This window comes from Nonomuraea sp. NPDC049129 (genome assembly GCF_040648495.1).
In the GTDB taxonomy this organism is placed as follows: Bacteria; Actinomycetota; Actinomycetes; order Streptosporangiales; family Streptosporangiaceae; genus Nonomuraea.
Genome location: NZ_JBEZDU010000027.1, coordinates 57,672 through 113,382, shown reverse-complemented (window position 1 = coordinate 113,382; position 55,711 = coordinate 57,672). Strand labels below are relative to the sequence as shown.

At 70.2% G+C, this 55,711-nt stretch carries 57 protein-coding genes and 1 pseudogene (2 of these 58 only partly in view); 13 read left to right on the top strand and 45 right to left on the bottom strand.

What is annotated here, in order from left to right:
* From AB0B64_RS49775 to tnpA, 14 genes and pseudogenes are all read right to left on the bottom strand, one after another.
* A protein-coding gene (locus AB0B64_RS49775; protein ID WP_358195553.1) for an ABC transporter ATP-binding protein crosses the window boundary here: on the bottom strand, positions 1 to 641 show its 5' portion. 1,246 nt of this gene lie to the left of the window's left edge; the window shows 641 of its 1,887 coding nt (coding positions 1-641); the start codon lies at positions 639 to 641; its stop codon lies off the left edge, out of view.
* 131 nt (positions 642 to 772) lie between these two features.
* Complete coding sequence (locus AB0B64_RS49770; protein ID WP_358195547.1) at positions 773 to 1,564, bottom strand: enoyl-CoA hydratase/isomerase family protein; 792 nt, start codon at positions 1,562 to 1,564, stop codon at positions 773 to 775.
* A gap of 157 nt (positions 1,565 to 1,721) precedes the next feature.
* Complete coding sequence (locus AB0B64_RS49765; RefSeq protein ID WP_020547488.1) at positions 1,722 to 1,937, bottom strand: helix-turn-helix domain-containing protein; 216 nt, start codon at positions 1,935 to 1,937, stop codon at positions 1,722 to 1,724.
* Positions 1,938 to 2,050: 113 nt separating this feature from the next.
* Positions 2,051 to 3,649, bottom strand: coding sequence for an ABC-F family ATP-binding cassette domain-containing protein (locus tag AB0B64_RS49760; RefSeq protein ID WP_357958507.1), 1,599 nt, complete (start codon positions 3,647 to 3,649; stop codon positions 2,051 to 2,053).
* Between the two features lie 117 nt (positions 3,650 to 3,766).
* Positions 3,767 to 6,376: a Tat pathway signal sequence domain protein gene (locus tag AB0B64_RS49755; protein ID WP_358195534.1), complete on the bottom strand. Its 2,610-nt coding sequence runs from the start codon at positions 6,374 to 6,376 to the stop codon at positions 3,767 to 3,769.
* Positions 6,373 to 6,993, bottom strand: a complete 621-nt coding sequence (locus tag AB0B64_RS49750; protein ID WP_358195531.1) for a rhamnogalacturonan acetylesterase — start codon at positions 6,991 to 6,993, stop codon at positions 6,373 to 6,375. The genes AB0B64_RS49755 and AB0B64_RS49750 overlap by 4 nt, the downstream gene beginning before the upstream one ends.
* Positions 6,990 to 7,874 (bottom strand): carbohydrate ABC transporter permease, encoded by an 885-nt coding sequence (locus AB0B64_RS49745; RefSeq protein ID WP_357958498.1) that lies wholly within the window; start codon positions 7,872 to 7,874, stop codon positions 6,990 to 6,992. The genes AB0B64_RS49750 and AB0B64_RS49745 overlap by 4 nt, the downstream gene beginning before the upstream one ends.
* Before the next feature lie 11 nt (positions 7,875 to 7,885).
* A complete protein-coding gene (locus AB0B64_RS49740) occupies positions 7,886 to 8,857 on the bottom strand; it encodes an ABC transporter permease subunit (protein ID WP_225291348.1) in 972 nt (323 codons plus the stop codon).
* A 55-nt stretch (positions 8,858 to 8,912) separates the two neighbouring features.
* A complete protein-coding gene (locus AB0B64_RS49735; protein ID WP_357958495.1) occupies positions 8,913 to 10,460 on the bottom strand; it encodes an extracellular solute-binding protein in 1,548 nt (515 codons plus the stop codon).
* Positions 10,457 to 11,020: a DUF624 domain-containing protein gene (locus AB0B64_RS49730; protein ID WP_263655022.1), complete on the bottom strand. Its 564-nt coding sequence runs from the start codon at positions 11,018 to 11,020 to the stop codon at positions 10,457 to 10,459. The genes AB0B64_RS49735 and AB0B64_RS49730 overlap by 4 nt, the downstream gene beginning before the upstream one ends.
* A gap of 189 nt (positions 11,021 to 11,209) precedes the next feature.
* On the bottom strand, positions 11,210 to 11,866 hold the full coding sequence (locus tag AB0B64_RS49725) for a DUF1961 family protein (RefSeq protein ID WP_357958491.1): 657 nt from the start codon (positions 11,864 to 11,866) through the stop codon (positions 11,210 to 11,212).
* Between the two features lie 37 nt (positions 11,867 to 11,903).
* The gene (locus AB0B64_RS49720; protein ID WP_357958489.1) at positions 11,904 to 12,971 is read right to left on the bottom strand and encodes a LacI family DNA-binding transcriptional regulator; all 1,068 of its coding nucleotides are present in this window, start codon (positions 12,969 to 12,971) and stop codon (positions 11,904 to 11,906) included.
* A gap of 162 nt (positions 12,972 to 13,133) precedes the next feature.
* On the bottom strand, positions 13,134 to 13,805 hold the full coding sequence (locus tag AB0B64_RS49715) for an acVLRF1 family peptidyl-tRNA hydrolase (protein ID WP_358195510.1): 672 nt from the start codon (positions 13,803 to 13,805) through the stop codon (positions 13,134 to 13,136).
* A gap of 239 nt (positions 13,806 to 14,044) precedes the next feature.
* Positions 14,045 to 14,343 (bottom strand): annotated as a pseudogene (gene tnpA, locus AB0B64_RS49710) (IS200/IS605 family transposase); the annotation flags it as partial.
* Between the two features lie 307 nt (positions 14,344 to 14,650).
* Between tnpA and AB0B64_RS49705 the strand changes: the two are divergent.
* Complete coding sequence (locus tag AB0B64_RS49705) at positions 14,651 to 14,878, top strand: hypothetical protein (protein ID WP_357958481.1); 228 nt, start codon at positions 14,651 to 14,653, stop codon at positions 14,876 to 14,878.
* A gap of 24 nt (positions 14,879 to 14,902) precedes the next feature.
* Complete coding sequence (locus tag AB0B64_RS49700; protein WP_357958477.1) at positions 14,903 to 15,448, top strand: endonuclease/exonuclease/phosphatase family protein; 546 nt, start codon at positions 14,903 to 14,905, stop codon at positions 15,446 to 15,448.
* A gap of 4 nt (positions 15,449 to 15,452) precedes the next feature.
* Here the strand turns inward: AB0B64_RS49700 and AB0B64_RS49695 are convergent, their stop codons facing one another.
* From AB0B64_RS49695 to AB0B64_RS49665, 7 genes are all read right to left on the bottom strand, one after another.
* The gene (locus AB0B64_RS49695) at positions 15,453 to 16,058 is read right to left on the bottom strand and encodes a response regulator transcription factor (protein WP_358195497.1); all 606 of its coding nucleotides are present in this window, start codon (positions 16,056 to 16,058) and stop codon (positions 15,453 to 15,455) included.
* The gene (locus tag AB0B64_RS49690) at positions 16,055 to 17,188 is read right to left on the bottom strand and encodes a sensor histidine kinase (protein ID WP_358195485.1); all 1,134 of its coding nucleotides are present in this window, start codon (positions 17,186 to 17,188) and stop codon (positions 16,055 to 16,057) included. The genes AB0B64_RS49695 and AB0B64_RS49690 overlap by 4 nt, the downstream gene beginning before the upstream one ends.
* Positions 17,185 to 17,919 carry an ABC transporter permease gene (locus AB0B64_RS49685; protein WP_225291357.1) on the bottom strand — a complete coding sequence of 245 codons (735 nt, stop codon included), beginning with the start codon at positions 17,917 to 17,919 and terminating at the stop codon, positions 17,185 to 17,187. Before AB0B64_RS49685 ends, AB0B64_RS49690 begins: the two co-directional genes overlap by 4 nt.
* Positions 17,919 to 18,803, bottom strand: a complete 885-nt coding sequence (locus AB0B64_RS49680; RefSeq protein ID WP_357958469.1) for an ABC transporter ATP-binding protein — start codon at positions 18,801 to 18,803, stop codon at positions 17,919 to 17,921. The genes AB0B64_RS49685 and AB0B64_RS49680 overlap by 1 nt, the downstream gene beginning before the upstream one ends.
* A gap of 69 nt (positions 18,804 to 18,872) precedes the next feature.
* Positions 18,873 to 19,475, bottom strand: coding sequence for a carbonic anhydrase (locus tag AB0B64_RS49675; protein WP_357958466.1), 603 nt, complete (start codon positions 19,473 to 19,475; stop codon positions 18,873 to 18,875).
* A gap of 43 nt (positions 19,476 to 19,518) precedes the next feature.
* Complete coding sequence (gene hisG, locus AB0B64_RS49670) at positions 19,519 to 20,364, bottom strand: ATP phosphoribosyltransferase (RefSeq protein ID WP_357958463.1); 846 nt, start codon at positions 20,362 to 20,364, stop codon at positions 19,519 to 19,521.
* A 62-nt stretch (positions 20,365 to 20,426) separates the two neighbouring features.
* Positions 20,427 to 20,690, bottom strand: coding sequence for a phosphoribosyl-ATP diphosphatase (locus tag AB0B64_RS49665; protein ID WP_357958461.1), 264 nt, complete (start codon positions 20,688 to 20,690; stop codon positions 20,427 to 20,429).
* Positions 20,691 to 20,920: 230 nt separating this feature from the next.
* Here AB0B64_RS49665 and AB0B64_RS49660 point away from each other — a divergent pair, with 230 nt between their 5' ends.
* Together AB0B64_RS49660 and AB0B64_RS49655 are read left to right on the top strand one after the other, a co-directional pair.
* Entirely contained in the window at positions 20,921 to 21,709 is a 789-nt protein-coding gene (locus AB0B64_RS49660) for a MerR family transcriptional regulator (RefSeq protein WP_358195444.1), read from the top strand.
* Positions 21,709 to 22,560: a hypothetical protein gene (locus AB0B64_RS49655; RefSeq protein ID WP_358195680.1), complete on the top strand. Its 852-nt coding sequence runs from the start codon at positions 21,709 to 21,711 to the stop codon at positions 22,558 to 22,560. Before AB0B64_RS49660 ends, AB0B64_RS49655 begins: the two co-directional genes overlap by 1 nt.
* A 104-nt stretch (positions 22,561 to 22,664) precedes the next feature.
* Here the strand turns inward: AB0B64_RS49655 and AB0B64_RS49650 are convergent, their stop codons facing one another.
* The 11 genes from AB0B64_RS49650 to AB0B64_RS49600 all read right to left on the bottom strand — a co-directional run bounded on the left by AB0B64_RS49650 (position 22,665) and on the right by AB0B64_RS49600 (position 33,484).
* On the bottom strand, positions 22,665 to 24,617 hold the full coding sequence (locus AB0B64_RS49650) for a DEAD/DEAH box helicase (RefSeq protein WP_358195437.1): 1,953 nt from the start codon (positions 24,615 to 24,617) through the stop codon (positions 22,665 to 22,667).
* Between the two features lie 315 nt (positions 24,618 to 24,932).
* A complete protein-coding gene (locus AB0B64_RS49645; RefSeq protein ID WP_214636283.1) occupies positions 24,933 to 25,292 on the bottom strand; it encodes a metal-sulfur cluster assembly factor in 360 nt (119 codons plus the stop codon).
* Entirely contained in the window at positions 25,289 to 25,729 is a 441-nt protein-coding gene (sufU, locus tag AB0B64_RS49640; RefSeq protein WP_225291366.1) for a Fe-S cluster assembly sulfur transfer protein SufU, read from the bottom strand. The genes AB0B64_RS49645 and sufU overlap by 4 nt, the downstream gene beginning before the upstream one ends.
* A 2-nt stretch (positions 25,730 to 25,731) precedes the next feature.
* Positions 25,732 to 26,994, bottom strand: coding sequence for a cysteine desulfurase (locus AB0B64_RS49635; protein WP_357958455.1), 1,263 nt, complete (start codon positions 26,992 to 26,994; stop codon positions 25,732 to 25,734).
* Entirely contained in the window at positions 26,991 to 27,737 is a 747-nt protein-coding gene (gene sufC, locus AB0B64_RS49630) for a Fe-S cluster assembly ATPase SufC (protein WP_357958453.1), read from the bottom strand. Before sufC ends, AB0B64_RS49635 begins: the two co-directional genes overlap by 4 nt.
* 4 nt (positions 27,738 to 27,741) lie before the next feature.
* Positions 27,742 to 28,059 carry a non-heme iron oxygenase ferredoxin subunit gene (locus AB0B64_RS49625; RefSeq protein WP_358195411.1) on the bottom strand — a complete coding sequence of 106 codons (318 nt, stop codon included), beginning with the start codon at positions 28,057 to 28,059 and terminating at the stop codon, positions 27,742 to 27,744.
* Positions 28,056 to 29,180, bottom strand: coding sequence for a Fe-S cluster assembly protein SufD (gene sufD / locus AB0B64_RS49620; RefSeq protein ID WP_357958451.1), 1,125 nt, complete (start codon positions 29,178 to 29,180; stop codon positions 28,056 to 28,058). Before sufD ends, AB0B64_RS49625 begins: the two co-directional genes overlap by 4 nt.
* Positions 29,180 to 30,592, bottom strand: coding sequence for a Fe-S cluster assembly protein SufB (gene sufB, locus AB0B64_RS49615; RefSeq protein ID WP_357958449.1), 1,413 nt, complete (start codon positions 30,590 to 30,592; stop codon positions 29,180 to 29,182). The genes sufD and sufB overlap by 1 nt, the downstream gene beginning before the upstream one ends.
* Positions 30,589 to 31,302, bottom strand: a complete 714-nt coding sequence (locus tag AB0B64_RS49610) for a metalloregulator ArsR/SmtB family transcription factor (RefSeq protein WP_225291448.1) — start codon at positions 31,300 to 31,302, stop codon at positions 30,589 to 30,591. Before AB0B64_RS49610 ends, sufB begins: the two co-directional genes overlap by 4 nt.
* Positions 31,303 to 31,394: 92 nt before the next feature.
* Entirely contained in the window at positions 31,395 to 32,615 is a 1,221-nt protein-coding gene (locus AB0B64_RS49605; protein ID WP_357958447.1) for a multidrug effflux MFS transporter, read from the bottom strand.
* 92 nt (positions 32,616 to 32,707) lie between these two features.
* On the bottom strand, positions 32,708 to 33,484 hold the full coding sequence (locus AB0B64_RS49600) for a VOC family protein (RefSeq protein WP_357958445.1): 777 nt from the start codon (positions 33,482 to 33,484) through the stop codon (positions 32,708 to 32,710).
* A gap of 204 nt (positions 33,485 to 33,688) precedes the next feature.
* Between AB0B64_RS49600 and AB0B64_RS49595 the strand changes: the two genes are divergently transcribed.
* Positions 33,689 to 34,597 (top strand): ABC transporter ATP-binding protein, encoded by a 909-nt coding sequence (locus tag AB0B64_RS49595; RefSeq protein WP_358195388.1) that lies wholly within the window; start codon positions 33,689 to 33,691, stop codon positions 34,595 to 34,597.
* Complete coding sequence (locus AB0B64_RS49590) at positions 34,594 to 35,361, top strand: ABC transporter permease (RefSeq protein WP_357958440.1); 768 nt, start codon at positions 34,594 to 34,596, stop codon at positions 35,359 to 35,361. Before AB0B64_RS49595 ends, AB0B64_RS49590 begins: the two co-directional genes overlap by 4 nt.
* A gap of 3 nt (positions 35,362 to 35,364) precedes the next feature.
* Here the strand turns inward: AB0B64_RS49590 and AB0B64_RS49585 are convergent, their stop codons facing one another.
* Positions 35,365 to 36,534, bottom strand: a complete 1,170-nt coding sequence (locus AB0B64_RS49585; protein ID WP_357958438.1) for an MFS transporter — start codon at positions 36,532 to 36,534, stop codon at positions 35,365 to 35,367.
* 135 nt (positions 36,535 to 36,669) lie between these two features.
* Here AB0B64_RS49585 and AB0B64_RS49580 point away from each other — a divergent pair, with 135 nt between their 5' ends.
* A complete protein-coding gene (locus AB0B64_RS49580) occupies positions 36,670 to 37,587 on the top strand; it encodes an EamA family transporter (RefSeq protein WP_357958436.1) in 918 nt (305 codons plus the stop codon).
* A 75-nt stretch (positions 37,588 to 37,662) separates the two neighbouring features.
* Here AB0B64_RS49580 and AB0B64_RS49575 read toward each other — a convergent pair whose 3' ends face one another.
* Genes AB0B64_RS49575 through AB0B64_RS49540 form a run of 8 tightly spaced genes read right to left on the bottom strand, consistent with a single transcriptional unit; the run spans position 37,663 to position 45,163 of the window.
* Complete coding sequence (locus AB0B64_RS49575) at positions 37,663 to 38,334, bottom strand: GntR family transcriptional regulator (RefSeq protein WP_225291377.1); 672 nt, start codon at positions 38,332 to 38,334, stop codon at positions 37,663 to 37,665.
* A gap of 56 nt (positions 38,335 to 38,390) precedes the next feature.
* On the bottom strand, positions 38,391 to 39,329 hold the full coding sequence (locus tag AB0B64_RS49570; protein WP_357958434.1) for an ornithine cyclodeaminase family protein: 939 nt from the start codon (positions 39,327 to 39,329) through the stop codon (positions 38,391 to 38,393).
* Positions 39,326 to 40,291 carry a proline racemase family protein gene (locus AB0B64_RS49565; protein ID WP_357958432.1) on the bottom strand — a complete coding sequence of 322 codons (966 nt, stop codon included), beginning with the start codon at positions 40,289 to 40,291 and terminating at the stop codon, positions 39,326 to 39,328. Before AB0B64_RS49565 ends, AB0B64_RS49570 begins: the two co-directional genes overlap by 4 nt.
* Entirely contained in the window at positions 40,288 to 41,304 is a 1,017-nt protein-coding gene (locus AB0B64_RS49560) for a proline racemase family protein (RefSeq protein ID WP_357958430.1), read from the bottom strand. Before AB0B64_RS49560 ends, AB0B64_RS49565 begins: the two co-directional genes overlap by 4 nt.
* Entirely contained in the window at positions 41,301 to 42,194 is an 894-nt protein-coding gene (locus AB0B64_RS49555; protein ID WP_357958428.1) for a dihydrodipicolinate synthase family protein, read from the bottom strand. Before AB0B64_RS49555 ends, AB0B64_RS49560 begins: the two co-directional genes overlap by 4 nt.
* Before the next feature lie 16 nt (positions 42,195 to 42,210).
* Complete coding sequence (locus AB0B64_RS49550; protein WP_358195351.1) at positions 42,211 to 43,662, bottom strand: NAD(P)/FAD-dependent oxidoreductase; 1,452 nt, start codon at positions 43,660 to 43,662, stop codon at positions 42,211 to 42,213.
* Positions 43,659 to 43,901 (bottom strand): (2Fe-2S)-binding protein, encoded by a 243-nt coding sequence (locus AB0B64_RS49545; RefSeq protein WP_225291383.1) that lies wholly within the window; start codon positions 43,899 to 43,901, stop codon positions 43,659 to 43,661. Before AB0B64_RS49545 ends, AB0B64_RS49550 begins: the two co-directional genes overlap by 4 nt.
* Positions 43,898 to 45,163: an FAD-binding oxidoreductase gene (locus AB0B64_RS49540; protein ID WP_357958424.1), complete on the bottom strand. Its 1,266-nt coding sequence runs from the start codon at positions 45,161 to 45,163 to the stop codon at positions 43,898 to 43,900. Before AB0B64_RS49540 ends, AB0B64_RS49545 begins: the two co-directional genes overlap by 4 nt.
* A 97-nt stretch (positions 45,164 to 45,260) precedes the next feature.
* Here AB0B64_RS49540 and AB0B64_RS49535 point away from each other — a divergent pair, with 97 nt between their 5' ends.
* Positions 45,261 to 46,262 carry a COX15/CtaA family protein gene (locus AB0B64_RS49535; protein WP_357958422.1) on the top strand — a complete coding sequence of 334 codons (1,002 nt, stop codon included), beginning with the start codon at positions 45,261 to 45,263 and terminating at the stop codon, positions 46,260 to 46,262.
* Positions 46,263 to 46,359: 97 nt separating this feature from the next.
* Complete coding sequence (locus tag AB0B64_RS49530) at positions 46,360 to 47,055, top strand: ElyC/SanA/YdcF family protein (RefSeq protein WP_357958420.1); 696 nt, start codon at positions 46,360 to 46,362, stop codon at positions 47,053 to 47,055.
* On the opposite strand, the gene AB0B64_RS49525 is transcribed toward AB0B64_RS49530, so the two are convergent.
* Genes AB0B64_RS49525 through AB0B64_RS49510 form a run of 4 tightly spaced genes read right to left on the bottom strand, consistent with a single transcriptional unit; the run spans position 47,040 to position 50,565 of the window.
* Entirely contained in the window at positions 47,040 to 48,224 is a 1,185-nt protein-coding gene (locus AB0B64_RS49525; protein ID WP_357958418.1) for a PrsW family intramembrane metalloprotease, read from the bottom strand. The genes AB0B64_RS49530 and AB0B64_RS49525 overlap by 16 nt on opposite strands.
* Positions 48,225 to 48,241: 17 nt before the next feature.
* The gene (locus AB0B64_RS49520; RefSeq protein WP_357958416.1) at positions 48,242 to 49,189 is read right to left on the bottom strand and encodes a cation diffusion facilitator family transporter; all 948 of its coding nucleotides are present in this window, start codon (positions 49,187 to 49,189) and stop codon (positions 48,242 to 48,244) included.
* Entirely contained in the window at positions 49,189 to 49,572 is a 384-nt protein-coding gene (locus AB0B64_RS49515; RefSeq protein WP_357958414.1) for a metalloregulator ArsR/SmtB family transcription factor, read from the bottom strand. Before AB0B64_RS49515 ends, AB0B64_RS49520 begins: the two co-directional genes overlap by 1 nt.
* A 48-nt stretch (positions 49,573 to 49,620) precedes the next feature.
* Positions 49,621 to 50,565, bottom strand: a complete 945-nt coding sequence (locus AB0B64_RS49510; protein ID WP_357958412.1) for a heme o synthase — start codon at positions 50,563 to 50,565, stop codon at positions 49,621 to 49,623.
* A 334-nt stretch (positions 50,566 to 50,899) separates the two neighbouring features.
* On the opposite strand from AB0B64_RS49510, the gene tkt reads away from it, so the two are divergent.
* The 4 genes in view from tkt to zwf are tightly spaced (at most 5 nt apart) and all read left to right on the top strand, a layout consistent with a single transcriptional unit that may run on beyond the window.
* Positions 50,900 to 52,930: a transketolase gene (gene tkt / locus AB0B64_RS49505; protein ID WP_358195306.1), complete on the top strand. Its 2,031-nt coding sequence runs from the start codon at positions 50,900 to 50,902 to the stop codon at positions 52,928 to 52,930.
* Positions 52,931 to 52,935: 5 nt separating this feature from the next.
* Positions 52,936 to 54,027, top strand: coding sequence for a transaldolase (tal, locus tag AB0B64_RS49500; RefSeq protein ID WP_357958408.1), 1,092 nt, complete (start codon positions 52,936 to 52,938; stop codon positions 54,025 to 54,027).
* Entirely contained in the window at positions 54,027 to 55,640 is a 1,614-nt protein-coding gene (locus tag AB0B64_RS49495; protein ID WP_358195295.1) for a glucose-6-phosphate isomerase, read from the top strand. The genes tal and AB0B64_RS49495 overlap by 1 nt, the downstream gene beginning before the upstream one ends.
* 1 nt (position 55,641) lies before the next feature.
* Positions 55,642 to 55,711: the 5' end (the start) of a glucose-6-phosphate dehydrogenase gene (gene zwf / locus AB0B64_RS49490; RefSeq protein ID WP_357958404.1), read on the top strand. Its footprint extends 1,553 nt past the window's final position; 70 of the gene's 1,623 nt are visible here — the first part of the coding sequence; its start codon is at positions 55,642 to 55,644; its stop codon lies off the right edge, out of view.

The window sequence follows — 55,711 nt, the reverse complement described above, 5'->3', positions numbered from 1 at the left end:
TCGCGGGTCAGCGCCGACATGCGCCGCCCGACCCACTTGGCGGGCACGATGAAGATCGGCAGCAGCACCATCGCGACCACCGTCACCTGCCACGACAGCGCCAGCATCGCGCCCAGCACCAGGACCAGGCTGATCACGTTGCTGACGACCGAGGACAGCGTGCTGGTCACGGCGCGCTGGGCGCCGATCACGTCGCTGTTGAGCCGGCTGACCAGCGCGCCGGTCTGCGCGCGCATGAAGAACGCCACCGGCATGCGCTGCACGTGGTCGAACACCTCGGTGCGCAGGTCGTAGATCAGCCCTTCGCCGATGCGCGCGGAGAACCAGCGCTGCACGAGCGTGAGAGCCGCGTCGACCAGCGCGAGCGCGGCGATGGCCAGGGCCAGGCCGACCACGACGCCGCTCCGCCTGGGCAGGATGCCGTCGTCGATGATCGCCTTCATCAGCAGCGGGTTGGCGATCACGATCACCGCGCCCGCCATCACCAGCAGTAGGAACGCGGTTATCTGCCCGGTATAGGGCTTGGCGTAGCGCGCGATGCGCCGGACCGTGCCCGGGGTGAGCCGCTGCTTGGTCACGGAGCCGTCGCGCCGCAGGGACGCCCATACCTGGGGGCCGAAGCCCCCTCCCATCATCGCCATTCGGGGGTCCTCCTCCCCCGGCTCAGCACCCGGGAGCCCCGTGGGATTCCCGGGTCAGCTCAGCGCGAAACGCGGGCGCCGCCGGGCCGGCCCAACGCGGCACCCCAGCGGCTCCCGAGCCGGCGCGCCGCTCAGGTTCCGCCGAAGAGCGCCTTGAGGCGCCGCGCCTGCTCGACACCTTCCGCCACGCTCTGCTCCTCCAGGGTGCGCGCCCGCGCTCCCTGGAGGAGTCGCTTGGTCGCCGCCGCCGCCTCCCGGTTGGTCGACAGCAGCTCCGCGATCTTGTCTTGTACGGCTCGCGCCAGGTCATCCGCCGCGACCACGCGTTCGGCGAGGCCGATCCGCATGGCCTCCTCCGCCCCGATCGTCCTAGAAGTCAGGCAGATGTCGATCGCCTTGGCCAGCCCCACCAGCTCGACCAGTGGCTTGGTGCCGGTCAGATCGGGCACCAGCCCCAGAGCGGGCTCCTTCATGCAGAATTTGACGTCGTCGGCCACGATGCGCAGGTCACAGGCGAGCGCGAGCTGGAACCCCGCGCCGATCGCGTGCCCCTGCACGGCCGCTATGGAGACGATCTCCGGTCGGCGGAACCACAGGAACCCTTGTTGGGCCTTCCTGATCTGCTTCTCGAACGCTGTTGTGTCGAGTTGTGCCGCCGAGCTGAACGAGCCCTGTCCGGGCACTCCCTCGGGCGTGAACATTCGCAGGTCGATGCCTGCTGAGAAGGACGGTCCCTCGCCTTTCACGACGACGATGCGCACCTGCTCAGGCAGGTTGCCCCCGATGTCAGCCAGTGCCGCCCAGGTCGCGAACGTCTGTGCGTTTCGCTTACTGGGCCGATCCAGCGCGATCGTCGCGATCTCACCGTCCACCTCGAAGCGAAGTCCGATCTCCGCCAGCCTTTCGGCAGAGACGTCCTCCATGTACCCCCCACGCTGTGGCGCCTGCGCTTCCGCCATCGCCCGCTCCCTCATTGCCTTAGCCGTCGCGCCCGAGCCTACAGAATGTCATTCTGGGACTCGGGCGCGACGGCGGCTGACTTGGGACGAGCGGCTGCGGTCGCACGTTCCGAGGCGGCCGTCAGCGCTTGGACTTGCCTCGGGTCGCTCCGCCGCGCCCGCGCAGAGTCACACCGGACTCGCTCAGGATGCGGTGGATGAACCCGTAAGACCGACCGGTCGAAGCGGCCAGGGCGCGGATGCTCTCGCCCGCGGCGTAGCGCTTCTTGAGATCGCCGGCCAGTTTTTCACGATCGGCCCCGGTTACCCGGGTGCCCTTCTTCAGTGTCTCGGCCACGAGTACCTCCTGTAGTGCCGGACTTCCGCAGCGTTACTCCGCCATGATCAGTCATTTCAGCGGGATCGGCTACCTACTCCACGGGAAAAGATCCGTACCCACCCAAATTAAGATCAGGCAAGTGCCACAAGATCGGAAAATTCCTCGCTCCACGCGTCTTCAGTTCCGTCTGGTAGCAAGATCACCCTATCCGGTGACAAGGCGTCAACGGCACCCTCGTCATGGGTGACGAGCACGATCGCTCCTGAATATGACCTCAGAGCGTTCAGAACTTGCTCGCGGCTGACCGGATCTAGGTTGTTCGTGGGCTCATCGAGCAGAAGTACGTTCGCACTGGACAGCACCAGCATGGCCAGCGCCAGCCGGGTCTTCTCGCCGCCGGACAGCACGCCCGCCGGCTTGTCGGAGTCGTCGCCGGAGAACAGGAAGGAGCCGAGGACCTTGCGCAACTCCGTGTCGGTGAACTTGTCGCCGGCCGAGCGCATGTTCTCCAGCAGGGTGCGCTCGCCGTCGAGTGTCTCGTGCTCCTGGGCGTAATAGCCGATCTTCAGGCCGTGGCCGGGCCTGATCTCGCCACTGTCGGGCTTTTCGACCCCGCCCAGCAGTCTCAGCAGGGTGGTCTTGCCCGCGCCGTTGAGCCCGAGGATCACGACCCGGTGACCTCGGTCGATGGCCACGTCGACGTCGGTGAAGACCTCCAGCGAGCCGTAGGACTTGGACAGGCCCGTGCCCGTGAGCGGGGTGCGCCCGCAGGGCAGGGGGTCGGGAAAGCGCAGCTTGGCGACCTTGTCGCTCTGGCGCTCCTCCTCCGTGCCGGCCAGCAGCCGGTGCGCGCGGCGCATCATGTCTTGAGCGGCCTTGGCCTTGGTGGCCTTGGCCCGCATCTTGTCGGCCTGCGACAGCAGCGCGCCCGCCTGCTTCTCGGCGTTGGCCCGCTCGCGCTTCCTGCGCTTCTCGTCGGTCTCGCGCTGCGCCAGATAGGCCTTCCAGCCGACGTTGTAGTGGTCGATCACACTGCGGTTGGCGTCGAGGTGCAGCACCTTGTTGACCGTCGCTTCAAGAAGGCCCACGTCGTGGCTGATGATCACCAAGCCGCCCTGATGCGATCGCAAAAAATCACGAAGCCACCCGATTGAGTCCGCATCTAGGTGGTTTGTCGGCTCGTCAAGAAGGAGAGTTTCCGCTCCGCTGAAAAGAATGCGTGCCAATTCCACGCGCCTTCGCTGGCCGCCAGAAAGCGTTTCCAGTGGCTGCCCGAGGACCCGGTCGGGCAGGCCCAGACTGGAGGCGATGGAGGCGGCCTCGGACTCGGCCGCGTAGCCGCCGAGCACGTGCATCTGGTCCTCGAGCCGGCCGTACTGCTTGACGGCCTTGTCGCGGGTGCGCACGTCGGCGGAGGACATGCCGAGCTCGGCCTCGCGCAGCTTGCGCAGCACCTCGTCGAGCCCTCTGGCCGACAGGATGCGGTCGCGGGCGAGCACCTGCAGGTCACCGGTGCGCGGGTCCTGCGGCAGGTAGCCGACGGCGCCGCTGGTGGTGACGCTGCCGGCGGCGGGCATGCCCTCGCCGGCCAGCACCTTGGTCAGCGTGGTCTTGCCCGCGCCGTTGCGGCCGACGAGCCCGATCTTGTCGCCGGGATTGACCCGGAACGAGGCGTTCTCTATGAGTAGCCGCGCGCCCGCGCGCAGCTCGATGTCACTGGCGATGATCATGATTGACGGAACACTCCCGAGCTAGGGGTAAGAAGAGGTGGGCGTGGGGGGACGCCGGTCAATCGGGAGTGTGCATACAGATCAGTGTAGAGCCCCCGCCGGGAGCCCCACCTCTGCTTAATCGGCCGGCAAGTGGTCTCCGATCAGCGCGAGGTTCTGGATCGCGGCCAGGCCGTACTGGGCGGCGTCGTTGGTGGAGACGAACGGCGCCTCCAGCACGTACGCGAGGACATGGGGCCCCTCGACGCGGGTCAGGCGCCAGTCCGGCTCGCGCTGCAGGGGGTTGCGGTTGAGCTGGTCGCCCTCGTCGAGGAAGAACTTGCGCCAGGCCAGGTCCGCCAGCTCGGCGTCGCCCGAGCGGGCCGCGGCGTACGCGGCCAGGCGGCTGTGCGCCTGCACCAGAGAGATGCCGCTCAGCGGGTGACCCACCTCGGCGGCCTGCCGCTCGGCGGAGGCCAGGTAGAGCCGGCAGTAGTCCAGCCACGCCTGCTCGAACCCGGGGACGTCCAGGTCGAGCGCGATGAGCTCGGAGCACATCTCGGGCAGCCCGAACACCGACGACAGGTGGGAGACGGAGATCTGGTCCCGCGAGGTGTCGAAGCGGCCCGTGGCCAGGTCGAGGCGGGCCTCGCCGGTCAGGAACCCGCGCGGCAGCGCCCCGATGCCGGCCATCGTGCCCAGCAGCCTGTCCTTGGCGTGCTCGTCGCCGTACCGCTCCCACCGGGTGAGCCAGGCCGCCGCGAGCGCGCCCCAGTCGGTGCCGAGCCCGACCGCCAGGGCGGACGGATCGGGGGTGTAGACGTCCTCGCGCACCTTGCGCGTGGGGTCGATCACGAGGAACGTCTCCTCGGGCCTGGCCAGCTCGTCGAGCAGGTCGCCGGTGCGCTCGTCGGCGGTCAGGTAGTACAGGAAGCGCCGGTAGGCGGCGTTGGAGATGCGCAGCTGCTTGGCGCTGCAGCCCCAGTGCTGCACGTTGTGCCTGGTGCCCAGACCCTTCCAGCGGCCGAGGTGATAGACGTCGACCTCGCCGGTGTGGCGGGTCATGGCCTCGGCGAAGCGGAAGACGTCGGCCCGTCCCGTACGCAGATACTGGTACCAGAGCCACAGGTCGGGCGAGAGCTCGGAGTTGTCCCAGGCGTAGCCGCCGACGTCGTAGCGCCAGGTGTGCCGGTCGGCGTCATAGGTGTGCATGACGTCGCCGTAGTCCCAGAACCCGTACCACCTGCGCTGCTCCCGCTCGCGCCGGTAGAAGTCGAACAGCAGGTCCAGCCGGTCCTCGATCGCGGCCTGGGCGGGCGTGGCGCGGTCCGGCAGTGCCCAGTCGCCGAACACGCCCGCCTCGCGGACGCGTTCCGGGGCGGCGGCCAGCAACGCGGGCTCGTTCATCGCGTCGGCGTGCCCGGCCAGAGACTTTGCTGACGGCGTGGCGTCGTGGACGCGCAGGGTGAGCTCGTGAGTACGCGCGATGCCCTGGGCGTGGCCGAAGCCCGGCTCGTAGTCCTCATAGGTGATCTCCAGGCCCTCCAGCTGCTCGGCGAAGGTGTCCTGGCCCATGCCGTCGTGGTAGAAGCGCAGGTCCATGGCGGGCGCGGAGGGCGACCAGAGCCAGACGGTCGCGGTGGCCAGGTCCGTGGCGGCGCCTCTGACGTCGAGCCGGGTCGGGTGCAGCCGCCAGAAGTCGCGCAGCCCGAAACCGAGGCCGCCGCTCGCGCCGCCGAGGTAGCCGTACCCGGCCGAGCGGGTGCCCGACGGAACGGTCACCCAGGCGTGGCCGTCGGCGGTGCGTTTGCGCAGGGTGAAGCCGTCGGCCGAGGTCTGGTCGAGGGTGTAGTCGTTCCACGCGGGGATGAGGTGCAGGCGATCGGCCACCTCGGGGTTGCCGATCGGGCCGCACGGCCTGCCCTCGACCTGGGCCCGCCGTACGGCTTCCCCCGGGTCGCGGCGCAGCCCGGTCAGGCCGCGTACCGCCTCGGTGAGGAAGCCGTCCTGCCCGGCCAGCCGTACATGGCGGTCGTGGAGCTCGTCGCGCATGACCACGTCGGCGCGCAGGCCGAGCCCGGCCAGGAAGTCGCGCTCCGGGTCGCCGTCCCAGACGAAGGTGTGCATGACGCGCACGTCCTCGGCGCCCGCGTAGAAGTACAGGCGGACGGTGAACGGCAGCCGGCCGCCGTGGTCACCCGTTAGGCGGATCACGGCCCGGACGGGTCCGTCCTGCTCGACGGCGACGTCACGGACGATGCCCGTGGCCGGCTCGCGGGTGACGGTGCCACCCTCGTCCGGGGTGGGGCCGTCCTGGTGGAGGCTGATCAGGCGGACGTCCCTGGCGATCTCGCGGGAACCGTGGGAGACGGAGCGGGCGAGCGTGTCGCCCGCCTCCTCGATCGTCCAGGTGACGGGTCCGGTGCTGACCCGCAGCACGCCGCCCGCACGGACGACGGTGACGGGCTGCTCCGGCACTCCTGCCGCGTCGTCCTGGTCGGCGGCCAGCCGTCCCGCCGTCAGCTCGTACGACGCGGCGGGCTGGGCCTGCGGCCCGATGGCGTGTGCCGACCACTTGACCGACCCGTCCGGCCAGGTGGCGGTCACCCAGCTCTGCACCGGCACCGCACGGCCCTCGGGGTCGGTGAGCGCGAACGGGGAGTCGCGCTCCACCGTGCCGCGCGCCCACGGGACCCCCCAGGTCACGCCCTGTTCCTTGGGCCGGTCGAGCCAGTTCAGCGTGGTCAACAGATCTCCTTGAGTCGCCCGGCGACGATCGCCGCCACCTCGTCGGCGCCGCGAAAGCAGAAGTGGGTGTCGTCGGCGACGCCGTCGGGATAGAGCGGGTGCTCGCCGGGCGCGAAATGGGTGAACAGGGCCTTGGAGCCCTCGGGACCGAGCCGCTCGTACAGCTCAGTGGTCGCGGCGGTCAGGTCGATCAGCGGCAGACTCTCGGCCGCCGCCAGCTCGCGCACCTGGCCGGGATAGTCGCCATGCGTCGGCACCAGCCGGTCGCCGTCGAACCTGCGCCGCTGCACCGGCGTGCACAGCACCGGCAGCGCCCCCGCCCTGCGCGCCTCCTCGACGAAGGGGCGCAGGTTGTCGCGGTACGGCAGATCGGGCTCCTTCTGATCGTTGTGCCCGAACTGGAGCACCACGACGTCGCCGAGGGCGGCCTCCCGCAGGAGCGCCGCCCACAACCCTTCCGCCCGGTGGCTGGCCGTGGTGGCGCCACCCTTGGCGAAGTTGCGCACCGGGCCGCCGACATGGGCGCCGAGCTGCGCCCCCCAGCCCGACATCGGCGCCTCGAACGCCGGGCAGGAGGCGACCGTCGAGTCACCGGCCAGCAGCACGGTGCGGGTCACTCCTTGACCGACCCGAGCAGCACGCCCTTGCTGAAGTGCTTCTGCAGGAACGGGTAGAAGAACAGGATCGGCAGCGTCGCGATGACGACCACCGCGAACTTCAGTCCCTGGGTGGGGAAGAACACCGACTCCAGCATGGCCATCGCGTTCTGGGCGTCAGGGCTGGTCAGCTGCCTGACGAGCACCTGCAGCGTCCACTTCTTGGAGTCGTCGATGTACAACAGCGGCGACATGTAGTCGTTCCAGATGCCCACCGCGTAGAACAGCGAGAACGTCGCGATGATCGGCTTCGACAGGGGCAGCACGATCTTGAAGAAGACGCCCATCTCGTTGCAGCCGTCGATGCGCGCCGCTTCTTCCAGCGCCTGTGGCAGCTCCTGGAAGAAGCTCTTCACGATGATCAGATAGAACGGGTTGATCGCCAGCGGCAGGATCAGCGCCCAGTAGCTGTCGAGCAGCCCCAGGTCCCGCACCACCAGGTAGGTGGGGATCATGCCGCCGGTGAAGACCAGCGTGAAGATGACCAGGTTCAGGACGAGTGTCCGTCCCGGCAGGTACCGCTTGGCCAGCGGGTAGGCCATCGTGAACGTCAGCAGCACTTGCACCACCGTGCCCACCGCCGTCACGCAGATCGTGGTGAGCAGTGCCCGGACGAACGTGCCCGAGTCGAAGATGTACTCGTAGGTGGTGGTGACGAACTTCTCCGGCCACAGGAAGAACGGCCGCGAGGCGATCTCCGCCTCCGAGGCGAACGATCCGGCCAGCACGTACAGCAGCGGCAGGATCGTGATCAGCGCCAGGAACAGCAGCACGGCGATGTTGAGCACATCGAACACGCGGCTGCCGAGCGTGTGCTGGTGTGTGGGCGACTGGTTGGGCATTCAAGCGCTCCTTAGAACAGGCCACGCTGGCCGAGGCGCTTGGCCAGCCAGTTGGAGCCGAAGATCAGGAGGACGCCCACCAGTCCCTTGAACAGGCCGACGGCCGTGGAGTAGCTGAAGGCGCCCTGGGTGATGCCCATGTAGTAGACGAAGGTGTCGAACACGTCCGCCGACGAGCGGTTCAGCGCGCCGGTCATCAGCCAGATCTGCTCGAAACCGGTGTCGAGCAGGTGACCCGAGGTCAGGACGGCCATCACCACGATCGTGGGCCGGATCGCGGGCAACGTGATGTGCCAGAACTGCCGGAAGCGCCCGGCGCCGTCCATGCGGGCCGCCTCGTACAGGTCGGTGTTCACGCCCGCCAGCGCGGCCAGGTAGATGATCGTGCCCCAGCCGGTCTGCTTCCACAGCAGCTGGAAGACGATGATCGGCCGGAACCAGTCGGGCTGGGCCACATAGTCGACCTTCTTGCCGCCGAGCAGCTCGTGGAAGAAGGTGGCGATCACCCCGAAGTCCACGGAGAACAGCAGATACGTCAGCGAGGCGACGATCGTCCAGGACAGGAAGTGCGGAATGTAGACCAGCGACTGGATCGACCGCTTGAGCACGCTGTGCCGCAGCTCGTTCAGCATGAGCGCGACGATGATCGGCGCCGGGAAGACGAAGACCGCCGTCAGCAGCGCCAGGATGAGCGTGTTGAACATCAGGCGGCCGAAGTCCGGCCCGTTGAACAGCTCCTCGAAGTGCTTGAAGCCGACCCACGGGCTGCCGGAGTAGCCGAGGAACGGCAGGAAGTCCTGGAAGGCGATGGTCACGCCGTACATCGGCAGGTACTTGAAGACGACGAAGTACGCGAGACCGGGCAGCAGCATCAGGTACAGCCAGCGGTAACGCAGCATGGCGGTCCGGAAGGTCAGCCTCTCGCGGGGACGCCCGGGCTTGGTGGCCGCCTTCACGGGAGGCGGCGCCAGGTCGGTGGCCACAGCCACCTCCTTTCACAGAAGGGGCCCGGGAGTGTCCCGGGCCCCTTGGGCGAGATCAGTTGCCGAGCTTGGAGACCAGGTCGTTGGTCTCAGCGGCGATCTGGGTGCCGCCGTTGTCGTACCAGCGCTTGATCTCCGCCTTCAGCCCCGCCTCGTCGATCGCGCCGGAGATGAACTTGATCCGGGCGTCGGTGATGATCGGGTCGAGGGTCTGGCCCTTGGCGATGGTGGTGGGCGCCATGACCGGGAGCGCCGGGTTGTGCACGGCGGTCTTCAGGTCCTCCTCGGCCAGCTTGGTGCGCAGCGTGACCTGGTCCTGGTGCGGCTTGTCCGGGTACAGGTCCGGGTAGGCGCCGAGGCCGACGCTGGCGGTGGTGCCGAGCTGGATGAACGCCTTGTCCACGTCCTGCTGGATCTGCTTGACCTTGGGGTCGTCCTGGTTGACGCGGGCGGCGTAGCCGTCCTGGACCTTGAAGTTGCGGCCCTCGAGCCCGTTGCTCAGCAGGATCCCGCCCTCCTTGGAGGCCATCTTGTTCAGGACCGTCAGCACCTCGTCGAGTTGCTGCTCGGTCTGCACGCTCTGCCGCGGGATGGCGATGACGCCGTTGTAGCCGGTGAACGGGGAGGAGAACTTCTTGCCGTCCGAGCGCTTGAGGTTGCCGACCGTGAGGACCTTGTCGAAGTCGTTGGGGTCCTGCTCCTTGAGCAGGTCGAGGAGGTTGGTGCCGCGGACGTTGACATCGATGATGATGCCGCCCTTGCCCTGGATGAACGGGTCGTTCCACTTGGCCGAGTCGAGGGTGGCGTAGTCGGGGTTGACCAGCCCCTCGTCGACCATCTTCTTGACGAACTTGTTCGCCTCGACGAACTCGGGGGTGTCGAAGCCGGGGACGAGCTTGCCGCCCCGCTCACCCCAGCCGTTCGGGGCGCCGAACCAGGTCTCGATCACGTCGTACGGGCTGGAGCTGGCGTACTGCGGGGACGGCCACTTCGGGATGATCAGTCCGTAGGTGTCCTTCTTACCGTTGCCGTCGGGGTCCTTCTCCGTGAACGCCTTGGCGATGTCGTAGAGGTCGTCGACGGTCTCCGGCGTCTTCAGCCCGAGCTTTTCCATCCACTGCTTGTTGATCACGACCGCCGAGCGGAGCAGGGGGCGGATCCGGTAGAGACCGTAGATCTTGCCGTTGGTGGAGGAGTTCCGGACCGTCTGCGCGTCCCGGTTCTTCAGGTTCGGGAACTTGTCCAGCTTGTCGGTCAGGTCCCAGAACGCCCCGGCCTGGGCGGCGCGGACGAACGACGAGGTCTTGTCGCCCTGGATGACCATGATCTGCGGCATCTTGTCCGAGGCCAGCGTGACGTTGGTCTTGTCGTTGTAGTCGGCGTTGGGCACCCAGGTGATCTGGAGCTTCTTGCCGACGAGCTTTTCGACCGCCTGCTGCATCTCGCCCTTGGGGTCGGGGGCCGTGCCGAACAGCGGGACCATCATGGTCACCGTGCCGCTGTCGGCCTCACTGCCCCCACCGCCGCTGGAGCACGCGGACGCGAGTAGCGCCGCCGTCAGCGTTAGTGCACCGGCGACCAGCCGGCGACGAGATGCGCTCATGAGTTCCCTTTCGAATGCAGGCGCGCCTCGTTCTCCTCGAAGAAACGCAGGCAGAGCCACGTGTTGAGATAGATCCACGCACCGATGCTGATCACCGCGGTGAGAACGGGCGCCGCCGAGGTCACGAAGACGATGGTTGCGAGCGCGAACAGCAGCACCACTGACGAGGCCGGCCGGGTGAGCGCTAACAGCGACGCTTTGGGCAGGTAGGCCCACAGCGGTAGCTCATAGTGCGCGTAGAGCGGCCCGAGATAGGTTCCCACCCCGGCCAGCGCCACCATCGCCACCAAGGTCGCGATCCGCAACGCTTCCGAGCCGGGCCCGAGAGCGGAGAAGTACAGGTAGTTGCCCACGAGGATGGTGCCGAGCACCGCCACCGGCAGGATCAGCAGCGAGGCTCGGACGAACTCCCGCCGGTAGACGGTCCAGAATTCCGGCCAAGCCTGAAACGATTCACCCTGGCTGTGCCGCCGGGCCAGCGTGTAGGCGGCGACGGTGGCGGGCCCGAGCCCGAGGATCACGCCACCCAGGAGGGTGAACACGATCCAGAGGAGGTTCAGCCGGGCCGCCCAGATGAGCTCTGAGCAGGCAGCTTGAATTCTGATCGACGTGGCGGGATGGTTCATCCGGCACCACCTTCTCGTGGCGTGTGCGCGGACACGGGGGTGGAGTGTTGCGCCGCCGTTCCTAGTCCGTTTCGTACGGGTGAACGGCGGTTGGTGCGAAATTAGTGTTGAATCGACTCAATGTCAATGACGTGAAACCCGCAGATTCGCATACTCCCCGATCATCGGGGCCATCTGCCGGAATCCGATCTTGCCGCCACGCAGCGCGGGACCACCCGTGCTCCCGTCGTCCGTCCAGCGGAACGAGACCACATCGTTGATCGAGAAGGTGATCTCGCCGTCCAGGACGTCCAGGCGCACGGCGTACGGCCCGACGGCGTCCAGCGCCGCGGGCAGCGGGTCGGCGCCCTGCGTGACCAGGTGAAACCCGTGGCTCTTACGCAGATTGCAGGTGTGCAGAGCGCGCTCCGACGGCCACATCCGCCGGAAATAGGACACGTGGTAGGCATCGATGTCGCCGTGGTGATATTGCTCGTACGGCCCGTTACGCGGCGCGAGGCCCGGATCGAACAGATCCTCACCACCCCGGCCGCGGGCATGGAAGAACATGATGCACAGCCCCGGCTCCCTGACCGGCCAGAAGTCCCATTCGATCCGTACGTCGGCGGGCAGGTCCTCGGGGCACCACAGCACCACGTTGGCCGCCTGCCCGTCAGCGGGCGGTCTGAGGCTCTCCAGCCGCATCCGCCCCATCGGGAACGTCGTCGCCCCGTCCCCCTCCAGCCGGAATCCCGCCAGGTCGTCGGGGCCGGCGAGTGGGTTGCGGTAGATCTCCGTCAAGGTGGGCTCCTGTGCGGGTCGTCGGGGCCGATCTCCATCAAGGTGGGCTCCTGTGCAGGTCGCTGGACTGCCGCACCACCAGGTCCGGCTGGAAGATGACCTGCCGATGCCGGTGCAGCTCGGGCTCCGCCACCTCCTCCAGCAGCAGGTCGATGGCCGTACGCCCGAGCAGCTCGCGCGGCTGGCCGACCGACGACAGGGGCACGGTCGCCGCCGCGGCGAAGTCGATGTCGTCGTAGCCGACGATCGCCATGTCATGCGGCACTCGCAGCCCGTGCGCGGCCATGGCCTGCAGGAACCCCAGGGCGAGCAGGTCGTTGGCGCAGAAGGCGGCCGTCGGCCGCTCCTCGACAGGCAGCGCCGCCACCCGCTCGCCCGCGATCCGCCCGTGGGCCACGCTCAGCGCGGGCATGAACCAAGCGATCAGCTCGACCCCGCCACCCGGCCCGCCGCCGGGCTCGACTCCCCCACCCGGCTCGGTGTCCCGCGCCTCGGAGACGGCGCTCGTGATCCCTAAATGCCGGTCCCCCACCTGCTTGATCGACCGCGGCCCGCCGACGAACAAAATCTTGCGATGGCCCCGCTCGATCAGATGAACTCCGGCGATGTGGCCGCCGAGCCGATCGTCGACCGCCACCGAGCACTGGAGCCCGGTGGCCGCGCTGTCGACGAGCACCACGGGCGTGCCCCTGGCGGCGAGCTCCGCCAGTCTCGGGCTGCTCGCGTCGACCGGCGTGATCAGTATGCCCATGACCCGCTGCTGTTCGAGCTGGTCGAGATGGCGCAGCTCACGGGCCGGGTCGGCGGCGCTGTTGCACAGCACCACCATGGTGTCGTGCTCGTCCGCCAGGGCGTCGGCACCCTGCGCGACGTCGGCGAAGAACGGGTTGGCCACGTCGAGCACGATCAGGCCGACCGTGCGGCTGCGGCCGACCCGCAGGTGGCGGGCCACCTCGTTGCGGACGAAACCCAGCTCGCGGATCGCGTCGAAGACGCGCTTACGCGTGGCGGGGGAGACGATCTCGGGGCGGTTGAGCACGTTGCTCACAGTGCCCACGGAGACGCGTGCCCGCTGCGCGACCTCCTTGATGTTCGTGGTCGACATTGATCCTCACGAGGCCGCTCCAACGTTGAACGCGGCTTATCATAGCCTTACTCATGATCTTTTTGAATCGACTCAAGACACCGATCTTCCGGCGAGCATACACTCACGGTCAGTGCTCCCCCGACGGGCGTTGCTCTCAGGGGTCACCGCTGACGATGTCGCCTACGATTCATCGCCCGTAGCGGGTGGGTCCACCACGCGAATGCGTACCGCGCGGAACAGCGCGGGCGTGTCCTTGAGTACGGCCAGCTTCGGGTCGGGGACGACGAGGAACGGCTCCGTCTCCAGTGCCAGCAGGCCGGCCAGACGCCGGTCGGCGCGCAGCGCGTCCACGGCCCGGCGATCGCCGCCGAGCACGACCGCGTCCAGCTCGCCCAGGCACGGCGACAGGACGCGCACCACGGTCTCGGCCGCCGCCTCGAAGGCCTGATCCGCCTGGTTCTGGCGGCGTCTGGCGAAGCGCTGCTGCGACCACCCGCCCGCCGCGGTACGCCCCTGGACAAGGCGAGACCCGACCTTGGACACCACCAGCCGCGACCCGTGGAACATGCCGGTCGCGTAGCCGCCCATCCGTACCAGGATCACCCCCACACGCCGATCGGCCCGCGCGTGGGTGACGAGCCTGGTCACGTACGGTGGCCCGAGCGGCAGGGGCGGGAAGGGCACGTGCAGCTCCGCCAGCGCCCCGTCGACGGCCACCAGGCGCACGACCTCCTCGTCACCGGCGGCCTCGAACGGGCCGTGCCGGTCGGCGAAGCCGTCGATCCACGGGTGCACGCGCTCGGGCACCACGGACACCCATCGCCCGCCACCCTTCGCCGGTCGCGCACTCATGCCGGAAGGGTAACTGACCGGAGACCGCGCCCACGCTTCCCCTGGGGTCGGGAACTCAGGGAAAGATATAGGTGAATTCCATTTCAAACCCCTTCTGCCCACGGTGGCGCGCCCCGATCATCGCTACCGGGTTCGCGTCGGCAGTGCTCTGGCCGTCAGGCCGGGGGTGAAGCCGACCAGCCCGCGTAGCGGGGTAAGAACAGCTGATTCGCCGCCGGGCGGATCGGCGTCTCTTCGGCTCAGACTGGTCGGTTCTGCTGCTCGATGTATTGGCGCAGGATCGACATGGTGCACCACCGAGGGATCCGGCGAAGTAGGAGCCTGACCACAGCTTGACGGCCCGGTAGTAGTGGGCGGCCAGGTCGGGGAACTATTGCCGCGCCCGCCAGGGCGACACACATTTGAGGAGCTGTCGATCAGCCTAGACAAGGCGATCTTGGGTGGGAAGTTCACAAGGAGATGGACGTGGTCGTCATGGCCGTTGAACTATCGGAGTTCGGTTTCCGAAGTTGGCGCACACGGATCTCATAGCTCTTTCATCTGGACCAGCTGTGAGGAAGCCACCGAAATGCCGCATGACACCATGCGGCACAGGCGGAATCCCCGGGATCCATTCCGGAGAGCGCGTCAAGTGTCTTCCCTGCTCACTCCCCCCGTAGTGGGCCTCGACACGGGAGCCGTGATCGTGCGCCCGGCAGTCATCGACGCGGCGGGCTACCTCCAAGCCGATTTACTGCCCATGGCGCTCGAGCTGCCCATGCGGATCGTGCTGGCGGGAGCGGACGTGCTGGCTCCGCTGCACGAGGCGATGCGAGGGTCGGGGCAGGCACCCGCGCGAGGCCATCGTGCTGCTTACAGGCCCGAGCGGGCCAGCCGACCGGCCGGTGCTGAAGAGGGCGCTCGACGGGCTGCGTACGATGCCGGAGGGCACCCCCACCGTGGCGGCCATGCAGGCGGCGGGCCGGGGCTCGGGCCGCGTCTACGACGGCCTCGTGGTGACCGACGAGCTGAACCGCTGCCTGGGCATCGTGCGGGTGTCGGACCTCATCCGGCACGTGGCCTGGGCAGGATGATCAATACAGGATAAAAGTAGTGGCATGGACTGGGCCCAGCCGTACGGACCGCTGATCGAGACCACCATGCGCGTGCTGACCTGGAACGTCTGGGGCGAGTACGGCCCGCACGCCGAACGGTCCGCGGGCATCGGCAAGCTCGTCGGCGACCTCGACCCCGACGTGATCACCATGCAGGAGTGGGCGGGCCAGGCTACGGGCCTCGGCTACCACGCGTACGTGGCCGCGACCGCCTCCCGGCGGCATCCGGCACTGGTGTGCGGCGACTTCAACGCGCCGCCGGACAGCGACGAGATGAGGATGCTGACCGGCAAGAGCGCGCCAGGCACGCCCGGTGTGGTGTTCTACGACGCCTGGGAGGTGGCCGGTCCCGGCGGTCACGGGCATACCTGGAGCAACGCCAACCAGTGGGCCCGGCCCGGCCTGTACCCGCCTCGCCGCATCGACTACGTGCTGAGCGCCTGGCCGCGGGCAGGCGGCGCGGGCCACCCGGTGCGCTGCGAGGTGGTGGGCGACGGGCCTGAGCCCGCCTCCGACCACTACGCGGTCCTGGCCGAGCTGCGTTATTAGAACCTCAGAGCCACCCTTGTGACTTGGCGCGCTGGACCGCCTCGATGCGGTTGCGGGCATGCGTCTTCTGGATGGCCGACGACAGGTAGTTGCGTACGGTGCCCTCCGACAGGTGCAGGTGCCGGGCGATGTCGCCGATGGTCGAGCCGTCCACCGCGGCGGCCAGCACGTCCCGTTCGCGCGCCGACAGCGGATTGGGCCCCGCGCTGAGCGCCGCCGCCGCCAGGCCCGGGTCGATGACGCGCTCCCCCGCGTGTACGCGCCTGATCGCCGCCGCCAGCTCCCGGGCCGGGCTGTCCTTGACCAGGAAGGCCACCGCCCCCGCCTCCATGGCGGTCCGTAGGTAACCGGGACGGCCGAACGTGGTCAGGATCATCACCCGGCAGCCGGGCACCTGTGAGGTGATCTTGGCGCTCGCGCTGAGGCCGTCCATGACGGGCATCTCGATGTCGAGCAGCGCGATGTCAGGGAGTTTCTGGACCGCGACGGCCACGGCCGCCTCGCCGTCGGCCGCCTCGCCGACGACCTCGATGTCGGGCTCCAGGCCGAGCAGCGACGCCAGGGCGCCGCGCACCATGGCCTGGTCCTCGGCCAGGATCACGCGGATCACGCCGCCGCTCCCCTGGGGACCAGCACCCGCAGCCGGAAGCCCGCCTTGGCCCCCGGGCCCACCTCGACGTTCCCGCCCGCTTCGCGCACCCGCTCGGTCAGCCCCTGTAAACCGCTGCCGAGCCGGAGCGGCTCATCGCCCTGCCCGTCGTCCATGATCTCCAGGATGGCGTGTTCGCCGTCGTACGTCACCTCGATCCGGCAGCTACTCGCCCGCGCGTGCCGTACGACGTTGGTGGTGCCCTCGCGTACCGCCCAGCCGAACAGGCCGTCGAGCAGGCCGGGCAGCGGCGTGCCCGAGACCCGCACCAGCGGCTCCACGCCCGCCGCCCGCAGCACGGCCCTGGCGTTGTCGAGCTCTTCCGGCAGGCTGCGCTGCCGGTAGCCGGTGACGGCCTCGCGCACCTCCGTCAGCGCCTTCCTGGCGACGGTCTCGATGTCCTGGATCTCCTGGAGCACCTTCGGGGAGTCCTCGGCCAGCCGCCCGGCCAGCTCGCTCTTGAGCACGATCAGCGACAGGCTGTGGCCGAGCAGGTCGTGCAGGTCGCGGGCGATGCGCAGCCGCTCGTCCGCCGCGGCGAGCCGGGCCACCTCGCCCTGCGCCTCGCGCAGCTGCACGGCCAGCAGCCTGGTGTTGCGTACGCCGATGAACAGCACGCCCAGCGTGACCACCTCCAGCCCCAGGATGAGGAGGGTGGTGCTGTCGGAATGGTGCAGCAGCCCGCTGCCGACGACGACCGCCAGCATTCCGGCGATGCCGAAGCCCGCCCGCCGGGGCGGGAGGATCATGGCGAAGAGCACCGTGGAGTAGATGGGCAGGGCCAGCCAGCCGCCGCCGAAGACGAACGCGCCGACCACCGCCTGCGCCGTGGTGAGGGCGAGCAACGGGTACGTCGACCGCGACCGCTCCGTCATGCTGCGCGGGCTCACGACGGTCGCCAGGTACGAGAGCACGAACGCGATCAGCGACAGCCACGCCCAGATGGCCTTGGCCCCGGTGAACTCCCCGCTCAGGATCTCCGCCACCAGGAGGTACAGGTAGACCATTCCGAAGCAGATCCCATACAGCCGCCGGTAGCGGGACGATGTCTCACCCGTCCCGCCGAAGGTAAACCGGTTGGTCCAGCTCATGCCCGAACAGTAGCCCGCCGGTAGGCGTAGGCGGCCGCGCCGCCGAGCACGATCCCCCACACCACCACGATCAGCGCGTCGGACATGGACACGCCGTGGCCCGCGATCACGTTCCAGCCGAGGCTGGCGTAGTGGTAGGACGGCATGAAGCCGGCGATGGTCCGCATCGTGCCGCCGATGGCGTCGATGGGAAACCAGAGGCCGCCGAGCAGCGACAGGGCGAACATACAGATCATCGCGGCGGGCTGGGCGGCGTCGGCGCTCAGCAGGGAGCCGATGAACAACCCGAGCGCGATGAACGGGATCGCCCCCACCCACAGCGACAGCAGCAGCGCCACCCACTGCCCGGCGGGCATCGACACGCCCTGCTGCAGCACGGCCGCCACGCTGACCAGCAGCAGGGACGGCAGCACGAGGACCATCGCGGCGCCGAGCTTGGTGACGATGATCGCCCAGCTCGGTAGCGGGGTGATCTGCAGCTGACGCAGCCAGCCGGACTGACGCTCCTGCGCCCAGGGCACGGCCGAGCTCATCATGGACGAGGCGAGCGCGCCGTAGGCGGCCATCGACACCAGCAGGTAGGTGCTCATCCGCACGCCGGCCGAGTCCGTCTGGGTGCCATAGATGTTGGCGTTGATCAGGTAGAACACGACGGGGAACAGCACCACGAAGATGATGTACCGGCGGTTGCGCAGCATCCGCAGCGCCTCGGTCTTGGCGTAGTAGAGCATCAGGACTCCCTGGTGAGGGCGAGGAAGGCGTCCTCTAGGTCGGCGCCGGCGAGGTGGAGGCCGCGCACGTCGAGCGTGGTGCCCCGGTAGAGGCCGGCGAGGGTCGCGTCGGCGTCGGAGGTGCGCAGCGTGGCCGTGCCCGCGGCGATCTCGACCGCCGTGACGCCGGGCAGCAGGTCGAGCCCGGCCGCGGGCTGCTCGCCGAGGGTGAAGCGGATGACCTGCCCGCCGACGCCCGCCTTGATCTGCGCGGCGGTGCCGTCGGCGACCACCTTGCCCCTGGCGATGACGATCACCCGGTCGGAGTGCTCGTCGGCCTCCTCCAGGTAGTGCGTGGCGAACAGCACGGTCCGGCCACCCGCCGCGTACGCGCGCATGCTCTCCCAGAACCGCAGCCGGGACTCCACGTCCATGGCCGCGGTCGGCTCGTCCAGCAGCAACGTCTTGGGCGCGCCCGCGATCGCCAGGGCGAACCTGACGCGCTGGGACTGGCCGCCCGACAGCTTGTTCGCGCGCCGCTTCACCAGGTCGGTGAGGTCGGCCAGCTTGAGGATCTCCGCCAGGTCCAGCGGCTGGGGGTACAGGTTGCGGACCAGGTCGATGAGCTCCTGGACCGTCAGCTCAGGGATGAGCTGGCCGCTCTGCAGCATGGCGCCCATCTGGCCGGCCGCGACGGCCTGGCGGGGAGTGCGGCCGTACACGCTGACCGTCCCCTTGGACGGCCGCAGCAGGCCGAGCAGCATGTTGATGGAGGTCGACTTGCCCGCGCCGTTGGGACCGAGCAGGGCCACGGTCTTGCCGGGCTCTATCTCCAGGGACACATCATCGACGGCAAGGACGTCCCCGTAGTCCTTGCTGACGTGGTCGAACACGATGGCGTTCATGACATCAACGCTAGGGCGGTGGATCTTGCCTGGTTAGTGCGTTACTTCCGGGGTTGACGGTGACATTTGTCAGGCGACGCGCCGCACCAGTCCCGTGTCGAGGCTGTAGTAGGCACCGACCACGGTGGCCTTGCCGGATAACAGGGTGTCGGCCCTCAGCCCCGACACGGTCCGTACGATGTGCGCGCGCACCATCGCCTCCACCTCACCTCCCGAACCGGTGTAGACGGGTTCGAGGGCGGCGACGATGCTGGGCAACTCCCCCGGCAGCGTCTCCCGCTCGCGCAGCGCCCTGGACGCCGCGGTGACGGCGCCGCAGCGCTGGTGTCCCAGGACGACGACGAGGCTGGCGCGTAAGTCCTGCGGCCCGTACTGGACCGCCGCGGTGACGAGCCGGTCGACGGTGTGCGCCGCCGTACGGACGACGAGCAGATCGCCCAGCCCGGCGTCGAAGACGACCTCGGGCGGCACCCGCGAGTCGATGCACGACAGCACCACCGCGTAGGGAGACTGCCCCGCCGCGACCTGCCTCCTGCGGGCGGGATCCTGGCGGGGGCGGCGGGACGCGCCCGCCGCCCAACGCCGGTTGCCGCGCTGCAATGCCTCCCAGGCCTGCGAGGCGGCAGCGTCACAGAACGGGACATAACTACGAGCAAGCGTTTCGTCACCCACAGCTAGCTGATTCCCGGACGGGACATCACCTAGCGGACAGATCTCAGAGGCGGCAGGCGTAGATGTCGGTGGCCAGGATGGCCCTTGCCCCGATCTCCCAGAGCTGGTCCATCACCTGCTGGTGCCCGCGCCGCCGGACCATCACCCGGACGGCGACCCAGCCCTCGCGGTGCAGCGGCGAGACCGTGGGCCCCTCCATGCCGGGCGTGAGCGCGATGGCCTCCTCGATCCGCTCGGCGCGGATGTCGTAGTCCATCATCACGAAGTCGCGGGCGTGCACGACGCCCTGCAGGCGGCGCACGAGCTGCTCGATGCCGGTGTCCGCGCCGTTGCCCTGCTGCCTGATCAGCACGGCCTCGGAGCGCATGATCGGCTCGCCGAACACCTCCAGGCCGACGTTGCGCAGGGTGGTGCCGGTCTCCACGACGTCGGCGACCGCGTCGGCGACGCCCAGCCTGATGGCCGTCTCGACCGCGCCGTCGAGCTTGATGACGCGGGCGTCGACGCCGGACTCCGACAGGTATTTGCCGAGCACCCCGGCGTAGGAGGTGGCGATGCGCAGGCCGTCGAGGTCCTTGACCGACGTCATGGCACCCGCCCTGGCGGCCAGCCGGAAGGTGGAGCCGCCGAAGCCCAGGGGCATGATCTCCTCGACGGGGGCGCCGGAGTCGACGCGCATGTCCCGGCCGGTGATGCCGGCGTCGAGCGTGCCCTCGCCGACGTAGACCGCGATGTCGCGGGGGCGCAGGAAGAACAGCTCGCAACCGTTGTCCTCGTCGACGACGACGAGCTCCTTGCTGTCCTTGCGGGACCGGTAGCCGGCCTCCTTGAGCATGGTCTGGGCGGCCTCACTGAGCGCGCCCTTGTTGGGTACGGCCAGACGCAACATGTCCGTGGTGTCCTTGGTGTCTCGCGGGATGTTAGGTGTACGGGCTGACGGGCGCGGGCGCCCTAGAGATGCTTGTACACCTCGTCCAGCCCGATGCCCTTGGCGAGCATGAGCACCTGAACGTGGTAGAGCAGCTGGGAGATCTCCTCGGCGGCTCGGTCACTCGACTCGTGCTCGGCGGCCATCCAGCTCTCGGCGGCCTCCTCGACGACCTTCTTGCCGATGGCATGGACGCCGGCGTCGAGGGCGGCCACGGTGCCCGAACCCTCGGGTCGGGTGCGTGCCTTCTCTGACAGCTCGGCGAACAGCTCTTCGAAGGTCTTCATGATCTCTCTCGTCGGTCGGCTGGCATGCGTGACAAGCCTAGTCTGCGCGCACGGGTCACCAGGCCCCTGTCCGCCACCCGAGACGGCAAGTCCTTCCCGCCAACGGAAACCAGCCACGACCAACCGGCTCCTTCCCCTCCCCCGAAGGGGGTATCCCCCTCAAAGGACCCCGGCCACAACGGACCGTGCGATTTGACCTTGCCGTAGCGTCAACGTGTCCAATAGGCCCCATGAGGATCGGCGAGCTTGCCGCACTGGCCGGGGTGTCCACCCGGACCGTGCGCCACTACCACCACTTGAACCTTCTCCCCGAGCCAGAACGGCTGGCCAACGGGTACCGGGAGTACCGGTTGCGAGACGCCGTGGCCCTCACCCGCGTACGCAGGCTGGCCGAGCTGGGCATGTCCCTGGACGAGATCCGCGACGTCCTGGCCGACGACCAGGGCCGGGAGCTGCGGGAAGTGCTCCTGGAGCTGGACGCCGACCTGGCCCGGCAGCAGGAGACGATCGGCGTCAGACGGAACCGGCTGGCCGCGCTCCTGGCGGAGACGGACCTGCATCCCGACTCGACGGTGTCGCCGGAAATGGCGACGGTCCTGCGCGATCTCTCCGTCGAAGGCTCGAAGTTCGCCGAAATGGACCGGGAGCTGCTGGCTCTGATGGACACCGTGGCCGACCCCGCCGACCGGGCCGAGTTCATCGATCTGTTCCGCCCGCTCACCGAGCCCGAAGCGCTCGCACGGGGACACGCCCTCTACGCGCGGCTGGACGAGCTCGCCGACGCCGACCCCGGCGACCCCCGCGTCAGCACGCTCGCCGCCGACCTCGCCGCGCACTTTCCCGACGAGATGGCGACGGCGATGCTCGCGAACCTGGACTCGGCTCCCGAGCACATGCGCCCGGCCACCCCCGAGGACGCGGATGGCGGGCAGTGGCTGACGACGATGTACGGTGAGCTGTCCGCCGCCCAGGCCGAGGTGTTCCGGCTGGTCATGGTCATGCTGAAGGAGCGAGCGTGATGGTGCGGATCGCGCGGGCCGTGCTGTTCGCCATGCTGCCCATGGAGCTGCTGCTCGCGGTCCTGCTCGTGTCCGGCGTGCCGCTGCCCGGCCCGCTGGTCGCCGCGGCCGAGGCGGCCGTCGTCGCCGTGCTCGTGCTGGAGGCGGCGACCCTGTACCGGCTGTTCGGCGCCGAGCGCCGGGGCGGCGCGGACCGGCGGACGGCGTTGCGGGCGGCCTATGGCCGGCTGGTCCCCGATCAGGTGCGGCGGATCGTGGGGTTCGACGCGAAGGGCATGGTCAGCCTCGCCCTGTGGGTCGCGCGGCGCCGCCATGGCGTGCCGCATGGCGCCACCGCCCTCTCCTATTCCCGCGCGCAGACCTCCACGATGATGATCTTCCTGTTCGCGATGGTCATGGAGTTGATCGTCGCGGAGATCTTGCTGCGGGCGTTCGGCGCGCCGGTCGGCCTGCGCGCCGTGTTCCTCGTGGTGGACGCCTATACGGTCCTGGTCGTGCTCGCGGTCATCGCGGCCTGCGTCACCCGGCCCCACGTCGTCTCCGCCGACGAGGTACGCATCCGTTACGGCGCGTTCTTCGACCTGCGCGTCCCGCGCGAGCGGATCGCCCAGGTACGCCAGGTCCGCAACTTCAACGAGAACGGCACGATCAAGGTGGAGGTGAAGGGCGATCGGCTGGTCGTGGCGGTGGCCTCCCAGACCAACCTGATCCTCGAACTGACCGAACCGATCACCGCCGTCCGCCCCCTCGGCCGCCACGCCGAGGCCAGGGTGATCCGCTTCTTCGCCGACGATCCCGGGGCCGCGATCCGCGCGCTGCGGCCCCGCCGGGAACACGTGCCCGACTCCTGAGCGGAAACGGCGCTGCCCGCCGTACCCCCGATGAAGGGGTACGGCGGGCAGCGCCGTGCGTTGATCAGCGTCGGCCACCGGCGTTCACCGGTGGCCCGCCGGGGTCAGCGGTCGAAGCGGCGGCCGGTGCCGCTGCGGAAACCGCCGTTGCCACGGTCGTCGGAGCGGTAGCCGCCACGCTCGTCCGAGCGGGCACCACCGGAGCGGTAGCCGTCGCGCGGACGGTCGTCGGTGCGGGCGGGACGGTCGCGGTCGGCCGAGAACGGGCGGCCACGGTCGCCACCGGCGGCGCGGGAGCTGCGGTCGTCGGAACGGAAGCCACCCTGACGGTCGTCCGAGCGGTAACCGCCCTGACGGTCGTTGGAGCGGTAACCGCCCTGACGGTCGTTGGAGCGGTAGCCGCCACCCTGACGGTCGTCCGAGCGCGGTCCGCTCTGACGGTCGTCGGAGCGGTAGCCGCCGCGCGGGGCGTCCGAGCGGGCCGGGCGGTCGTCGCCGCGGTAGCCGCCGCCACGCGGGCCACGGTCACCGCCGCGGTAGCCGCCCTGGCCGCGGTCGCCGCCCCGGTCCTCGCCGAAGGTGCGGGGCTCCTGCGAGCCGCCCTCGGCGTGCCGGCGCGGGTAGCGGTCGTCACCGTCGTGACGGCGGGGGCGCCGGTCGTCGCCTGAGGCGAAGGGACGCTGCCCGTCCTCGTGGCGGCGCGGACGGCGCTCGCCGTCGAACTCGCGGCGCGGACGGCGCCCGCGACGCTCGGAGCCACTGTGGCCGCCTTCGCGGCGGGGACGCAGCGGCTTGCGGACGTCGGGCTCCCAGACGGGGATGGGCTCGCCACTCGGGACGCGGGCGCCCGTCACCTCGGCCAGACGGGGGTGGCCCGGCTCGGCCTTGAGGCGGAACGGGTGGATCCCGGCCCGGCGGGTGAGCTGGTCGGTCGAACGGCGCTCGCTCGGCAGCACCAGGGTGACCACGGTGCCCTTCTCGCCGGCGCGGGCGGTGCGGCCGCCGCGGTGCAGGTAGCTCTTGTGGTCCTGCGGCGGGTCGACGTGCAGCACGAGGCTGATGTTGTCGACGTGGATGCCGCGCGCCGCGACGTCGGTGCAGACGAGCACGTTGACGGAGCCCTCACGGAACTCGGCCAGGATGCGGGTGCGCTGGTTCTGGCGCTTGCCGCCGTGCAGGCCGCCCGACTTGATGCCGACGCGGGCCAGCTGCTTGCACAGCCGGTCGACGCCGTGCTGGGTGCGGACGAAGATGATCGTACGGCCCTCGCGGTTGGCGATCTCCGCGGTGACGTCGAACTTGTCGTCGCGCGTCACCTGGATCACGTGGTGCTCCATGAGCTCGACCGGGGAGGTCGCGGGAGCCACCGAGTGCGTGATCGGGTCCTTGAGGAAGCGCCGCACCAGCTTGTCGACGTCGCCGTCGAGCGTGGCCGAGAACAGCAGCCGCTGCCCGTCGGCCGGAGTCTGCGCGAGCAGCTCGGTGACGACGGGGAAGAAGCCGAGGTCGCACATGTGGTCGGCCTCGTCGAGGACGCTGACCTCGATGTCGCCCAGCGAGCACTCGCCCTGCCGGATGAGGTCGCCCAGGCGGCCGGGGGTGGCGATGACGACGTCGACGCCGCGGCGCAGCGCCTCGATCTGCTTGCCCATCGACATGCCGCCGACGATGACCTTCATCCGCAGGCCGAGGCCCCGGCCGAGCGGCTCGAGAGCGTCGTGCACCTGGAGCGCGAGCTCACGGGTGGGGACGAGGATCATCGCGCGGGGGCGGCCCGGGGTGGGCCGGACGCCGGAGATGCGGGCCATGAGGGGCAGCCCGAAGGCGAGGGTCTTGCCGGAGCCGGTCTGGCCACGGCCGAGCACATTGGCGCCGGTGAGGACGTCGGGGATGGTCGCGCTCTGAATCGGGAACGGGCTGGCAATGCCCTGCTTGGCCAGCCCGGTGACGAGCGGCTTGGGCAGGCCGAGCTCCTCGAACCCAGGACCCGCCTCCGGGGTGCTCTCGTCGAGCTCGGGCAGGACCTCGTTGAACTCGGGCAGGACAGCATCAAGCATGGTCACGAACTTCGTGCCTTTCAGTCGAAGTGGCGCGTCACTTCTGCGAAAAGGACGAGCCGGGACGTACGGCGGTGCCGTACTTCATTGCGAGGCGCAGGTGGTCGGCACCTGCTGGGTGGGGACTGGCCCGGAGGACAGGCCGTCTACGCGCACCCATTTGCCGGCCGCAGGCGGCGTTGAAACGCACATTGGTGCGCTAGGTGCACGTGTTGCCAACACGAGGAAGACACCATGTATTCCCCGACTTGTCTGAATTTCAGACTTTGGCAGGCTGAAGCGGCTGACACCGAGATGCCAGCCGTACAGCAACGATCAGACGTTGAAGCCTAGCATACGAAGTTGCTCGCGCCCTTCGTCAGTGATCTTGTCCGGTCCCCACGGCGGGAGCCAGACCCAATTGATCTTAACATCCGAAACCATGCCCTCAAGCGCGGAATGCGCCTGATCCTCGATGACATCGGTCAGCGGGCAGGCCGCGCTGGTCAGCGTCATGTCGATGGTGGCCACGGGCCGGCCGCCCTCGGCGGGGTCGAGATTGAGCCCGTAGATCAGGCCCAGGTCGACGACGTTGATGCCGAGTTCGGGGTCGACGACGTCCTTGAGCGCCTCCATGACCTCGTCGACGGTGGCCTCACCGTCGAACCCGGTCGGTGTCTCCACCGGCTTGCTCATCGCGCAGCACTCCTCACTACAGCGTCCTTGTAGGCCATCCACGACAGCAGCGCGCACTTGACGCGCGCCGGGAACTTGGCCACGCCCGCGAACGCCACCGCGTCGCCGAGCACGTCCTCGTCGGCCTCCACCTTGCCCCTGCCCTGCATGAGCCGGGTGAACTCGTCGACCACCGACAGCGTCTCCTCGACCGTCGAGCCGGTGGTCAGCTCGTGCAGCACGGAGGCGGCGGCCTGGCTGATCGAGCAGCCCTGCCCGTCGTAGGAGACATCCTCGATCTTGCCGGCGTCGCCCAGCTTGACCCGGAGCGTGATCTCGTCGCCGCACGTGGGGTTCACGTGGTGAACCTCGGCGTCGTAGGGATCACGCAGCCCCCGCCCCTGCGGGTGCTTGTAGTGTTCCAGGATCAGTTCCTGGTACATCGACTCGCCGATCATGGCTATGCGAACACCTTCTGAACGTGATGGAGGCCGCGGACCAAGGCGTCGATCTCGTCCGTGGTGTTGTACAGATAGAACGACGCCCTGGTGGTCGCCGGTATTCCGAAACGCAGGTGCAGCGGTCGCGCGCAGTGGTGGCCGACCCGCACCGCGATGCCGAACTCGTCGTCGAGCAGCTGCCCGACGTCGTGCGGGTGGATGCCCTCCAGCGTGAACGACAGGGTGGCGCCCCGCTGGTCGAGCGAGTCGGGCCCGATCAGGCGCAGCGTGGGCACCTGGCGCAGCGCGTCGAGCGCGTAGGCCGTCAGGCCGCGCTCGTGCGCCTCGATGGCCTCCATGCCGACACCGGTCAGGTAGTCGACGGCCGCGCCGAGGCCGATGGCCTCGACGATCGGCGGCGTGCCCGCCTCGAACTTGTGCGGAACCGGCGCGTACGTCGAGTGGTCCATCCAGACGGCCTCGATCATCTCGCCGCCGCCCATGAACGGGGGCATGGCGTCGAGCAGCTCGGCCCGGCCCCAGAGGACGCCGATGCCCGAGGGGCCGACCATCTTGTGGCCGGTGAAGGCCACGAAGTCGGCGCCCAGCGCGGCCATGTCGACGGCGTGGTGCGGGACCGACTGGGAGGCGTCGAGCATCACCAGCGCGCCCACCTCGCGGGCCCGGCGCAGCACGTCGGCGACCGGGTTGATGGTGCCGAGCACGTTGGACTGGTGCGCGATCGACACGATCTTCGTGCGCTCGGTGATCAGTCCTGAAATATCCGAAATATCGAGGCGGCCGTCGTCCGTGACGCCGAACCACTTCAGGGTCGCCCCCGTACGCTGCACCAGGAACTGCCACGGCACGATGTTGGAGTGGTGCTCCATCTCGGAGATCACCACCTCGTCGCCGGGGCCGAGGGTGAAGCGGGGGTCGGTGTTGCCCGGGTTGCCGAAGGAGTAGGCGACCAGGTTGAGCGCCTCGGAGGCGTTCTTGGTGAAGATCACCTCGTCGCGCGATGGGGCGCCGATGAACCCGGCCACCTTGTCGCGCGCGCTCTCGTAGGCCTCGGTCGACTCCGCGCCGAGCGCGTGCATGGCCCGCCCGACGTTGCTGTAGTGCATCGCCAGGTGCTCACGGATGGTCTCGACGACCGCCGTGGGCTTCTGTGAGGAGTTGCCCGAGTCGAGGTAGACGAGCGGACGCCCGCCGGGCAGCTCGCGGGAGAGAACCGGGAAGTCCTTCCTGATCCTCTCCACGTCCAAGCTGGTGGAAGTCATGCAAGCGCCTTCGTGTACTGCTCGTAGCCTTCGGCCTCGAGCTTGTCGGCCAGCTCCGGCCCGCCCTCCTCCACGATCTTGCCGCCGGCGAAGACGTGGACGAAGTCGGGCTTCACGTACCGCAGGATGCGGGTGTAGTGCGTGATCAGCAGGATGCCCGTGTCGCCCGCGGCGCGGAAGCGGTTGATGCCCTCCGACACCACGCGCAGCGCGTCGACGTCGAGGCCGGAGTCGGTCTCGTCGAGCACCGCGATCTTCGGCTGGAGCAGCTCCAGCTGGAGGATCTCGTGGCGCTTCTTCTCGCCGCCGGAGAAGCCCTCGTTGAGGTTGCGCTGGGCGAACTCGGCGTCGATGGCCAGCGCGTCCATGCCGGTCTTGAGGTCCTTGGCGAACTGGCGCAGCTTGGGCGCCTCGCCGCGGACCGCGGTGACCGCGGAGCGCAGGAAGTTGGAGACCGACACGCCGGGCACCTCGACCGGGTACTGCATGGCGAGGAACAGGCCGGCGCGGGCCCGCTCGTCGACGGTCAGCTCCAGCAGGTCGACGCCGTCGAGCAGCACCTCACCGCCGGTGATGGTGTATTTCGGGTGACCGGCGATGGCGTAGGCGAGCGTGGACTTGCCCGAGCCGTTCGGCCCCATCACGGCGTGGGTCTTGCCCGACTGCACGGTGAGGTTGACGCCGCGCAGGATTTCCTTGTCCTCGACGGCGACCTTCAGGTCACGGATCTCAAGGGTGGACATGTGTTTATGACTCCTTCGAGAGCGAGACGAGGACGTCGTCGCCGTCGATCTGGACTGTGTAGACGTTCACGGGTCGGACGGCGGGCGGGCCGGTGGGCTTGCCCGAGCGGATGTCGAAGCACGAGCCGTGCAGCCAGCACTCGAGTGTGCCGTCGTAGACCTCACCCTCGCTGAGCTTCACCTCGGCGTGGGAGCAGACGTCGTGCAGGGCGAACACCTCGCCGCCCTTGCGGACGAGCGCGACCGGGGTCTCCCCGACCTCGAGGCCCAGGACCCCGCCGTCGGGGATGTCCTCGACCTTGCACACCTTCTCGAAACTCATCGGGCGAGCTCCGCCTCCACCGCGTTCATGACGCGGTCACGGATCTCCGCCACCTGGATCTTCTCGATGAGCTGGCCGAGGAAGCCCCGGATGACCAGGCGACGGGCCTCGTCGAAGGGGATGCCGCGGGCCTGCAGGTAGAAGATGTGCTCGTCGTCGAGGCGCCCGGAGGCGCTGGCGTGGCCGGCGCCGGCCACCTCGCCGGTGAGGATCTCCAGGTTGGGCACCGAGTCGGCGCGGGCGCCGTCGGTGAGGATCAGGTTGCGGTTGAGCTCATAGGTGTCGGTGCCCTCGGCCTCGACCCTGATGATCACGTCGCCGATCCACACGGCGTGCGCGTCCTCACCCTGCAGGGCGCCGCGGTAGTCGACGTTGCTCTTGCAGTGGGGCTGCGAGTGGTCGACCAGGAGGCGGTGCTCCAGGTGCTGGCCCGCGTCGACGAAGTAGACGCCGGACAGGTCGGCGTCGCCGCCGGGGCCGGTGTAGGACACGCTCGGCGACAGGCGCACCAGGTCGCCGCCCAGGGTCACCGCGAAGCCCCTGAACGTGGCGTCCTTGGCGAGCTGGGCGTGGTGGTGGGAGACGTGTACGGCGTCGTCGTCCCAGTCCTGCAGGCTGACGACCTTGAGCGTGGCGCCGTCGCCGACGACGAACTCGATGTTGTCGGCGTAGACCGCGCTGCCCTGGTGCTCGATGACGACCACGGCCTCGGCCAGCGGTTCGACCACGACCACGATGTGGCCGTAGGTGGCCCCGTCGTTGCCGCCGCCGCGCACCTCGATGCGGATGTGCTCGGCGGGCACGGCCTCCTTGGGCACGGTCACGACCAGCGCCTTCTCGAAGGCGTTGTAGGCCTGCGCGCTGACCCGGTCGGCCGGCACGTACGCCTTGCCGATGCGCGCGTCCTCACGCCCGACCCACTCGGCGGTGACGCCCGCCGGGGTGTAGGCCTGGGTGAGCACCCGCCCGGTGATCTCCGCCTTGCCGCTGTGCAGGCCCTTCAGGCGGGACAGCGGCGTGAAGCGCCACGCCTCTTCGCGCCCCGTAGGGACCTCGAAGTCGTCCAGGTCGTAGGACGCCTTCTCGTGCAGGGTCGACAAGGGCTTCTCGGTCAGGCCCATCAGCCGACGGCTCCTTCCATCTGCAGCTCGATGAGGCGGTTGAGCTCGAGGGCGTACTCCATGGGGAGCTCGCGGGCGATCGGCTCGACGAAGCCGCGCACGATCATCGCCATCGCCTCGTCCTCGTTGAGACCGCGGCTCATGAGGTAGAACAGCTGGTCCTCGCTCACCTTGGAGACCGTGGCCTCGTGACCCATCGAGACGTCGTCCTCGCGGACGTCGACGTAGGGGTAGGTGTCGGAGCGGCTGATCTGGTCGACCAGGAGCGCGTCGCACTTGACCGTGCTGGCGCTGCCGTGGGCGCCCTCCTCGATCTGCACGAGACCGCGGTAGGAGGTGCGGCCGCCGCCGCGCGCCACCGACTTGGAGATCACGGTGGAGCTCGTGTGCGGAGCCAGGTGCACCATCTTGGACCCGGCGTCCTGGTGCTGGCCCTCGCCCGCGAAGGCGACGCTCAGCGTCTCACCCTTGGCGTGCTCGCCCATCAGGTAGACGGCCGGGTACTTCATGGTGACCTTGGAGCCGATGTTGCCGTCGATCCACTCCATGGTCGCGCCCTCGTAGGCGACGGCGCGCTTGGTGACCAGGTTGTAGACGTTGTTGGACCAGTTTTGAATGGTCGTGTAACGGCAGCGGGCGTTCTTCTTCACGACGATCTCGACGACCGCGGAGTGCAGCGAGTCGGAGGAGTAGATCGGCGCGGTGCAGCCCTCGACGTAGTGGACGTAGCTGCCCTCGTCGACGATGATCAGGGTCCGCTCGAACTGGCCCATGTTCTCGGTGTTGATCCGGAAGTAGGCCTGCAGCGGGATCTCGACCTCGACGTTCGGCGGCACGTAGATGAACGAGCCACCGGACCACACGGAGCTGTTGAGGGCGGCGAACTTGTTGTCGCCCACCGGGATGACCGAGCCGAAGTACTCCTTGAAGAGCTCCTCGTGCTCCCTCAGGCCCGTGTCGGTGTCGACGAAGATGACGCCCTTCTCCTCGAGGTCCTCACGGATCTTGTGATAGACGACCTCGGATTCGTACTGGGCGGCGACACCGGCGATGAGGCGCTGCTTCTCCGCCTCGGGGATGCCGAGCTTGTCGTAGGTGTTCTTGATGTCGTCGGGCAGCTCGTCCCAGGAAGCGGCCTGCTTCTCGGTCGAGCGCACGAAGTATTTGATGTTGTCGAAGTCGATGCCCGTGAGGTCGGAGCCCCAGGTGGGCAGGGGCTTCTTGCCGAACAGGCGGAGGCCCTTCAGGCGAAGGTCGAGCATCCACTCCGGCTCGTTCTTGAGCGCGGAGATGTTGCGGACGACCTCCTCGGACAGGCCACGCTTGGCCACCGCCCCTGCGGCATCCGAGTCGGACCAGCCGAACTTGTAATTCCCGAGGCCTTCCAGCTCCGGGCGGTCGGTGACAGTCACCTTCCGGTCTCCTTGCTTTTGTCGCTATGGGTGGCCCTGCTCGTCGCAAGACCCAGCGCGTGCGGGCTCACATGTGTGGTGCAGACCCCGTCGCCGTGCGCGATCGTGGCCAGGCGCTGCACGGGGGTGCCGAGCAGCTGCGCGAACGCCTCGGTCTCGGCCTCACACAGCTGCGGGAACTCCGCGGCCACGTGCGCCACCGGGCAGTGGTGCTGGCAGAGCTGGTCGCCGCCCAGATTGGCCTTGGTGGCCGAGGCGGCGTATCCATCCGCCGACAGCGCCTGCGCCAGCACTTGTACGCGCTGGTCGGCCGGCACCGTCCGCATGACCGGCTCCAGGCGCCGCAGCAGGCTGGACACCTGCGAACGGGCGAAGTCGGTCACGGCTTCCTCACCCACGCGCTCGGCCAGAAAACGCAGCGCGCTGCCGGCCAGGTCGTCGTAGGCGTGCTCGAAAGCACTGCGCCCCGCGTCGGTGATGGCGAACAGCTTGGCCGGCCGCCCTCTCCCGCGCTGCCCGTGCGGACGCACGGTGCGAGGCTCGATCATCCCGTCGGCCAGCAACGCGTCGAGATGACGGCGGACGGCGGCGGGCGTGAGCCCGAGCCGCTCGCCCAGCGCGGCAGCCGCGACGGGACCGTGCTCAAGGATCAGCCGAGCCACACGGGCGCGGGTGCCGCGCTCGTGTCCGGGCTCGATCGACGTGGGCACGTTTTTCACAACATCAGTGTGCCGTAATTCCTTCCCGATTCACAAATGGATCCAGGAAGACGGAGGAATGGAATTTCTCACGCAGGGTAGGCTTACCTAACTCTGCCGATGACCAGGAACGACACGGCCGAGCAGGCGATGAGCCCCAGCATCACCGACGCCATCGGCACCGCCGTACCCGATCCCACCAGCCCGACCAGCGGCGCGGCCAGGGCGCCCAGCGCGAACTGGAGCACGCCGAGCAGGGCGGATGCGCTGCCCGCGATCTGCTGCGGCTGGCTGGCCAGGGCCAGCGCGCCGGTGCCGGGAAGCACCAGGCCCTGGCCGCACATGATGACGAACAGCCCGGCGACGATGCCCGCCAGCCCCATGCCGATCATGGCCGCGGCCAGCAGCAGCGCCGCGCCGGTCAGGCCCACGCACAGGCCGATGGCCACCAGCCGGGCCGGCGGCACCCGCCCCGAGAGCCGCCCGCCGACCTGGGCCATGAGGGTCAGGCCGAGCGCGTTGAGCCCGAAGATGAGCGAATACTGCTGCGGTGTGGCGTGGTAGACCTCCTGCAGCACGAACGGTGAGCCGGAGATGTAGCCGAACATGGCGGCGAAGGCCAGCCCGGCGGTCAGCGCGCCGCCCATGAATGAGCGGTCGCGCAGCAGCTGCCAGAAGGTGCGCACGGTGTGGCCGAGCCCGCCGCTCTCCCGCTCGTAGGCGGGCAGCGTCTCACGCACCCCGCCGAGTACGGCCACGAGCAGCACGATCCCGGCCAGGCTCAGCGCGACGAACACCCCGCGCCAGGAGGTGAAGCCGAGCAGCTGCGCGCCCGCGATCGGGGCGAGGATCGGCGCGAGGCCGCTGACGAGCATGAGGGTGGCGAAGATGCGGGCGATGGCGGCGCCGTCGTACAGGTCGCGGACGACGGCGCGGACGATGACCAGGGCCGCGCCGCCGAGAATGCCCTGCAGCAGGCGGAACACGATGAGCACCGGCACCGAGGGGGCGAAGGCGCACAGCAGCGAGGCGAGGGTGTAGCCGGCCACGCCCACGATCAGCGGCAGCCGGCGGCCGCGTACGTCGCTCACCGGCCCGGCGACCACCTGGCCGACGGAGACGCCGATGAGGCAGGCGGTCAGGGTCAGCTGTACCTGGGCGGGCGTGCTGACCAGCTCGCCGGTGATGGCGGGCAGCGCGGGCAGGTACATGTCGATCGAGAGCGGGCCGATGGCCGACAGCGCTCCGAGGATGATTAACAGCAGTCCGCGGCGGTTCCCCTTGACGACAGGTGACGTGAGTGGCGTGGCTTCTGCCACGGACATGCGTGAACCCCTCTCCCTCGCAGGCGTGTGGCCCACGAGGGCCGAGGGATGGAACCTAGATCCGGTCTACCTAATTCCCGGTTATGGGATATTTAGCTGACTTCGTGGAGTTGGATCACGGACAGTGCCGCGCCCTGCGGGTCGGTGAGCATGGCGAAGCGCCCGGGAGGCGCGTCCATGGCCCCGACGAGGATCGTGGCGCCCGCGCGCTCGGCGGCGGCGACGGTGGCGTCGAGGTCGTCGACGGCGAAGTACGTCATCCAGTGGGACGGCGTCTCCGGCGGATAGTTCGGCGACAGCTCGATCATGCCGGCGATGCTCGCGTCCCCGAGGTGCCACTCGGTGTACTTGACGCCGTCCGTCTCCTGGTGGTGCGGGGTCCAGCCGAAGACGGCCGGGTAGAACCGCTCCGCGCTCGCGACGTCGCGGGTGACGAGCTCGTTCCAGCAGAACGCGACCGGCTCGTTGACCAGCTCGGCGCCCTTGTGGCGGCCGGCCTGCCAGACCGAGACGAACGACCCGTCAGGCGCCTGGAAGACGGCCATGGTGCCTTCCTCGAACACCTGCATGGGCTCCATGATGACGGTCCCGCCCGAGTTCTTGACCCGGTCGGCCGCGGCGGCGGCGTCGTCGACGGCGATATAGGTGTTCCAGGTCGAGGGCATGCCCTGCCCCATGGCCGGGCCCACGCCGGCGACCTTCTCGCCGTCGTAGGTGAACTGGCCGTAGCCGCCGGCCGCCGGGTCGTCGATCATCTCCGCCTGCCAGCCGAAGACGTCGTCGTAGAAGCGGGCGGACGCCTCGACGTCGGTGCTCGACAGATCCACCCAGCACGGAACACCGGGCTCATAGCCACTGCGCTGTGACATGGCAACCTCCTGTGATGTGGACGTCACTCTCAGACTTTCACTCCTGGTGAGGACTTTCCGGGAAACGGCCGGGTCAACAGCTGTCCATATCCGGCCACACGATCAGTCACGCGATCGGCCCCGCGATCGGCCCCGCGATCGGCCGGGTGCGGCCGGGCAGGGTTGCCAGGCGGACCGCCGCGGACAGTCCCTAAACTCGAGGCCATGGAATCCCCAGCCGTCGAGCTCATCGACCTGGTCAAGCGTTACGGCGGCGCCACCGCGGTCGACGGCCTGTCGCTGCGCGCCGAGCGGGGCGCGGTCACCGCCGTGCTCGGGCCCAACGGCGCCGGCAAGACCTCCACGGTCGAGATCTGCGAGGGGTTCCGCGAGGCCGACTCCGGCACCGTACGCGTCCTGGGCCTGCCGCCCGACCAGCCCAAGCTGCGGCCCCGGGTGGGCGTGATGCTCCAGGCGGGCGGCGTGCCGCCCGCGGTGCGCTGCGGCGAGTGGCTGCGCCTGGTCTCGCGCTTCTACGCCCACCCGCTCGACGCAGGAGCCCTTCTGGTACGCCTCGGCCTGGCCGACCACGCCCGCACCCCTTACCGCCGCCTGTCGGGCGGCCAGCAGCAACGGCTCTCCCTGGCCGCGGCGGTGATCGGCCGGCCGGAGCTGGTGTTCCTCGACGAACCGACGGCCGGGCTCGACCCGCAGGCCAGGCACGCCTGCTGGGATCTGGTGGGCGAGCTGCGCGCCGCGGGGGTCTCCGTGGTGCTCACCACCCATCACATGGACGAGGCCGAACGGCTGGCCGACCATGTGGTGATCATCGATCGGGGCCGGGTGGTGGCCGAGGGCAGCCCGGCGTCGCTGACCGGGGCCGAGCGGCAGCTGCGCTTCCGAGCCCGGCCGGGTCTCTCGCTGGACGAGCTGCTCCATGCGTTGCCGGGGGGCAGCGCGGCCAAGGAGTCGCCCGCCGGCCACTACATCATCGAGGGCCAGGTGGGCCCGGCTCTGCTGGCGACCGTGACGACCTGGTGCGCCGCCGAGGGCGTCATGGCCGACGACCTGAGCATCGAGCGCCGCACGCTCGAAGACGTCTTCCTGGAGCTGACCGGCAGGGAGCTGCGATGACCACGCTCGACTTCACCCCCGCCCCGGCGGCGGCGCCGTTCGCCCGCATGGTGCTGGCGCAGGCGGCGGCCGAGACGCGCGCGACGCTGCGCAACGGCGAGCAGCTGCTGCTGACGCTGATCATCCCGGTGCTGCTGCTCGTCGGGTTCTCGCTGGCTCCGCTGATCGACGTCGGCGGGGGCCGGCGGATCGACTTCCTCGCGCCGGGCGTGCTAGCGCTGGCGATCATGTCTACGGCGTTCACCGGGCAGGCGATCGCGACGGGCTTCGAGCGCCGCTACGGCGTGCTGAAGCGGCTCGGCGCGACTCCCCTGTCCAGGGCCGGGCTGCTGCTGGCCAAGACGGTGGCGGTGCTCGCGGTCGAGGGTGTCCAGGTCGTGGTGATCGTGGCGGTCGCGCTGGCGCTCGGCTGGCGGCCCCAGGGCTCGCCGGTGGGCGCGCTGCTGCTCGTGCTGCTGGGGACGGCGGCGTTCAGCGGGCTGGGGCTGCTCATGGCGGGCGTGCTGCGGGCCGAGGCGACGCTGGCCGCGGCCAACCTCGTCTATCTGGTGCTGCTCGGGGCGGGCGGGGTGATCTTCCCGCTGACGAAGTTCCCCGCCGGGATGCGGCCGGCCCTGGAGGTGCTGCCGATCTCGGCGCTGACCGGCGGGCTGCGTTCCGTGCTCGCCGGGGGCGCGGCCGTGCCGCTGGGGGCGCTGGGAGTGCTGGCCGCCTGGGCGGTGCTGTCGCTGGGCATCGCCGCGCGCACGTTCCGCTGGGAGTGAGCGTCAGGCGCGGCCGGTGACGCCGTAGCGGTGGCGGCCGATGACGGCCACCACGGTGAGCGGCACCGCCACGGCCGCCGAGACGCCGAACAGCAGCGCGTACCTGCCGTCCTGGGCGGCCGGGCCGCCCGCCCACGACGACACCGCGCTGCCGACGAACAGCGCCGCGGCGAAGAAGGCCACGCTGGTCCCCCTGGCGTTGGGCGCGACCGTGGTGATCCAGGTCTGCAGCGAGGAGTGCATGAACGACCACCCGACGCCCAGCAGCAGCGCGGTGGCGCCGACGGTCGCCAGGCTGACGTGGACGGCCACGAGCGCGTACCCGGCGCAGAGGTGCGCTCCCCCGACGGCGATGAGCACGGGCGGGGACCATGTCCGCGACAGGCGTTTGACCAGTCTGGTGAACACCCACAGGCCCACGCCGTAGGTGGCGGTGGCCAGACCGGCGACCGCCGCCCTGACACCGTTGTGCTCCAGGGCCGTGGCGAGGAAGGCCATCGTGCCGAGCAGCACCGCGCCCTCCACGAAGGCCAGCCCGAACACCAGCAGCGCCCACGGCTCACGCAGCACCGCGCCCACGTGCCTGCCCAGCCCGCCGATCTCGGCCCGGGGCGGCTCGGGCAGGGAGCGCAGCGCGAGCGCGCAGGCCAGCGCGCAGGCCGCGGGCACGGTGAACGCCACGTGCCAGTCCACCAGGTCGGCGAGCACGCCGCCGAGACCGGTGGCCATGGCGATGCCCAGGGCTCCCGCGCCCATCAGGTCCGACAGGGCGCGCTGCCGTACGACGGGCGCGACCGTGTCACCGACGTACGTGAGCGAGGTGGGGATCACCGCGCCGAAGCAGGCGCCGGCCACGATCCTCGACACCACCAGCGCGCCCAGCACCGGCATCAGGGCGGAGGCCACCCCGGCCAGCGCGGCGCCGAACATCGCCGCCCGCATCACCCGCACCCGGCCGAACCGGTCGGAGAGCACGCCCCACAGCGGCTGCGTCAGGCCGTAGGCCAGGTAGTAGCCGCTGGCGACCGCGACCGCCGCCGACAGCGGGACGCCGAGGTCGGCGGCGATCAGGACGAGCATGGGGTTCACGGCGAACCGGTCGAAGCTGCTGACGAAGGTGGCCACGGACAGCACGAGCGGGGGACGGACGAGGGAGGCCGGGGGTGCGGTCATGGCTCCATGGTCGAATTATCGGCTTCAACGGTTCAGTGCGTATAAGTACCACCCTAGTGGGGAATGTCGGCCCAGCTCGGTACCGTTCTACCCGCCGTCCCGCTACTGAGCCCGCCATGCCTACTGAGGAGTGCTGTGAGCGCCTTCGTCCTGGATGATCCCTTCGACCGGGGATCCGGCCTGCCCAGACCCGGCAGTGTGCTGCGCAGCGCCGCCGACTCCATCCCGCCTTCCGGGCTGGTGCTGCTGGCGATCTTCTCCGTGCAGCTGGGGGCGGGCTTCGCCAAGGAGCTGTTCGCGGCGCTGCCGCCGAGCGCGGTGGTGTTCCTGCGCATCGGCGCGGGCGCGTTGATCATGGGCGCGGTGGCCAGGCCCAAGCTGAAGGGGATGTCGTGGCGTGACCTCGGGGTCGGGCTCACCTTCGGCGTGACGCTGGCGCTGATGAACCTGTCGTTCTACGAGGCGATAGCGCGGCTGCCCCTGGGGATCGCGGTGGCGATCGAGTTCCTCGGGCCGCTGGGCGTGGCGGTGGCGGCCTCCAGGCGGCGGCTCGACCTGGTGTGGATCGGCCTGGCGGCGGCGGGCGTGGCGCTGCTCGCGCCCTGGGGCCAGTCGGCGTCGGTGAGCTGGGCCGGCATCGGGTTCGCGCTGGGGGCGGGAGTGTTCTGGGCGGCCTACATCCTGCTGTCGGCCTCGGTGGGGCGGCGCTTCCCCGGCACCACCGGGCTGTCGGTCGCGATGATCGTGTCGGCCGTGGTGGTCGCCCCGGTGGGCATCGCGTCGGGCGGCGGCGACCTGCTCCAGCCGCATCTGCTGCTGATCGGGCTGGGGGTGGGGCTGCTGTCGTCGGTGATCCCGTACTCGCTGGAGCTGCAGGCGCTGCGGCGGATGCCGAAGCACGTGTTCGGCATCCTGATGAGCCTGGAGCCCGCGGCGGCCGCGCTGGTCGGCGTGCTGGTGCTCAGCGAGATGCTGCACGCGCAGCAGTGGGCGGCGATCATCTGCATCGTGGCCGCGAGCCTGGGCACGACCCGCGCGACGAAGAAGAAGTAGCCTCCCGGACGTGATCGGTGCGGGCCGGTCCGAATACCGCGGCCGCGATCAGCGCGGGCCGGCCCGAACAAGTGATCAGTGCGGGTCGGCCCAGATGCCGCGGACGTGCTGGATGTGCTCGGACATGATGTGGCGAGCCGCCTCGGTGTCACCCGCCTTGAGCGCGTCGAGCAACGCGACGTGCTCGCGGGCCGAGTCCGACAGCGTGCCGCGCTCCGACAGCTGCGACAGGCCGTAGAGCCGGGCCCGGTTGCGCAGGTCCTTGACCACCTCGACCAGGTGGGCGTTGCCCGACAGCGTCAGCAGCTCCACGTGGAAGCGCAGGTCGGCGTCCACGTACGCGAGCAGGTCACCCCGCTCGGCGGCGGCGACGATCTCCTCGGCGACGGGCCGCAGCCGCTCGAAGTCGGCCGCGCGCGAGGAGTCGGCCAGGCGGGTCACGGTGGGCACCTCGATGAGCTGCCGGATCTCGGTCAGCTCGTCGAGATCGCGGTCGGACAGCTCGGTGACCCGGAAGCCCTTGTTGCGCACCGCCTCGACCAGTCCCTCCTTGGCCAGGTCGAGCATGGCCTCACGGACCGGCGTCGCGGAGACGCCGAACTGCGCGGCCAGCACCGGCGCGGAGTAGACCACCCCCGGGCGCATCTCACCCGTGATCAACGCGGCGCGGAGCGCGTGCGCGACCTGCTCGCGCAAGCTCTGCCGCTCGCCCACCATCGGCAGGTCGAGCCGGTCCTCGGCAGCCATCCGGCCATCCCTTCGCTCAGTACACGCCCGCTGATCACCCCCGCTGGGGCGCCCCGCTAAACCCACGCCTCGTACGCGGCCGCGGCGACCACCAGGTCCTCCCACGCCATCCCGGTGCTCTTGAACACGCGGGGACCGGTGCCCGCAGGAACCCGGCCGGCGATCAGGTCGGCGAGGTTCCCGGCGAGATGACCGGTGGTGATCGTACCTTGGCGCACCGGGATGACCACATCCCCCGCTTCGGCCAGCGCCGCCGACCTGGCCTCGACGACGACCGTGGCGCGGGCGACGAGGTCTCCGGCCAGCTCGCGCGCCTCCGGTTCGTGCGATCCGACCGCGACCACCGTGGCGTCGTCGCGGACCAGCTCGCCGGGAAAGAGCGGCTCCCTGGCCGTGGTGCAGCAGGCGATCAAGTCCGCCTCCGCCACGGCGCTCAGGTCCGGAGCCTGGCCGTGCACCGCGCGGGCCGGCAGGCCGTGGTCGCGGCAGCGGGCGGCCAGGCTCTCGGCGCGTTCGGGGTCACGGCCGACGATCGTGACCCGTTCGACCGGCCGGACCGCGCCCAGCGCGAGGATGTGCCCCCACGCCTGCGGGCCCGTGCCGAACACCACCAGATTACGGGCGTCCGGCCCGGCCAGGTGCTTGACGGCGAGCGCCGAGACCGCCGGAGTGCGCAGCGAGGTGAGCGTGATGCCGTCCATGGCGGCCAGCGGGCTCAGGGTGTCGCCGTCGAGCAGCAGGTACGTCCCCTGAATGCGGGGCAGCCCGCGCTCGGCGTTGCCCGGCGCGATGGTGACCGCCTTCACGCCCGCGTACCGTCCCGCGGCGGCGGGCATCAGCAGGAGCTGCCCGGCGGGCAGCTCGACGATCGGCCGCAGTGGCGTCTCCTCCGGATCGAGCCCGTCCCGCAGGGCCTCTTCCAGGATGCGTACGGCCCGCGCCACGGGCACCAGCCGCTCGATGGTGGCGGCGTCGAGGTAGGGCAGCGCGTTCACCGCAGCACGAACCCGGTGCCGAGGGGGTCTTCCGGATCGAGCTCGAAGGTGTGCCGCCCGGTGCGGTAGGCCATGCCCTCGATCTCGGCGACCACGCCCTGGTCGGTCACCTTCCCCACGGTGGCGACGAACGTGCCGCCCGCGATGCCGGTGTGGATCAGCGGCCCCTGGTGACCGTCGTCGTAGAGCAGGGCGAGCCGGGCGGCCGTGCCGGACCCGCACGGCGAGCGGTCGACCTCGCCGTCGGCGAACACGGTCACGTTGCGCTGGCGCAGTCCTTCGCCCGGGACGTCCTCGTAGAAGATCACCCCATAGACGCCGGACAGCCGGTCGTCCGACGGGTGCCGCGTGGCCGGGTGGCCCGCCAGGGCCGCCTTGATCCGGCGGCCGTGGCCGACGAACTCCGTCAGGCTCCCGGCCTCGACGGACAGGCCGACGGTCGAGGCGGGCAGGGTGGCGTAGATGGCTCCGCCGTAGGCGAGGTCGACCTCGACCCCGGCGACGGGGAGGGCGCGCGCGATGGCGTACGACGGGACGTTGACGAAGGTCACCGACTCGACGCGGTCCCGCGAGCCGCGTACGCGGGCCGTGACGCGGCCCGAGGGCACGTCCACGACCACGTCCGTCTCACCGCCGGGGTCCGCCTCGACCAGGCCCTCGCGGACGGCGTGCACGCCGAGCGCGATCGTGCCGTGGCCGCAGGCGGTGGAGTAGCCGTCCTTGTGCCAGAACAGCGCGCCGAAGTGGGCGCCGGGGTCGTCGGGCGGAACCAGGAAGCAGCCGTACATGTCGGCGTGGCCGCGCGGCTCGTGGCAGAGCAGCCGCCGCACCCGCTCGGCCGGGCCGTCAGGTGCGGCGGCCCGGCGTTCGAGGACGGTGGCGCCCGGGATGTCCGGGGCGCCACCGGTGACGATCCTGAACGGCTCGCCGGCGGTGTGGTAGTCGACCGTGGTGACGCTCACAGCTCGAATCCCTCGGGGAACGGGTCGCGCGGGTCGAGGAAGTATTGGGCGGTGCCGGTGACCCAGGCACGCCCGGTGATGGCCGGCACGACCGCGGGCCGTCCGCCGACGGTGGTCTCCCCCAGCAGACGGCCGATGAAACGGGTGCCGATGAACGACTCGTTGACGAACTCCCCGCTACCCGGCCCCTCGCTCACGGCCAGCCGGCCACGGGCGTGCAGCTGGGCCATCCGGGCGCTGGTGCCGGTGCCGCACGGCGAGCGGTCGAACCAGCCCGGGTAGATGGCCATCGCGTGCCGCGAGTGGTGCTCGTCCGAGCCCGGCGCGGTGAAGTAGACGTGGTGGCAGCCCCGGATGCGGTCGTCCTCGGGGTGCACGGGCTCGTCGGCCGCGTCGATCGCCGCCATCGTGGCCAGCCCGGCGGCCAGGATCTCGTTCTTGGCCTTGCGGTCGAAGGGCAGGCCGTAGTCGTCGAGGTCGACGATGGCGTAGAAGTTGCCCCCGTACGCCAGGTCGTAGCGGATGTCGCCGAAGCCGGGCACCGTGACGACGGCGTCGAGCCTGTCGCTGTAGGCGGGCACGTTGCGCAGCGTCACCGACATGGCCATGCCGTCCTTGACGGCCACGTCCACCTCGACGAGCCCGGCGGGCACCTCCAGGCGCACGGTGGTGACCGGCTCGACGACCTCCACCATGCCGGTCTCCACCAGCACGGTCGCCACGCCGATGGTGCCGTGACCGCACATCGGCAGCAGCCCGGACACCTCGATGAACAGCACGCCCCAGTCGGCGTCGGGCCGGGTGGGCGGCTGCAGGATGGCGCCGCTCATGGCGGCGTGGCCGCGCGGCTCGTTCATCAGCAGCCTGCGGATGTGGTCGAGATGGTCGCGGAAGTAGACGCGCCGCTCGGCCATGCTCGCGCCGGGGATCACGCCCACGCCGCCGGTGATGACGCGGGTGGGCATGCCCTCGGTGTGCGAGTCGACGGCGTGGAAGACCCGCTTCGTCCTCATCGCATGCCCTCCGCGAGCGCCTTCTCCGTCGCACCGCGTACGGCCGCCTCCTGCGTCTCGGTCAGCGGCACGCGCGGCAGGCGGCAGGGCCCACCGTGACGGCCCGCGATGTCCATCGACAGCTTGATGGCCTGCACGAACTCCGTCTTGGAGTCCCAGCGAAGCAACGGGTGGAGCGTACGGTACAGGGGCAGCGCGGTCTCGAGGTCACCGGCCAGCGCGGCCCGGTAGAGGGCGACGCTGGAGGCGGGCAGCGCGTTGGGGTAGCCGGCGACCCAGCCGACGGCCCCGGCGATCGCCAGTTCCAGCAGCACGTCGTCGGACCCGATCAGCACGTCGAGGCCGGGAGCCAGCTCGCCGAGCTCGTAGGAGCGGCGCGGGTCGCCGCTGAACTCCTTCACGGCCACGATCAGGCCCTCGCCGTGCAGGGTGGCCAGCAGCGCGGGCGTCAGGTCCACCTTGGTGTCGTACGGGTTGTTGTAGGCCACGATCGGCACCCCGGCCTTGGCCACCTCGCGGTAGTGCGCGATCACGGAGCGCTCGTCGGCCCGGTAGGAGTTGGGCGGCAGCAGCAGCACCGAGCCGCAGCCGGCCGCGGCGGCGCGCTCGGCCCACAGCCGCGACTCCGCCGCGCCGTACGCGCCAACGCCCGCCATCACGTTCGCCCCGCCGACCGCCTCGACGGCCGTCTCGATGACCTTGGCCCGCTCCTCGGCGGTGAGCGTCTGGTACTCGCCCAGCGACCCGTTGGGGACCACGCCGTCGCAGCCGTTCTCGACCAGCCAGCGGCAGTGCTCCGCATAGCCGTCGAAGTCGACGGACAGGTCCTCACGCAGAGGGAGAGCCGTGGCCACCATGACACCGTGCCAGGATTTAATGCGATTTGTCATTAAAGAGTCCTCCAAATCAGGGTGTATCGAGCTCGAGCTCGGCGAGAGCGCCGAGAGAGATGGGTTGCGCGATGGGGCGGCGAGGGGGCCGGGGCGACTCCCCTGCCAGGCAGGCGACCGCGTAGCCGCAGACGCGGCCCTGGCACCAGCCCATGCCGGGCCTGGCCAGCAGCTTGACCGAGCGCGCGTCGGTGGCGCCGAGCTCCAGCGCCGCGCGTACACGGGCGACCGGCACCTCCTCGCACCGGCACACCAGCGTGTCGTCGCGCAGCCAGCCCTGCCAGCCCGGTTTGACCGGATACGCGTGATGCAGCGCCTCGCCGAACGCGCGCATCCGCCGGCGCCGTCTGGCCAGCACGCCGGGCACCGGCTCACCGGCCACGGCCAGGCCGGCGATACGGCCCTCCAGCTCGGCGAGGTACCGTCCGCCCACGCCGACCGGCTCGCCCGCCGCCCAGACGCCGTGCGCCGTGGTGCGCTGGCGGCCGTCCACCGCGATTACGGGCATGCCGTCCGCGTCCTGGCGGGTCTCACAGCCGAGCTCGACGCCGAGCTCGATCTGGGGGACGAAGCCGTAGCCGACGGCCAGCGTGTCGCAGGCCAGCTCACGGGTGGCGAGCACGTTCCAGTCGGCGTCGAGCCGCGCGACGGTGACCGCCTCCAGCTCGCGCTCGCCGTGGGCGGCGATCACCGCCTGGTGCGTCCGGTACGGCACCCGGTGCCTGGCCATGGCCAGCCCGTAGCCCGCCGCCTCCCCCGCCTTGCCCGCGGCCAGCAGCGGATGCCGAGCCAGGCCCAGGCCGCCGTTGGCCTCGAACACGCCCAGCACCTCGGCCCCCGCCCCCGCCAGGCCGGTGGCCACGGGCAGCAGGAACGGCCCGGTGCCGGCGACGACCACCCGGCCCCCCGCGACGACGCCGTTGCCCTTGAGCAGCGCCTGGGCGCCGCCCGCCGTCAGGACGCCGGGCAGGTCCCAGCCGGGGAACGGCAGCGGCCGGTCGTGGGCGCCGGTGGCGATCAGGAGGTCACGGCAGCGGACCGCCACCGCGCGGCCGTCCGGCGTCTGGCAATGGACGGTCAGCCGGTCGCCGTCCCGCGTCACGGTCCACACCTGATGCCCGAGCAGGACCTCGGCCCGCTCGCCGAGCGCGCGGGCCTGCCTCAGGAACCGGTCCAGACCCGGTGTGCCGCCGCGCGCCGCTCCGGCCGGGTGGCGGAAGTACTGGCCGCCGAGGCGGGCACCCGAGTCGACGAGGACCACGCTCAGGCCGCGCAGCGCCGCCGTCAGGGCCCCCGCCACTCCGGCGGGCCCACCACCGATAACGGCGAGATCGCAGCTCACACTCACATAGTCGTCGCGAGCACGGTCATCGCGAGCGCGTTCATCGCCACGAACACGGTCGTCCCGAAGGCCGTCGTCGGGGCTGCGGTCGTGGGGCGCGCCCACACGGTCGTCGGTCGGGCTCATGCGGTCGTCACCTCGTCTCCGGGCCGGGCCTCCAGCAGGCAGGCGCGTTCTGGTGGGCGGCCGTTCACCGTGATCAGGCAGTCGAAGCAGACGCCGATGCCACAGAACAGGCCGCGCGGCCGCCCGCCGAAGCGGGTGGTCCGCCAGGCGCGGACTCCGGCGGCGTGCAGGGCCGCGCCGATCGTCTGCCCCGGCTCAACCGGCACGGCCCGGCCGTCGATCGTGATCTGGAAGGTCACGCGGACTCCTCGGTCGCACGGGAGGACCCGGCGGGCGTCTCGGTCGGGGACCCGCCATGGGTCGCGGTCGGGGACCCGGACGAGCTCCCGGACGGGGACCCCGACGAACTCCCGGACGAGGATCCGGCCGAGGTCGCGAAGCGGTCCGGGCGGAAGGGGGACAGGTCGAGTTCGGGGCGGGCGCCGGTCAGCAGCTGGGACAGCAGGAGCCCGGTCGCGGGCGCGAGCCCGATCCCGGCCCCTTCGTGCCCGCACGCGTGATACAGCCCGGGCGCGCGCGGATCCGGCCCGATCACCGGCAGATGGTCCGGACAGTACGGCCGGAACCCGCAGTACGACCTGATCACCCGCACCTCCCGCAACGCCGGGAACAGGGCGACGGCCTGGGTCGCCAGCCGGGCCAGCACCCGGGGCGAGGTCGTGCGGTCGAAACCCACCCGCTCCCGGCTCGCCCCGATGAGCACCGTCCCCGCCGGGGTGCCCTCGACGACGGCCGAGGTCTCCAGGTCGGCGGAGTCGCTGGCCACGTTGGTGACGTAGGCGGCGGTGTAGACCTTGTGCCGGATCAGCGGCTCGCGCAACGGCTCGGTGACGAGGATGAACCCGCGCCTGGGCAGGATCGGCAGCGCCACGCCCGCGAGCCCGGCGATCTCGCCGCCCCACGTGCCGGCCGCGTTGACCACCGCGCCGCCGAGGATGTCGCCCTGGTCGGTGCGTACGCCCGTCACCCGGTCCCCGGACCGCGTGAACCCGGTCACGGTGACGCCGGTGCGCAGGTGAAGCGTGCCGTGGCCGTAGCTCTCCGCGCCGTGCCGGAGCAACTGCGCGGCGGCCAGCATGGGCTGCACCTGGGCGTCCTGCGGGTAGTGGACGCCGCCCGCGAGCCCTTCGGCCAGGTGCGGCTCGTAGCCGGGCAAGCCGTCGGCGGGCACGACGGCGTACTCGACGCCCTGCTTGCCCGCCAGCTCGACGAGCTGCCGCTGGACCTCGTCGGTCTCGGCGACGACCAGGCCGCCCTTGGGCTCGTACTCGAACCCGCCCAGCGCGGCCAGCTCCCCCCACAGGCGGTTGGACAGCAGCGCGAGGTCCAGCTCCGGGCCCGGCTCCTTGTCCGAGACCAGCACGTTGCCCTCGCCCGCACCCGTCGTGCCGCCGGCCACGGGGCCGCGGTCCACCACGGTCACGTCCAGTCCGGCCCGTGCGGCGTAATAGGCGCACGCGGCGCCCACCACTCCGGCGCCGATGACGATCACATCCGACATCCTCACCTCCCAGCTGTAATATGTCACATACCCATGCCGCTTGAGAAGCACGTTCCCGGGTCAAGGACCGGACGACCAGCCCCTTACCATCGATGACGTGAAGCTCGCCGACGTGAAACTACCCACAGACCACCCAAACGCCCTGGTGCGGCGCCTGTTCTCCTTCTGGGCGCCGACCGCCGAGTCGATGCGGGGCTGGGCTCTGGCGTCTGTGGTGGTCAACGCGGGCATCACCGTGACGGGCGCGGCCGTGCGGCTCACCGGCTCCGGGCTCGGCTGCCCGACCTGGCCGAAGTGCACGCCCGACAGCTTCGTGCCCGTCGCGCATCCCGAGATCTCGCCCGTCACCATGGCCGTCGAGTTCGGCAACCGGCTGCTGACGTTCCTGGTGCTGGCGGTGGGGTTCGCCTGTGTGGTGGCGGCGATGCGGCTGGCCCCCCGGCGCCCTCAGCTGCTCTGGCTGGCCCTGCTGCAGCCCGCGGGCATCGTCTTCCAGGCGCTGTGGGGCGGGCTGGTGGTCAGAAGCCTGCTCAACCCGGTCACGGTCAGCGTGCACTTCCTGGCCTCCATCGCGCTGATCGTCGCCTGCTGGACGCTCTATGTGCGGGCGGGCGAAGGCGACGGTCCGGCCCGTCGGGTGACGCATCGCGACATCCGGCGCCTCGGCTTCGTGCTGGTCGCGGCGGTGGCGGTGCTGCTCCTGGCCGGGGCGCTGGTGACCGGCACGGGGCCGCATTCCGGCGACGCGGTGGCCTCCCGGTTCGATCTCGACATCGAGAGTGTGGTGCGCCTGCACTCCGACATCGTCTACATCGTGCTGGGGCTGTCGTTCGCGCTGCTGTTCGCGCTGCACGTGACCGACGCGCCCAGAGCGGCCCGCCGGGCGGCGCTGGCGCTGCTCGTGGTGGAGCTGGCCCAGGGCGTGATCGGCTACATCCAGTACTTCCTGGCGGTGCCCGCCCTCCTGGTGGGCCTGCACGTGCTCGGCTCGACCCTGGTCTGGATCGCCACGCTGAGGGTGGTCACCTCCCTGCGCACCCGCGACCCGCTACCGGCCCCCGCCACCCCCTCCCCCACCGAAACACCGGCCAGAGTCTGACCCGCTGAACCCCTCCCCCACCGAAACCCCAGCCGGTTTTTGACCCGCTATGCCAAGGTATGAGGGACTACCTCCCTCTACCCTGTGAGGTCCCTGAGTGGCTTTGGCCCGTCCCGCTCGGAAGACCCTGCGCCGCCTGTACCAAGGACTGGTGCTCCTCAGCGTGCTCGTCCTGGCGCCGATGACCTGGGCGTGGCTCGACAGCTCGGACCACCGCGAGGTGGCCGACACCGCCGGCTGGCTGGCGCGGGTGCCCACCTCGCAGGTGGCGCTCGTGCTCGGCGCGGGCCTGTACGCCGGCCGTCCCTCGTCCATGCTGGCCCGCCGCCTCGACATCGCGGCCGAGCTCTACCACGCGGGCAAGGTCAAGGCGCTGCTGCTGTCGGGCGACAACAGCCGCAAGGAGTACGACGAGCCGACGGCCATGCGCGACTACCTGCGGGCCAAGGGCGTGCCGGACGCGGTGATGGTGCTCGACTACGCCGGGTTCGACACCTGGGACTCGTGCGTGCGGGCCCGCAAGGTCTTCGGCGCCGAGCGGCTGACCGTGGTCACTCAGGTGTTCCACCTGCCGAGAGCGGTCACGCTCTGCCGTACGGCGGGACTGACGACCTTCGGCGTGGGCGACGACTCCGTCAAGCAGTGGGCGGCGACCACCTACGCCTCGGCCGCCCGCGAGGTGTTCGCCACCGGCAAGGCGTTCGCCGACGCGCTTCTGCTGCACTCCGACCCCGTCTATCCCGGCCCGCGGGAGACCTCGCTGCGCGCGATCCTGGCTCAGCCGGGCGCGTAGCCCGGTGGCGGGGTGCCCCGCGCCGCGGCCCCGAGGTGGGCGGGCGGCACCGGGAAGCTCGCCTTGGCGGTGCTCATGCATTCGAGCAGGGCCCGCTGCTCCTCGTGGAAGGTCTGCTCGTCGATCATCCGCCGGGCCGCCCGCTCGTGCAGCAGGCCCAGCTCGGTCGCCGCGAGCTGGTAGTCGCTCATCGCGCGCAGCCCGCGCTTGCCGCCGTGGACCTTGGCCCACTGCCTGGCCTGCCGACGCCGTGACAGGGCGGACAGCATGTGGATGTCGGCCCGGTTGACCAGCTTGGTCGGCTCGTACGGCGGCAGGTAGCGCTGGATCAGGGCGACGATGCGCCGCCGATCACTGATCACCAGCGCGATCAGCACCACGAGCACGACCAGCAGCACCAGGTAGGCGATGACCAGGCCGGGGAAGCCGCCGTAGGAGCTCAGACCGTTCCAGAGGCCGTGCAGGAGCATCGCGCCGACCCAGCCGGCCAGGATGGAGAAGACCCGGTCCGACCCCTGGCGCTGGGCGGCGTAGGCGACCGCGACACCGATCATCGAGGTGAACAGCGGGTGCGCGAACGGCGACAGCACGCCGCGCAGCACCACTGTGACGGCCAGCCCGATGCCGCCCTGGTCGGAGTTGAGCGCGGCGATGTAGTAGCTGACGTTCTCGCTCATCGCGAAGCCGAGGCCGACCATGCTGGCGTAGATGATGCCGTCGGTCGGCCCGTCGAGCTCGGCCCGGCGGAATCTGAGCAGCCCGAGCAGCACCAGCCCCTTCATCGTCTCCTCGACCACGGGGGCGCCGAAGGTGGCGGCGACGTTGCGCGCGCTGGCCGCGCTGAGGTTGGCCGCGTCGATGATGTAGTGCAGGTTGAGCGAGTTGATCACGCCCGCGACCAGCACCGCCACGCCCGCTCCCCAGGCGAAGGCGAAGATGAGGTTGCTGCGCGGCTCCGGTTCCATGCGGTCCAGCGCCAGCACGGCGGCCAGCAGCAGCGGCACCGGCGCCAGCGCCAGGATCAGCGAGATGAAGAACTGCACGGGCGCGCCGTTGAGCACGTCGAAGGCGAAGGAGACGAGTGCGCACAGGCCGGTCACGATCAGCCCGATGATCAACGTGAACGACGGGCGGTCCTTCAACACCCAGCGTGGATCACGGGACGCCATACCGTGACTGTAACGGATCAAAAAGGCGCTGTCCTGCCCAGGTGGCGCGGTCCGTGCGGGTCCTCACAATGCTCCGTCCGGTCCTTGAGACCGTGGTCCACCTGCAGCGTGGTGTGGCCGATCTCGAAGCGATCGTGCAGCAGGTCAGCCAGGCGGGTGCGGACCTGGTGGCAGTCGGACCCGCGGGCCACGATCACGTGCGCCGACAGCGTCGGATAGCCACTGGTCACCGTCCAGACATGCAGGTCGTGCACCTCGACCACGTCAGGGTCGCCGGCCAGGACCCGGCCGATCTCGTCGGGGTCGAGGTCGGTCGGGGCGGCCTGGAGCAGCACCCTGGACGAATCGCGCAGCAGCCCCCAGCCGGCCTTGAGCATGAGCGCGGCGACCACGAGCGCGGCTATCGCGTCGGCCTGCCGGAACCCGGTCAGCCACACCACGACGCCGGAGATCGCGGTGGCGATGAAGGCGTACATGTCGTTGAGCACGTGCTGGAAGGCGCCCTCGACGTTGAGGCTGCGCCGGTCGGCCCTGGACAGCAGCCAGGCGGCCAGCGCGTTGACCACGATGCCGGCCACGGCCGTGACGACCACGATTGGCCCGGAGACCTCGGGCGGCTCCAGCAGCCTGCGCACGCTCTCGTAACAGAAGTACGCCACGAGCAGCAGCAGGGTGAGGCCGTTGAGCTGGGCCGAGAGGATCTCGGCGCGCTTCCAGCCGAAGGTGTAGGCGCCGCGGGCGGGCCGGGCGGCGAAGCGCATCGCGACCAGGGCCAGCGCGATCGCGCTGGCGTCGGTGAGCATGTGGGCGGCGTCGGAGATCAGCGCGATCGAGTTGGCGATCAGCCCGGCGATCACCTCGATCGCCATGTAGCCGACGATCAGCGCGAGCGCGCCCACCAGGTAGCGCTTGTCGGCGTCGGCCGAGTGGCCGTGCCCGTGACCGTGCCCGTGTCCCTGGCCCATCAGCGCTCCTCCCTCATGTGCTCGCGGCTGAGGTCGAGCAGCATCCGTACGTGGGCGTCGGCCAGCCGGTAGTAGATCATGCGGCCCGCCCGGCGGCTGGCCACGATGCCCGCCGTACGCAGCAGACGCAGGGCGTGGGACACGGCCGTGTCGGTCACCTCGACGGCGTCGGCCAGGTCGCACACGCACAGCTCGCCCGCCTCCAGCAGGGCGTACAGCAGGCGGGCCCGCGTGGCGTCGCCCAGCAGGCGGAACAGGTCGGCGAGCCGGGTCGCCTCGTCCGGCGTCACCAGCCGGTCGCGGGTGGCCGCGACGCGCTCGGCGTCGGGCTCCTGAACGACGCAGCCGTCGAGCGAAGCCACAACACCTGAAGAGCTGTTCATGTGTTCACCATAACGACAGCACGAAGCCCACCGCAACGGGCGGTGGGCTCAGCTCAGCAGCGGGTCGATGGCGACGGCGAGGAACAGCAGCGCCAGATAGGCGTTGGACCAGTGGAAGAAGCGCATCGGGCGCAGGTCGACACCGGTCTTGCCGGAGTTGAGGCGGGCCAGGAGGCGATGGACCTCCCACAGACACATGGCGCCCAGGGCGGCGGCGGCGATCGGGTAGAACAGCGTGGTGTGCGCCACCGGCCACAGGGCCAGCGAGCAGAGCACGGTGGCCCAGGTGTAGGCGATCGACTCCAGGATCACCCGGCGCTCGGTGGCCACCACGGGCAGCATCGGCACCTTGGCCGCCGCGTAGTCCTCCTTGTAGCGCATGGCCAGCGTCCAGGTGTGCGGCGGCGTCCAGAAGAACACCACCCCGAACAGCGCCAGCGGCGCCCAGTCGAGCCGCCCGGTGATGCCCGCCCAGCCGATCAGCACCGGCATGCAGCCCGCGATGCCGCCCCAGACGATGTTCTGGGCGGTGCGCCGCTTGAGGATCATCGAGTAGACGATGACGTAGAACAGGATGGCGCCGGTGGAGAGCATGGCGGCCAGCCAGTTGGTGGTCAGCCAGAGGCCGACCAAGGACAGCACGCCGAGCACGATGCCGAAGACGAGCGCGCCGGTCGGCGAGACCTGGTGCCTGGCCAGCGGACGCCGCCTGGTGCGGCGCATCTTCTGGTCGATGTCGCGGTCCACGTAGCAGTTGAGCGCGTTGGCGCTGCCCGCGGACAGGGTGCCGAACACCATGACCGATATCGACGTCCACAGCGGCGGCAGCCCGCCCGCCGCGAGGAACATCACGGGGAGGGTCGTGATCAGCAGGAGCTCGATGATCCGCGGCTTGGTCAGAGCGATGTAGGCCTTGACGAGCATGCCGATCGTCCTCGGCGGCTCGGCCGCGGGAGCGGGGGCCGTCGTCTGCCTGTTCGTCAGCACCGTCAAGGCGCTTCCAGCACGTGCGGAGTCAACGCGTAACCTCTGATTGGAGCGGAATCTCATGGACGGACGCCACGGCGTCCCTGTGATGACAACGAGAACAACCAAACTGTAGTAGCAGGGTCGTCCGGTCCGGCCAATGGGGGGACACGCACGGGGGTGGAAGGGGAATCTTTCGCCGACTCCACTCAGTTAGGGTCCGGTGTGGCGGGATATGCCAACCGGTACCACCAATGACAACTAGATTCCGGAGACCGAGCACTTGAGCACCGAACTCGTGCCAGACCTCGAATGGACCGACCTAGACAAGCAAGCGGTCGACGTCGTTCGAGCCTTGGCCATGGACGCAGTCGAAAAGGCGGGTTCGGGTCACCCGGGCACCGCCATGAGCCTGGCTCCCGCCGCGTACCTGCTGTTCCAGCACGCGATGCGCCACGACCCCACGGATCCCACGTGGCTGGGGCGTGACCGCTTCGTGCTGTCGTGCGGGCACTCCAGCCTGACGCTGTACATCCAGCTGTTCCTGTCCGGATACGGACTCGACCTGGACGACCTGAAGGGGTTGCGCCAGTGGGACAGCCTGACCCCCGGTCACCCGGAGCACGGGCACACGGTCGGTGTTGAGACCACCACGGGCCCGCTCGGCCAGGGCCTGGGCAACGCCGTCGGCATGGCCCTGGCGGCCCGCCGTGAGCGCGGCCTGTTCGACCCCGACGCGGAGGCGGGCGCCTCGCCCTTCGACCACCACATCTGGTGCATGGTCAGCGACGGCGACATCGAGGAGGGCATCAGCCACGAGGTCAGCTCGATCGCCGGCCACCAGAAGCTGGGCAACCTCACCGTCATCTATGACGACAACCACATCTCCATCGAGGACGACACGCTGATCGCGAAGTCCGAGGACGTGGTCAAGCGCTACGAGGCCTACGGCTGGCACACGCTCAGCGTCGACTGGACCGAGTCCGGTGAGTACGTGGAGGACATCCAGGCGCTGCACGCGGCGCTGGAGGCGGCTCGCGCCGAGACCGACCGGCCGACGTTCATCCGGCTGCGCACGATCATCGGCTGGCCCGCCCCGAACAAGCAGAACACCGGCAAGATCCACGGATCCGCCCTCGGCGCCGACGAGGTCGCCGCCACCAAGCGGGTCCTCGGCATGGACCCGGACAAGAGCTTCGACGTGCCCGCCGAGGTGCTGGAGCACGCGCGCGAGGTGGCCCGCAGGGGTCACGAGGCGCACGCCGCCTGGCAGAAGGGTTACGACGCCTGGCGCGAGGCCAACCCCGAGCGGGCCGCCGAGCTGGACCGCATCTCCCGCCATGAGCTGCCCGCCGGGTGGACCGAGGCGCTGCCCGCCTTCGAAAAGGGCGGCTCGATGGCCACCCGCAAGGCGTCGGGCGAGGTGCTCAACGCGCTCGCGCCGGTGCTGCCCGAGCTGTGGGGCGGCTCGGCCGACCTGGCCGAGTCCAACAACACCACGATGAAGGGCGAGCCGTCCTTCATCCCGGAGGAATACCAGACCAAGGAGTTCCCCGGTAACCGCTACGGTCGCACGCTGCACTTCGGCATCCGCGAGCACGGCATGGGCGCGATTCTCAACGGCATCGCCCTGCACGGCGGCACCCGGCCCTACGGCGGCACGTTCCTGGTCTTCTCCGACTACATGCGCCCCTCCGTGCGCCTGGCGGCGCTGATGAAGCTGCCGGTCACCTACGTGTGGACGCACGACTCCATCGGACTGGGCGAGGACGGCCCGACCCACCAGCCGGTCGAGCACCTGTGGGCGCTGCGCGCGATCCCCGGCCTCGACGTGGTGCGCCCCGGCGACGCCAACGAGACGGCGTACGCCTGGCAGGCCGTGCTCGAGCACGACGACCGGCCCGCCGCGCTGGCCCTGACCCGGCAGAACCTGCCGATCTTCGAGGGCACCAGCGCCGAGGGCGTGGCCAAGGGCGGCTACGTCCTGCACGAGGCGTCCGGCGGGCAGCCCCAGGTGATCCTCATCGCCACGGGCAGCGAGCTGGAGCTGGCCGTCAACGGCCGCGAACTCCTCGAAGCCGAAGGCATCCCGACGCGGGTCGTGTCGATGCCGTGTGTGGAGTGGTTCCAAGGGCAGGACATTGCGTATCGGCAGAGTGTTCTGCCGTCAGCGATCAAGGCCCGGGTCGCGGTCGAGGCGGGCATCGCTCTGGGCTGGCGTGAGTTCGTCGGCGAGAGGGGCGAGGTCGTCAGCCTTGAACACTTCGGCGCGTCGGCGCCGTATAAGACGCTGTACGAGCAATTCGGGCTGACGGCGGAGCGCGTGGCCGCCGCGGCCAAGGCGAGCCTCGCCAAGCTGGGCCACGACAAAGGCGAGACGACGGGAAACTGAACGAAATGAGCGAGAACCTCAAGAAGCTGTCCGCCCAGGGCGTGTCCATCTGGCTGGACGACATCAGCCGTGAGCGCCTGCGCACGGGCAACCTGGAGCAGCTGATCCGCGAGAAGAACGTGGTCGGCGTCACTTCCAACCCGACCATCTTCGCCGGCGCGCTCAGCAAGGGCGACGCCTACGACACCCAGCTGCACGACCTGGCCGTGCGCGGGGTCGACCTCGGCGAGGCCGTACGCGCCATCACCGCCTACGACATCCGCTGGGCCGCCGACGTCCTGCGCCCGGTCTACGACGCCACCGCCGGCGTCGACGGCCGCGTGTCCCTGGAGGTGGACCCGCGGCTGGCCCGCGAGAGCGACAAGACCGTGGCCGAGGCGCGGGCCCTGTGGTGGCTGGTCGACCGGCCCAACCTGTTCATCAAGATCCCGGCGACCCTCGAGGGGCTGCCCGCGATCACGCAGGCGCTCTCCGAGGGCATCAGCGTCAACGTCACGCTGATCTTCTCGCTGGAGCGCTACCGCGCGGTCATGGACGCCTGGCTGGCCGGCCTGGAGGCCGCTCAGGCCAAGGGTCTCAACCTGGGCTCGATCGAGTCGGTGGCGTCGTTCTTCGTCAGCCGGGTCGACACCGAGATCGACAAGCGGCTCGACCAGCTCGGCCGGCCGGAGCTCAAGGGCAAGGCGGGCGTGGCCAACGCGCGCCTGGCCTACGCGGCGTTCGAGGAAGTGATGAACTCCGAGCGCTGGCAGCGGCTGCGCGCCGCCGGTGCTCGCCCGCAGCGCCCGCTGTGGGCCTCGACCGGCGTCAAGAACCCCGACTACTCGCCCACGCTGTACGTCGACCAGCTCGTCGCCCCCGGCACCGTCAACACGATGCCGGAGAAGACGGTCGACGCGACCGCCGCCGGCGCCAACATCACCGGTGACACCGTGCGCCCCTTCTACGAGGACGCGTGGAACACCATGGCGGCGCTCAAGGAGGCCGGCGTCGACTACGACGACGTCGTCAACGTGCTGGAGGACGAGGGCGTCGAGAAGTTCGAGGCGTCCTGGAACGAACTCCTCGAGAGCGTCAGCAAGAACCTGGCCCGCTGATGACCGTCTCGTACCGCGAGGAGGGGGTGGCCAGCGCCGCCTCCTCCGCCGCGGGGCGGCTCGTCGCCGACGGCGTGCCCGCGCGGCTCGCCGCCGGCGATCCCACACTGTGGGGCAGCGACGCGGAGGCGGGGGCGGCCGTCCGGCTGGGCTGGCTGACCCTGCCCCGCACCTCGCGCGAGCTGCTGCCCGAGCTCGGCAAGCTGGCCGAGCGGGCGCGCGCCGAGCACCTGACCAACGTGGTGCTGGCCGGGATGGGCGGCTCCTCGCTGGCGGCCGAGGTGATCTGCGCGAGCGCCGACGTGCCGCTGACCGTCCTGGACACCACCGACCCGGGTCAGGTGCGCCGGGCGCTGGCCGAGCCGCTGGAGGCCACGATCGTGGTCGTGGCCAGCAAGAGCGGCTCGACGGTCGAGACCGACAGTCACCTGCGCGTCTACGAGGAACTCTTCCGCCAGGCGGGCATCGACCCGGCCGACCGCATCGTGGTCGTCACCGACCCGGGCTCGCCGCTGGAGCAGGCGGCCGTGGATGCCGGCTACCGCCTGGTCCCGGCCGTGCCCGACGTGGGCGGCCGCTACTCGGCGCTGTCGGCCTTCGGCCTGGTGCCCAGCGCGCTGGCCGGGGCCGACGTCGAACGGCTGCTCGACGACGCCGACGAGGTGCTGCCGCTGCTCTCGCTCGACGCCGGCAACCCCGGGCTCGACCTGGGCGTGGCGCTCGGCGGGGCGGCGCTGGCCGGACGCGACAAGCTGATCGTCGACGACCGGCTGTCGGTGATCAGCGGGCTGTCGGACTGGATCGAGCAGCTCGTCGCCGAGTCCACGGGCAAGAACGGCCTGGGCATCCTGCCGGTCGCCGGCGCCGAGCCGAACGGCGCCCGTGACGAGCTGGTCGTCGGGATCGACTCCGACGACGGCGACGTGCGCGTCGACGGGCCGCTCGGCGCGCAGTTCCTCATCTGGGAGTACGCCACGGCCGTGGCCGGGCTGCTGCTGGGGATCGACCCGTTCGACCAGCCGAACGTCGCCGAGTCCAAGGACAACACGGCCGCGCTGCTCGACATGGAGGCGCTGCCGCTGGGCGAGCCGGCCTTCGTCGACGGGCCCGTGGAGGTGTACGGCGCCACCAAGGCCAGGGATCTGCCGGGCGTGCTGACCGAGCTGCTCGAAGCGGTGCCCGAAGACGGCTACCTGGCCGTGATGGCGTATCTGGACCGGCTGTCGGCCTTCGATGTGTTCGTGCCGGACGGCGCCGACTTCGAGCAGATGACCGACGCGTGGATGGCGGCCGACCCGGCCACGCTGCGGGCGCTGCTGGCCCTGCGCACCGACCGGCCGGTCACCTTCGGGTGGGGGCCGCGGTTCCTGCACTCCACCGGCCAATATCACAAGGGCGGCCCGCAGAACGGGGTGTTCCTGCAGATCACCGGTGCCGTGGCCGACGACGTGCCGGTGCCCGGCAGGCCGTACACGCTGGGCGGGCTTGAGCTCGCGCAGGCCCTCGGCGACCTCGGGGCACTGCTGCGGCGCGGCCGGCCGGCCGTACGCCTGCACCTGACCGATCGCGCGGCCGGAGTCGCGCACCTGCTCGCAGCCGCACAGGAGGCTTGAGATGAAAGACCCGGAAACACCCTCGGAGGAGGCGCTCGACTTTGAGGAGACGATCGCGGCCACGGTAGCCA

Bases quoted from the DNA above. Each gene is read 5' to 3' on its own strand.
- AB0B64_RS49770 (WP_358195547.1), bottom strand. From the start codon at position 1,564: ATGGAGGACGTCTCTGCCGAAAGGCTGGCGGAGATCGGACTTCGCTTC.
- AB0B64_RS49760 (WP_357958507.1), bottom strand. From the start codon at position 3,649: ATGATCATCGCCAGTGACATCGAGCTGCGCGCGGGCGCGCGGCTACTC.
- AB0B64_RS49745 (WP_357958498.1), bottom strand. From the start codon at position 7,874: ATGCCCAACCAGTCGCCCACACACCAGCACACGCTCGGCAGCCGCGTG.
- AB0B64_RS49735 (WP_357958495.1), bottom strand. From the start codon at position 10,460: ATGAGCGCATCTCGTCGCCGGCTGGTCGCCGGTGCACTAACGCTGACG.
- AB0B64_RS49720 (WP_357958489.1), bottom strand. From the start codon at position 12,971: ATGTCGACCACGAACATCAAGGAGGTCGCGCAGCGGGCACGCGTCTCC.
- AB0B64_RS49715 (WP_358195510.1), bottom strand. From the start codon at position 13,805: ATGAGTGCGCGACCGGCGAAGGGTGGCGGGCGATGGGTGTCCGTGGTG.
- AB0B64_RS49700 (WP_357958477.1), top strand. From the start codon at position 14,903: ATGGACTGGGCCCAGCCGTACGGACCGCTGATCGAGACCACCATGCGC.
- AB0B64_RS49690 (WP_358195485.1), bottom strand. From the start codon at position 17,188: ATGAGCTGGACCAACCGGTTTACCTTCGGCGGGACGGGTGAGACATCG.
- AB0B64_RS49685 (WP_225291357.1), bottom strand. From the start codon at position 17,919: ATGCTCTACTACGCCAAGACCGAGGCGCTGCGGATGCTGCGCAACCGC.
- AB0B64_RS49680 (WP_357958469.1), bottom strand. From the start codon at position 18,803: ATGAACGCCATCGTGTTCGACCACGTCAGCAAGGACTACGGGGACGTC.
- hisG (WP_357958463.1), bottom strand. From the start codon at position 20,364: ATGTTGCGTCTGGCCGTACCCAACAAGGGCGCGCTCAGTGAGGCCGCC.
- AB0B64_RS49665 (WP_357958461.1), bottom strand. From the start codon at position 20,690: ATGAAGACCTTCGAAGAGCTGTTCGCCGAGCTGTCAGAGAAGGCACGC.
- AB0B64_RS49660 (WP_358195444.1), top strand. From the start codon at position 20,921: ATGAGGATCGGCGAGCTTGCCGCACTGGCCGGGGTGTCCACCCGGACC.
- AB0B64_RS49655 (WP_358195680.1), top strand. From the start codon at position 21,709: ATGGTGCGGATCGCGCGGGCCGTGCTGTTCGCCATGCTGCCCATGGAG.
- AB0B64_RS49650 (WP_358195437.1), bottom strand. From the start codon at position 24,617: ATGCTTGATGCTGTCCTGCCCGAGTTCAACGAGGTCCTGCCCGAGCTC.
- AB0B64_RS49645 (WP_214636283.1), bottom strand. From the start codon at position 25,292: ATGAGCAAGCCGGTGGAGACACCGACCGGGTTCGACGGTGAGGCCACC.
- sufU (WP_225291366.1), bottom strand. From the start codon at position 25,729: ATGATCGGCGAGTCGATGTACCAGGAACTGATCCTGGAACACTACAAG.
- AB0B64_RS49635 (WP_357958455.1), bottom strand. From the start codon at position 26,994: ATGACTTCCACCAGCTTGGACGTGGAGAGGATCAGGAAGGACTTCCCG.
- sufC (WP_357958453.1), bottom strand. From the start codon at position 27,737: ATGTCCACCCTTGAGATCCGTGACCTGAAGGTCGCCGTCGAGGACAAG.
- AB0B64_RS49625 (WP_358195411.1), bottom strand. From the start codon at position 28,059: ATGAGTTTCGAGAAGGTGTGCAAGGTCGAGGACATCCCCGACGGCGGG.
- sufD (WP_357958451.1), bottom strand. From the start codon at position 29,180: ATGGGCCTGACCGAGAAGCCCTTGTCGACCCTGCACGAGAAGGCGTCC.
- AB0B64_RS49605 (WP_357958447.1), bottom strand. From the start codon at position 32,615: ATGTCCGTGGCAGAAGCCACGCCACTCACGTCACCTGTCGTCAAGGGG.
- AB0B64_RS49600 (WP_357958445.1), bottom strand. From the start codon at position 33,484: ATGTCACAGCGCAGTGGCTATGAGCCCGGTGTTCCGTGCTGGGTGGAT.
- AB0B64_RS49595 (WP_358195388.1), top strand. From the start codon at position 33,689: ATGGAATCCCCAGCCGTCGAGCTCATCGACCTGGTCAAGCGTTACGGC.
- AB0B64_RS49590 (WP_357958440.1), top strand. From the start codon at position 34,594: ATGACCACGCTCGACTTCACCCCCGCCCCGGCGGCGGCGCCGTTCGCC.
- AB0B64_RS49585 (WP_357958438.1), bottom strand. From the start codon at position 36,534: ATGACCGCACCCCCGGCCTCCCTCGTCCGTCCCCCGCTCGTGCTGTCC.
- AB0B64_RS49575 (WP_225291377.1), bottom strand. From the start codon at position 38,334: ATGGCTGCCGAGGACCGGCTCGACCTGCCGATGGTGGGCGAGCGGCAG.
- AB0B64_RS49560 (WP_357958430.1), bottom strand. From the start codon at position 41,304: ATGAGGACGAAGCGGGTCTTCCACGCCGTCGACTCGCACACCGAGGGC.
- AB0B64_RS49555 (WP_357958428.1), bottom strand. From the start codon at position 42,194: ATGACAAATCGCATTAAATCCTGGCACGGTGTCATGGTGGCCACGGCT.
- AB0B64_RS49550 (WP_358195351.1), bottom strand. From the start codon at position 43,662: ATGAGCCCGACCGACGACCGTGTGGGCGCGCCCCACGACCGCAGCCCC.
- AB0B64_RS49540 (WP_357958424.1), bottom strand. From the start codon at position 45,163: ATGTCGGATGTGATCGTCATCGGCGCCGGAGTGGTGGGCGCCGCGTGC.
- AB0B64_RS49525 (WP_357958418.1), bottom strand. From the start codon at position 48,224: ATGGCGTCCCGTGATCCACGCTGGGTGTTGAAGGACCGCCCGTCGTTC.
- AB0B64_RS49520 (WP_357958416.1), bottom strand. From the start codon at position 49,189: ATGGGCCAGGGACACGGGCACGGTCACGGGCACGGCCACTCGGCCGAC.
- AB0B64_RS49515 (WP_357958414.1), bottom strand. From the start codon at position 49,572: ATGAACAGCTCTTCAGGTGTTGTGGCTTCGCTCGACGGCTGCGTCGTT.
- tkt (WP_358195306.1), top strand. From the start codon at position 50,900: ATGGACGCAGTCGAAAAGGCGGGTTCGGGTCACCCGGGCACCGCCATG.
- tal (WP_357958408.1), top strand. From the start codon at position 52,936: ATGAGCGAGAACCTCAAGAAGCTGTCCGCCCAGGGCGTGTCCATCTGG.
- AB0B64_RS49495 (WP_358195295.1), top strand. From the start codon at position 54,027: ATGACCGTCTCGTACCGCGAGGAGGGGGTGGCCAGCGCCGCCTCCTCC.